Here is a 55,021-nt window from a genome sequence, read left to right as displayed (position 1 = left end):
GGCCCGCCGCGGCCACCACCGCCCGCCGGTCCGCCGCGACCGCCACCGACGGCCGGAGGATTCCGGACGGTCGCGGACGGCTCGTCGTCGTCCGGTTCCTCGGGCCACAACTCACCGGCGGGAACCGGGCGTTCCGGTGCCGGTGCGGCGTCGTCGTCGGTCGAGAGCAGACGCCGGAAGACGGGACTGCGCTCCTCGAGTTCGTCGACCGTCCCGATGTCGACGATGCGTCCCTCGTCGAGCACGGCGACCCGGTCGGCGAGTGCGAGCGTCGACCGCCGATGGGCGAGCACGAGGGTCGTGCGGCGCCGACCCGCTCGCAACGCGCCGTAGATCGCGGCCTCGGTCTCGGCGTCGACCGCAGAGGTCGCGTCGTCGAGGATCAGCACCCGCGGATCGACGAGCAGTGCCCGCGCCAGCGCGACCCGCTGCCGCTGCCCGCCGGACAGTGTCAGGCCGCGTTCACCGACGACCGTGTCGTAACCCTCGGGGAGGGCCTCGACGAAGTCGTCGGCGCGTGCCGCCGCGGCCGCGGTGCGGATCTCGTCGTCCGACGCGTCGGGCCGGCCGAGCGCGATGTTGGACGCGACCGTGTCGGAGAACAGGAACGGCTCGTCGAAGACGAGGCCGACCGCCCCGCGCAGATCGTCGGCGCGGAGGGTGGCGACGTCGATGTCGCGGCCGTCCGCGGTCAGGCACACCGACCCGCGGTGTGGCGCGTAGAAGCGGGGGAGCAGCAGCGACAGCACGGTCTTGCCCGACCCGGCCGGGCCGACGATCGCGACGGTCTCGCCGGGCGCGATCTCCAGGTCGAGGCCGCGCAGTACGTCCCGGTCGTCGTCGAAGCCGAACATCACGTCCTCCAGGTGCACCCCGAGCGGACCGTCGGGCAGCTCGACGGGATGCGGGGGATCGGCGACGTCGGGTTCGGTGTCGATCACCTCGTACACCCGCTCGGCGGCGGCGCGGGACAGCTGCGCCATGATCACGACCTGCGAGAGGGTGCGTGTCGTCCCCGTCATCGTCGCCACATAGGCGGTGAACGCCACGAAGGTGCCCACGGTGATCCCGCCCTCGAGGGCGAGCCAGCCGCCGAGCGCGATGGTGGCGACGAGCCCGAACTGCGGGATCGCACCCATCGGCGCCGAGAACCACGCATTGATCCGGGCGGCGCGCAGACGCTCGGCATACAACCTGCGACCGTGCTCCTCGAGCTGGTCGACCGCGTGCGATTCCTGCCCGAAGCCCTTCACGACCCGCACGCCCGTGACCGTCTCCTCGACGTGCTGGGCGAGGTCGGCCGCGCGCTGCTGCGCCGACCAGGTCGCGGCGAACAGCTTCGGGCGCACGACCCGGACGAGACCCGCGATGATCGGGACGATGACCACCGCGACCAGCGTGAGCAGCGGCGAGAGGGTCGTCATGATCACCAGCGCGAGCACGAATTGCAGCAGCGCACCCGCCGACATCGGCACCATCGCGAGCAGGCCCTGCACGAGTTGCAGGTCGGTGATGGACCGCGAGACCACCTGACCCGTGCGGATGCGGTCCTGACCGTGGCCGTCGAGACGTTGGAGCGAGCCGAGCAGACGCAACCGCAGGTCGTGCTGCACGTCGAGCGACAGGCGTCCGGCGAGCATGCGACGCCCGTACTGGCAGCCGAACCGGATCACCGCACCGGCCGCGATCGCAGCCGCGGCCAGCCCGATCAGGCGCAGGTCGTCGGCGGGCACGTCGCCCTGCCCGGTCGCGCTGTCGACCGCGACCTTCGTCAGCAGTGGGAAGGTGATGTCGATCAGGGCGGCGACGACGGTGACGGCCAGCGCCCCGACGGCTGTTCTGCGGTGTTTCAGGCATTCGGCGACGAGCCGGGAAATCCATCCCGGCGAGCGCGGAATCGGGTCGTGTGCCATCGAACCGACATTAGCGCCGAGTGACGACAGGGCACGTCGGAGCCACCCGGGGAGGGCCGGAGACGCAGGTGATCGAACGTGTCAGACGACGTCGGCGGTGCGGGCGCGCCACCAGCCGAGGCCGCCCAGCACCACGGTCCAGAGGAGCAGGAGCAGCGGGGCCGCCGGCCACGTCATCTCGAGTGTCACGTCCTCGGGCATCGACACCGCGGAGAACAGCACGTACCAGGTGACCTGCGCCGGCAGGTACGACGCGATCGCGCCGAGACCGAGTCCGTGCAGGACGACCGAGACCATCAGCTCCCCGAACGGCACCCACGCGCAGATCGCGAGCACACTGCCCGTCGTCGACCGTGTGAGCAGACCCAGCCCCGCTCCGATGAGCGACCACATCAGCGCGCAGAACAGACCGATGCCCATCACCTTGGCGACCGATCCGAGGTCGGCACCGTCGAAGCCCCCACCGAACAACACGAGCGTCGCGGCCGCCGCGACTTCCGTGACGATGCAGTACAGCAGCCCGATCACGGCGACGGTCGCGAACTTCACGCCGACGACCCGGTCGCGTCCCCGCGCGGTGAGGAAGGTCGTTACGATCGTGCGGTGCGGGAACTCGCTGCCCGTCGCCACTGCACCGAAGATCGCGGCGAACAGGAACACCAGCGACAGCGACAGGGAGATGCCGACCGCGACAGCGACGGCCTCCGCGAAACCGTCACCGAACCCGAGTTCGAGTTGCCGCGCGACCGGCAGCGTCAGCGCCCCGCAGAACAGACCCACCAGCAGCGGTGCGATGCCGAGGGTCCACCAGTAGCGCAGGCTCAGGACCTTGCGGAACTCGGCGGTGAGAAGCGCAGTCATGCGGTGGGACCTCCTTGCCCGGTCGGCGGTCGGTTCGGCTGTCCCCACTGCGACTGCGGGTACTGCTGTGCGGTCGGGTACTGCTGTGCGTTCGGGTACTGCTGATACTGCTGGCCGTTCGGATACGGCTGGGCCTGCGGGTGCTGCTGGGCACTCGGGTACTGCGGGCCCTGCGGATACTGCCCGCCCGGCGGATGGTGGGTTCCGTGCCCCGGATACTGCGCGACCGGCGCGGCCGCGTAGCGACCGACCGTCATCGAGAGGTAGACCTGCTCGAGATCGACGTGCTCGACACTCGTCCCGAACAGCGTCACCTCCGCGGTCGCGGCGATCTCGGCGATGCGGTCGGGAGTCACGCCGACGACCGCAAGTCGTCCGTCCTGCTGCACCTGCGCGTCGGTGTGCCCGGCCGCGGCGAGTGCGGTCGCGAGGCGGGCCGGGTCGGAGGCCGCGACGAACACCCGCGAGCGGTAGGCGTCGCGCAGGTCGGTCATCGAGGTCTCCGCGACCAGGTGACCGTTCGCGATGATCACGAGGCGGTCGGCCATCTGCTCGATCTCCCGCAGGATGTGGCTCGAGATCAGCACGGTCCCGCCGTTGGCGGCGAATGCCCGGAGAAAGTCGCGCAGCCAGGCCATGCCCTCGGGGTCGAGTCCGTTCGCCGGTTCGTCGAGCACGAGATAACGCGGTTGTCCGAGCAGGGCCGTCGCCAGGGCGAGTCGCTGCCGCATGCCGAGGGAGAACTCGCCGATACGACGCCGCGCGACCGACCCCAGGCCGACGAGATCGAGCATCTGCCTCGCCCGCTCGTCGGGCACGCCGATCGCGGCGCAGTAGACCTGCAGGTGCGTCAACGCCCGGTGCTTCGGGTGGGCGCTGCGCGCGTCGAGCACCGCTCCGACGACCTGCGCGGGCTGCTGCAGGGAGGTGAACGGCACGCTGTCGACGAAGGCGTGCCCGGCGCTCGGCCGGACGAGGCCGAGCATCATGCCGAGCGTGGTGGTCTTGCCCGATCCGTTGGGGCCCAGGAAACCGGTGATCGAGCCCGGCGGCACCGTGAACCACAGATTCGATACGGCCGTGTGGTCACCGAACGTCCTGCTCAGGCCGTGGACGGCGATCCCCGCGCCCGGTGCCCCCGAGGGCACCCGGGGATCGGGTGTGCCGTACGGCGGTTGCGCTGACGGTGCTGTCACGGATTCGGACCCCCGCGTCGTCGAGATGTGGGTGCGGCTCGTGCCGCGGTCGCCGTGAGCTTACGGGTCAGTCGAGGAAGGGCAGGACGGCGTCGAGGAATTCGCGGGGCGCGTCGAGCTGAGGACAGTGCCCGGCATCGGGGATGATCACCACCCGTCTCCGGCCGCCGGCCTGCACCCGTCGCGCGGCGTGAGCGGGCGTCAACCGGTCTCGTGCACCCCACACCAGCAGGGCCGGCATGTCGAGGGCGTGCACCATCTCCGGGATCGGCAGTCGGCCGAGCTCACCGATCGCGTGCCGGCCCACGGTCAGCAGCGTGTCGACCTGCTCGCGGGTCGCGTAGTTCGCCGCGAACGCCGTGCGCGCCGCCCGGTCGAAGGTGCCGCGCCGGTGCACGGCGGCCCGCGCGTACAGGGCACCCATGGCCTGCTGCATCACCGGCGCGGGCAGCGGACGCAACAGTAGACGCGACAGTTCGACCGGCATGCGTGCACCCTGCGTCCACCACCGGGGGATCCCGGCGAGACCCGGCATGTCGGCGAGCACCACGCGGTCGACCCGGGACGGGTGGACCGACGCGAACACCAGTGCGGTGACGGCACCGAGCGAGTTCCCGACCAGCGACACGGGCTCGGGAACGTCGTCGACGAGGTCGGCCAGGACGTCGACGTAGTGGTCGAGCACGGGGGTCTCCCAGTGCTGCGCGCTGCGCCCGAAACCGGGCAGGTCGACCGTGAGCACCCGGTGCCGTTCGGCGATCGCCGGCGCGACCTTGCACCACGTACCGCCGTGATCGGAGAAGCCGTGCAGCAGGACGACGGTGCGCGGGCCCGCACCGGACTCCCGTACGAACACCTTCCCGTCGGCCGGCACGGTCAGTCCTTCGGGACCGGAACACCGGCGTCGAGCGCCGGTGCTTCTCCGCTCGCGGGGAGGAGGGGACGTGCGGCGGGCCATGCGGCCGGCGGTGGACCGAAGGCGTCGCGGGCGTTCTGGATCGTGCGCTTGCCCAGCGCACGGTTGCCGACGCCACCGATCGCGGCGCCGATACCAGCGGGGACGAGCTTGCCGATCAGCAGCGGACTGCGCTTGGCGAAGTACCGGCGGATGAATTTCTTGACCAGGGAATTGTTCAGCGTCTTCAGCTGGGTGCCGCCCGCGCCGGTGGTCAGCGCCTTGGGCCAGTTGCGCAGCGACGCGCCGGTCGCGGTCGCGACGATCTCCCGGCCGGCGTCACCGAGGGAGACGGCGAGCACCAGCGCGCGGCGCTGCTCGTGGTTGTGGGGTTCGATCCCGTGCACCGATGCGATGGCCAGGGTGAGCAGCGCGGACGCCTCGAAGAAGAAGGCCGTCTCGGCGCCGACCGCGCCGATGGCCGCGAGTGTCCCGATGCCGGGGAAGGCTGCGGTCGCGCCCGCCGCGGACCCGCTGCCGGTGACGGTCAGCAGGAACTGCTTCTCGAGCCGCTCGATGATCTGCGCCGGGGACTCGTCGGGGTGCGAGCGCCGCATGAGATCGACGTACTTGGCCACCGCAGGGCCCTGCAGCCTCGCGCCGTTGTCCAGCATCTTGACGATAAAGGCCTCTGCGACGCCTGCCTTGTTGCTCATCGTGCCCCTGTTCTCCGGTGCTCTTGTCTTCCGGACTGCTCTCACTACGCTGGTGCCATGACCGGGTCCGCAGTCGGTGTGTCGGACGGCGCCAGGCGGCGTCCGACACCCCTGCTGACACCCTACGTACGGTCGTACGAGGGGTATCGGCTCGACGGTTTCCCGCCGGGGACCCATCTGGGTATGCCCTCTCCGGAGGTCACCGTAATCCTCACGATCTCCGAACCCGTCGAACTCTCGCGGGGCGACGGACGGTGCCCGGAACGTTTCGACGCGCTCGCCGGAGGGTTGTCGACGCAACCGGTGCCCATCGTCCACCACGGACGGCAGCACGGGATCCAACTCGCGCTCACCCCCGCGGGTGCGCGCGCCCTGCTGGGTGTGCCCGCCGCCGCGCTCGGGCCGTGGGCCGTCGATCTCGAGGACGTCATCGGCGCCGACGGCCGGGAGTTGTTCGACCGGATCTCCGCGGCCGAATCGTGGGGCGAGCGGTTCGCCGTCCTCGACCGGATTCTCACCCGCCGCCTGGTCGCCGCACGGTCGACGAGCCCGGACGGGCACCTCGTCCACGCCTGGCACCTGCTCGTGACGGACCCGGCTCGCCCGGTCCGCGCTGTCGCAGACGAACTCGGATGGAGCAGGCGACACCTCGCGAACCGGTGCGCCGCCGAGTTCGGACTGTCCCCGAAGGACGTGGCCCGGGTGGCGCGCTTCGACCGGTCGCGACGGATGCTGCGGGCCGACCCCGGCCGCCGCCTCGCCGATGTCGCCGCCGAGTGCGGCTTCTACGACCAGGCGCATCTCGCCCGCGACTGGCGCGATCTGGCGGGCGTCCCGCCGTCGCGGTGGCTCGAGGACGAGGTGTTCCCATTCGTCCAAGACGACCGAGGGGTTCCGGGCCGACACTCGGAGACATGACGAACACAACGAATTCCACGCAGCAGTCGACCACCGTCACACCCACCGTCGACACGGTGTGGCCGTGCTTCGCCTACACCGACGCCCGGGGCGCGATCCGTTTCCTCGTGGACACCCTCGGGTTCGCCGAAGCGGAGGTCTACGGGGAGGGGGACCGCGTCGACCACGCAGCCCTGCTCTGGCCGCACGGCGGAGGGGTCATGCTCGGCTCGACCGGTCGCGGGTCGCCGCTCGACCAGCACGCCGACAGGGGCACCGCCTATCTCGTGCTTCCCGACGACGTCACCGTCGATGCCCTGTACGAGAGGGTGCTCGCGTCGGCGCAGGCGGAGGACCCGGCGGTCCGCGCGACCGTGACCGTCGAACTCCGCGACGAGGACTACGGATCGCACGGGTTCACCTGCCGCGACCCACACGGTGTGTACTGGGCGATCGGCACCTACCGACCCCGTCGGCCGTAGGAACCGTCGCCGGGGCTCAGCGTCGCAGGGGATCAGCGGGCGACCGTGCCGTGCCCTTCGGGGACCACCTCGCTCGGACGCGGCGGGGGCGGCGGCGTGCCGTCCCCGAACGGCCGCCCGTCGAGCGCCTCACGGCCGTGCGGATCGAGCCAGTTCGACAGATCCGGTCCCTTCGGCACGATGCCCGTGGGATTGACGTCGGTGTGCACGAGGTAGTAGTGCTGCTTGATCTGCACGAAGTCGATGGTGTCGCCGAAGCCGGGTGTCTGGAACAGATCGCGCGCATAGGCCCACAGCGCCGGGAAGTCCGCCAGCCGGTTCCGGTTGCACTTGAAGTGCCCGTGGTAGACGGGATCGAACCGGACGAGCGTGGTGAACAGGCGCACGTCGGCCTCGGTGATGGTCTCGCCCACGAGATAGCGCTGCGCCCCGAGGCGTTCCTCGAGCCAGTCGAGGCGGGCGAAGAGCCGGTCGAAGGCCTTGTCGTAGGACTCCTGCGAACCGGCGAATCCGCACCGGTACACGCCGTTGTTGACGTCCTGGTAGACGAGCTCGGCCACCTCGTCGATCTCGTCCCGCAGCTCCTCCGGATACAGATCCGGGGCGCCCTCGCGGTGGAACTGCGTCCACTCGGTGGAGAAGTCGAGGGTGATCTGCGGGTAGTCGTTCGTCACGACCTGCCCGGTGGGCACGTCAACGACGGCCGGGACGGTGATGCCGCGGTCGTATCCGGGGAAGCGCGCGAAGTACGCGTCCTGCAGTCGCGGGATGCCGAGGACGGGGTCGACCCCGCCCGGGTCGAGATCGAACGTCCAGCTGCGCTCGTCGTGCGTCGGGCCGCACAGTCCCAGCGACAGAGCGTCCTCGAGACCGAGCAGCCGCCGCACGATGAGGGTGCGGTTGGCCCACGGGCACGCCCGGGCAGCGACGAGCCGGTACCGCCCCGACTCGACGGGATAGCCGTCGCGCCCGTCCGCGGTGATGCGGGTTTGGATGTAGTTGGTGTCGCGGGTGAACTCCGCACCCGGCTCGACGTACTTGTTCTCGGTCACCTACGCATCCTTCCGCGCACACTCGTCACTTCCCGGGTGGAACCCGAACCGTCACGAGGGTTCCCCAGATGTCGTATCCCGACACCGCCGCGACCGTCCGGGCACCGCGGTTGTCGCGGCGCATGCGGGCCAGCGGGACGAGTCCGGCATCGAGCGCGTCGTGGGTCGCCAGCGTCGCGACCGTCGAAGCGAGCCCGAGACGGCGCGCCGGCGGTGTCGTCACCACCCGCACATCGGCCAGCAACGACCCGAGTTCGCTGTAGGCCGCGCCGGCGAGGGGCCGGTGATCGTCGTCGAGCAACACGAACACCCGCGACGGTCCCGTGGGCGACAATTCGGCCTCGGTGACGTCGTCGGGCGGGCAGCACCGCAGCAGCTCGGCGAGGTCCTCGGGGTCGTCGGAGATGAGCGGGTTCTCGACGCGTGTCCCGTCGATCCAGTCGGTGCACAGGGCGAGGATCTCCGTGCGACCCGCGTGGCCTGCGACGACGAGCTCGGCGTTCGGGGCGTCGATCTCGGCCGGGTCGGGTTCGGCCGCGAGGCGGAAGACGGCGGTGCCGGGTCCGACGATCGCGGTGGTGCGCCCCACGGTGAGCAGCCGGACGTCGCGGAACGAGTCGTCGACACGCGTCACGCACCCGGGTTCGACGAGGGCGCCGTCGGGTAGGCCCAGTGCACGACACCACGCGAGGGCGGCGATGCTCGAGATGTGCGGGTCCACCCCGCTACCGTAGACCGCCGACGAGGGGAGAGGTCCGGTGAGCGGCGACAGCGGGGTGGACACGCGCGAACGCGGGTCCGATGTGGCGGTGGAGATGTCCGATGGTGCCCGCTGGGCGGCGTTGGGCGCTCTGTGCCTGGGCTTCTTCATGATCCTGGTGGACAGCACGATCGTCGCCGTCGCCAACCCGGCGATCATGCGGACCTTCGGGGCCGACATCGCCGCCGTCGTGTGGGTCACGAGCGCCTATCTGCTCGCCTACGCGGTGCCGCTGCTCGTGACGGGCCGCCTCGGCGACCGCTTCGGTCAGCGCCGGGTCTACCTCTGCGGGCTGGTGCTGTTCACGATCGCGTCGTTGTGGTGCGGTTTCTCGTCCACGATCGAGATGCTCATCGTCGCCCGCGTGTTCCAGGGATTCGGCGCGGCGCTCATGTCGCCGCAGACCATGGCCGTGGTGACCCGGATCTTCCCGCGTGAGCGGCGCGGGACCGCGATGGGCCTGTGGGGCGCCGTGGCCGGGGTCGCGACGCTCGTCGGGCCGCTGGCCGGCGGTGTCCTGGTCGACGGACTGGGCTGGGAATGGATCTTCTTCGTGAACGTGCCCGTCGGGATCGTCGGGTTCGCGCTCGCAGTGCGGTACGTGCCGGTGCTGCCCACGAGCCCGCACCGGTTCGACGTGCTCGGCATGCTGCTCAGCGGCGCCGGCCTGTTCTGCCTCGTGTTCGGGATCCAGGAGGGCAACTCGTTCGAGTGGACCGCCCGCGTGTGGGTGCTGATCGGGCTGGGCATCGTGTTGCTCGTCGTGTTCGTCGTCCAGCAGTCGCGCAACCGCGGTGAACCGCTCGTACCGCTGTCGTTGTTCCGGGACCGCAACTTCGGGCTGGCGAACATCGGCATCGCGACGATGGGTTTCGCCATCACCGGCGTCATGCTGCCGATCATGTTCTACGCCCAGTCGGTGCGCGGTCTGAGCCCGACCGGCGCCGCGATGCTCATGGTGCCGATGGCGGTCTTCAGTGGTGTGCTCGCGCCGCTCGTGGGCAGGCTCGTCGACCGGGTCCATCCGCGGCTGATCGCCGGCACCGGCTTCTCGCTGCTCACGATCGGGCTGGGTTGGCTCGCGCTGGTGATGACCCCCGACGCGGAGATCTGGCAGTTGCTGCTGCCGATCGCCCTGATCGGGGTGGCGAACGCGGGCATCTGGTCGCCGCTCTCGGCCACCGCGACGAACGGTCTCGCACCGAGCCGGGCCGGGGCGGGTTCCGGTGTGTACAACACGACGCGTCAGGTGGGCGCGGTGATGGGGAGTGCCGCTCTCGGCGCGATCATGGCGGCGCGGTTGAGCGCCAACGGTGTCGGCGGGGGAGGAGGGGCGCCGGAGATGGAGACGTCCGGCTCCGTCCTGCCGGAGCCCCTGCACGAACCGTTCGCCGCGGCGATGGCCGAATCGTTGTGGCTTCCCGCCGGCATCCTGCTCATCGGGCTCGTGGCCGCGCTCGCCTTCGACCGTCCCGCGAGCCAGAAGGAACAGCGTGCCGCCGAGGAGCGTCCGGCGGCAGCGAGCGCCTGACGGACGTTCCAGCGACCACCCTGCGGCACCTTTCCGGTTGTCCGTGACCCGCCGTTTCCTCACATGGCTGTGATCCACGCCATATAGTGCAGGCACGCACGCCGGGTGGGAGGTGGCATGTCGGTGGCCGTAGTGGAAATTCCTGCAGGGAGTCGTTGGCTCCGGGACGATCGGGTCACTCGCCGCGACAGCGGCATCCTCCAGTACGACTGCCTGGAGCCGTGCATCGCCGAGCTGCTCGATCGGAGTGCGTTGCGTTTCGCGAACCGCGTCGCGGTGGTCGACCGATGCGGCCGCGCACTCACCTACCGCGAACTGTGGGCCGCCGCCGCCCGCGTCGCCGGTGGTCTCCTCGATCAGGGGGTCGGCCCCACCGACCGGGTGGTCGTCTGTCAGCCGAACGGGGTCCGCTGGCTGATCGGGTTCCTGGGCGTGGTCCTTGCCGGAGGTGTTCCGGTGCTCCCCGACCCGAGCTGCAGCCCCGAGGAAGCGGCGGAGATCGAGGTCCACAGCGGTGCGGTACTCACCCTGGACTCCGATCTGCCCGACGGTGTCGCCTTCCTCGACGGAGGTGCGTCACCGGACGAGCTCGCGGTGCTCTACTACGTGCGCGTCGCCGGTGGTGGACTGCGCGGCGTCGAACTGACCAACACCAACGTGCTGTCGACGATCGAGGCCGTCGCCCACGCGATGGATCTCGTCGGCGATGGCGTACGGACCGTGCTGACGGCGCCGCTGTCCACGGCGGTCGGATGCAGCGTCCAGTTGCTGCCCACCCTCGCCTTCGGGGGAACCGTCGTGGTCTCGGGATCCCGCGTGATCCGCGCACCGTGGCGGCACCTCCGCGCAGCCTTCCCCACCTCGCGGTGTGTGCGGGGCTGGGGAGTCGCCGAGACGGGAGGGATCGGTCTGCTGCTGCCCTCGGAACACCGCTCCCGCCATCCCCGCAGTGTCGGAGTGCCGTTCGGAGGGATCGAGATCGCGCTGCTCGGGCCCGATGCCGAACACGGTGTCGGCGAACTGCTCTGTCGCGGACCGAGCGTGGCCCGCCGCTACTGGCGCGATCAGTGCGCCACGGACGAGGCGTTCACGGACGACGGCTGGTTCCGCACGGGCGATCAGGTGCGCATCGACGACGAGGGCTTCGTCGATCAGATCGCCGTCCGGGTGTCGTGAACCCTGCAACAGGTTCTCGTCGGGTATACAGCCTGTAACCGGATGAACCGGCATTTTCCGTAGTGGAGAGGTGTGTCCATGTCCGACGTAGTCCTGCTCGAACGACGCGATCGCGTTCTCGTCATCACCATCAACCGGCCCGAGGCGCGCAACGCCGTCAACGCCGCCGTGAGCCACGCGCTCGCCGAGGCGGTCGACCAGCTCGACAGCGACGACTCCCTGTCGGTCGGTGTGCTCACCGGCGCCGGCGGCAACTTCTGCGCGGGCATGGACCTCAAGGCGTTCGTCGCCGGCGAGAACGTGGTCGTGCCCGGTAAGGGTCTCGGCTTCACGGAGGCGCCGCCGCGCAAGCCGCTCATCTCCGCCGTCGAAGGATTCGCCCTCGCCGGCGGAACCGAACTCGTCCTGGCCACCGACCTCGTCGTCGCCGCGAAGGACGCGAAGTTCGGCATCCCGGAGGTCAAGCGCGGCCTCGTCGCCGGTGGCGGTGGCCTGCTGCGCCTGCCGTCGCGCATCCCCTACCAGAAGGCTCTCGAACTTGCCCTCACCGGGGACGCGTTCACCGCCGAGGAAGGCTACGGATACGGTTTCGTCAATCGCCTCACCGAACCCGGTGGGGCACTCGAGGGTGCATTCGAACTGGCCGAGCGCATCACGGCGAACGGACCGCTCGCCGTGGCGGCGACCAAGGAGATCATCGTCCGCTCGGCCGACTGGTCGAGCGAGGAGGCGTTCGTGAAGCAGATGGAGATCATGGCGCCGGTGTTCACCTCGGAGGACGCGCGTGAAGGCGCCACCGCCTTCGCCGAGAAGCGACCCCCTGTGTGGAAGGGTCGCTGAGCTCCGGTGTGGAAGGGGCGCTGAGCTCCGGTGTGGAAGGGTCGCTGAAAGACCGAACGAGAGATGGCGAGGATCAGGTGACCGACGGATTCGCAGAACTGCACGTGCACATCGAGGGCACGCTCGAACCCGAGCTGATCCTCGCCCTCGCCGAGCGGAACCGCGTCGAGTTGCCCTATCGCGATCTCGACGATCTGCGCAGCCGCTACGAGTTCACCGATCTGCAGTCGTTCCTCGACCTGTACTACGCGAACATGGAGGTCCTGCGCACCGCGCAGGACTTCGCCGACCTCGCCCGCGCCTATTTCGCTCGTGCGGCGCGGGCGGGCGTCACCCGCGCGGAGTTCTTCTTCGATCCGCAGGCCCACACCTCGCGTGGTGTTCCGCTGCCCGAGGTCGTGGCCGGGCTCTCCGATGCGGTCGCCGGTGCACACCGGGAGTTCGGGGTCGATGCGGCGATGATCGCGTCGATCGTGCGCGATCGCCCCGTGCCCGAAGCGCATGAGGTGTTCGGCGAACTGCTGCGCCTCGGTGCGCCGATCATCGCCCTCGGCCTGGACTCGGCGGAGGTCGGCCACCCGCCGTCACTGTTCGAGGACGTCTTCGCGCGGGCGCGGGCCGAAGGGCTGCACATCACGGCGCACGCGGGGGAGGAGGGACCTCCGGAATATGTCTGGCAGGCGCTCGATCTGCTCGGCGCCGAGCGCATCGACCACGGCATCCGCTCGCTCGAGGATCCCGAACTCGTCGCGCGCCTGCTCGACGAGAGCATTCCCCTCACCGTCTGCCCGTTCTCGAATGTCCGCCTCCGCGTGGTGGATACGCTCGCCGACCATCCGCTGCGCCGCATGCTCGAGGCGGGCCTGTCGGTGAGCGTGCACTCGGACGATCCCGCCTATTTCGGTGGTTACGTCGACGACAACCTCGCAGGGCTGAAGGATCAGCTCGGTCTCACCGATACCGAACGGGATGTGCTCCGGCGCAATTCGTGGGACGCCGCCTTCCTCTGAGTCCGTCCGGGTGAGTCTGCTCGGGCGTCATTCGCCCAGGACGCGGCGCAGATACGGGTTCGTGAAGGTGCGGTGCGGATCCACGCGGTCGCGCACGGCGAGGAAGTCGTCGAACCGAGGGTAGAGCTCGCGCAGATCGTCCGCGGTCATGGAATGGAGCTTGCCCCAGTGCGGGCGTCCCTGCGCGGCACGCAGGATCGGCTCGACACCGTCGAAGTAGACCGCGTGGTCGCGCCGATGGTACTGGTGCACGGCCACATAGGCGGTGTCGCGGCCGTGCGCCGTGGACAACCACACGTCGTCGCCCTGCGAGAACCGCACCTCCACCGGAAAACCGACGCGAACGTTCTTGCGCTGCAGCCACGCATCGATCTCGCGCAGAACCGCTGGAAGGTGCTCGGCGGGGAGCGCGTACTCCATCTCCCGGAACCGCACCCGGCGGGTGGAGGTGAACACCCGGTAGCTGCGGTCGACGAAGGTGCGCGGGGACAACGCCCGTGACGCGATCCGGTTCAGCGCCGGGATGGTGGCGGGAACCCGCGTCCCGACCTGCTGGAAGAGTGCGAAGGCACCGTTGGAGAGCAGTTCGTCGTCGAGGAGGGTGCGTACCCGCCCGACCGGCTGCACCGGTGCCTCACCGGGGAGTCGGGTGTTGCGTTTGACGAGCACGCCATCGGTGTGCGGGAACCAGTAGAACTCGAAATGGTCGCCACCGCTTCGCAGTTCGTCGAGGGCATCGAGTGTCGTGCGGAGCGACGAGGGTGCTTCCTCCGCGCGCAGGCGGAATGCGGGGACACAGTCGAGAGTCACGGTGGCGAGCACGCCGAGGGCGCCGAGGCCGAGCCGGGCGGCCTCGAACAGGTCGGGTTCGTGCTCGGGGGAGCAGTCGACGATCCGGCCGTCGGCGAGCACGATCGTCGCGCCGCACACGGCTGCCGCCAGTCCGCGGAAGGTTGCACCGGTGCCGTGGGTGCCGGTCGAGATCGCGCCGGCGACGGACTGCACGTCGATGTCGCCGAGATTCGGTACGGCGAGGCCCTGTGCCCACAGCAGGTCGCTCAGATCGCGCAGTCGCGTCCCCGCCCGCACGGTGACGCGCGCGCCGGTGGCCGACGGTTCCACCGCGACGAGACCGGACATCCGGTCGAGCGAGATGAGCGTGCCGTCGGTGACGGCCGCGCCGGTGAACGAGTGCCCGGCGCCCACGGCCTTGACATGTTCGCCCTGCTCGGAGGCGCGGACGACGACGCGCGCGAGGTCGTCGGTGCTGCCGGGGGTCTCGAAACGGCGGGGTGTCGCACTCTCGGTGCGAGCCCAGTTGTGCCAGGTGGCCATGCCTCATCTTCGACCTGGACGAGCGTCCAAGTCAACACCTGCTCGTGAACCTTTCCCGACCTCTACCATCAGGGTCATGTCGAATCGGTTGCCTGCTGACGAGCGCCGCGCCCAACTCGTGGGTGCGGCACTGGAACTGGCGGAAGGTGGGGGAGTCGGAGCCGTCACGGTCCGCGCCGTCGCCGAGAAGGCCGGAGTGTCACTGGGCGTTGTCCACTACTGTTTCGACAGCAAGGAAGCCCTCGTCGTCGCCATGGCGAACGCCGTCGTCGGCGAACTCGCCAGGGCCATGCACGCGGCCTTCGACGTGCCCGAGGACACGCAGCAGACCGGCGGCGTCGACTGTCTCCGCTCGATGCTCCACACCGGCCTTCGCTCCATGTGGTCGGCGATCGAGTCCACGCCGGGGCTGCAGACCCTCACCTACGAGATCACCGCCTACTCGCTCCGGCAGCGCACCGATGGCAGTCCCGCCGGCGGCGACATCGCCGTGGAGCAGTACCGCCTGATGGACGAGCAGGCCCGGTTGTTCCTCGACACCTGCGCCGAGCGGTGCGGCGTCGAATGGTCGCTGCCCACTTCGACGCTCGCACGACTGTCGTTGTCCGTGCTCGACGGCGTCGTGCTCCGGTGGCTCGTCGATCGCGACGGCGAGGCGGCCACGGCCGAACTGGGAGTCGTCGCCGACATCATCGCGACCCGTGCCGTAGAACGTTCCTGACCCGACCCGACCTTTTTCGAAGGGATCGCCCGTGCTCCGTGCTGCTTCCGTTCACGACGACGCCCTCGACCGGGTGCAGGCGGCGACGGCCGACCTCGACCCGCCGTTCGCCGCCGTCGATCTGCCCACCCTGCGGCGCAACGCCGACGACCTGATCCGCCGCGCGAACGGTGTGCCCGTGCGGGTCGCGAGCAAATCGGTGCGCTGCCGCGCCGTCCTGTCCGAGGTCCTGGGCCCGGAACTGACCGCCCACGGCGGTTTTCGCGGCATCATGGCGTACTCGCTGCGCGAGGCCCTGTGGCTCGTCGAGCACGGCGCCCGCGACATCCTGATGGGATATCCGACGGTCGACCGGACGGCGCTCGGCAGACTCGCGGCGTTGCCCGAAGCGGCACAGGCGATCACACTCATGATCGATTCGGCGGAGCACCTCCGCATCATCTGCGAGGCAGCTCGCGATGCTGTGGGGGAGAACGGATTCCGGCCACGAGTCTGCCTGGACATCGATGCGTCGCTGCGGGTGGGTCCGGTCCACCTCGGGGTGCGGCGTTCGCCGATACGCACCCCAGAGACCGCGGCCGAGCTGGCCCGTCGCGCCGAGGCCGCCGGGTTCGACGTCGTCGGCGTGATGTTCTACGAGGCCCAGATCGCGGGCCTGCCCGACTCGTCGCTGCCGGTCCGGCTCGTCAAGGGCCTGTCGGCGCGGGAGCTCGCTTCGCGCCGCCGCGCCGTGGTGGACGCGGTCCGCGCGGTCGTGGGCGAACTCGAACTGGTCAACGGTGGCGGCACCGGGTCGCTCGAGGTGACCACCGCCGACCGGGTCGTCACCGAGGCCACGGCGGGATCGGGACTGTACGTTCCCACCCTGTTCGACGGCTACCGCGCGTTCACTCCGAAACCGTCGATGTTCTTCGCGCTGCCCGCCGTGCGGAAACCGGCGCCGTCGATCACGACGTTGTTCGGCGGCGGATACATCGCATCCGGCCCTGCCGGGGCCTCGCGGGTCCCGAGTCCGGTCCGGCCGGCGGGACTGAAACTGCTGGGTACGGAGGGCGCGGGGGAGGTGCAGACCCCGGTCCGCGGTCGCGTGGCCGCGTCGATCCCCATCGGGGGACGGGTGTGGTTCCGCCACGCGAAGGCCGGCGAACTGTGCGAGAGATTCGACCGGGTGTATCTCGTCGACGAGCACGGACGCACCGAGGTGCCCACCTACCGCGGTGAGGGCGGCTGCTGGTGATCTCTCGCCTCCGGCGAGAATGAGTCCATGCCGTTGACGTTCTTCCCCGGAGCGGTCGGCCGGGTCCACTGGCGGTCCTGGCCGGTCGAGGATGCGCGTGCCGCTGTCGTGTTCGCCCACGGCTTCGGGCAGCACACCGGGCACTACCACCGTTTCGCGTCCGGTCTCGCGGCTCACGGCATCGCACTGTGGGGACTCGACCTCGCCGGACACGGACTCTCGGAAGGAGAACCCGGCTCACCCGGCGACGTCGGGCTCCACGCCGAGGACTTCGGCGTGCTCGCCGGGATCGCCGCCGAGTCGGGTCTGCCCCTGGTGGCGATGGGACATTCGCTCGGTGCGGCAACCGTCCTGACGGCACTGAGTGAAGGCGCGTCCAGCGGCACCCGTTTCGCGGGCGTCGTCCTGTGCGGTACGCCGCGCACCGCGGCGCTGCCGGCGACGGCCGAAGCCCTTCGCGCGAGCGACCTGCCGGTCCTGCTGGTCCACGGCGTCGACGACCGGCTCGCCCCGATCGATCCGGTGCGCGACTGGGCGTCGACGGTGCCGCGGGCGCAGCTGCTCGACTATCCCGATGCCGGGCACGACCTGCTCCACGAGCCCGTCCATCGCAGGGTGACCTCGGACGTCGCCGGGTTCGTGGGCGGCCTGGCCGTCTGACACCGCAGTCCCCGGAAGACGACCGGGCCCCTCGCGGTGGGGCGGTTGCGAGGGGCCCGGAGCGTCAGTTGTAGATCGCTGCGATCTCGGCGCCGTGCTTGTCGTGGATGATGTTCCGCTTGAGCTTGAGCGTCGGGGTGAGCTCACCGCTCTCGATGCTGAAGTCGGTCTCGAGGATGCGGTACTTGCGGATCGACTCGGCTTTCGAGACCTTCTTGTTGGTCTCGGCGACGGCCTCGTCGATCTCGGCGATCAGGTCGGGGTTCTTGATCAGTTCCGCGACCGTCGTGCCCGCCGGCAGGTTGTGGCGCTCGAGCCAGCCCGGCAGTGCCTCCGGGTCGAGGGTGATCAGCGCGCCGACGAACGGCTTGGAATCACCGACCACGATGACCTGGCTGATCAGTGGGTGGGCGCGCAGCGAATCCTCGAGGACCGCCGGTGCGACGTTCTTGCCGCCCGCGGTGACGATGAGTTCCTTCTTGCGGCCGGTGATCGAGATGAAGCCGTCCTCGTCGATCGCACCGATGTCGCCGGTGTGGAACCAGCCGTCGCGGATGGCTTCGTCGGTGGCCTTGTCGTTCTGCCAGTAGCCGTCGAACACCTGGGGGCCCTTGAGGAGGAGCTCGCCGTCCTCGGCGATCTTCGCGGCGCAGCCGTTGAACGGCTTGCCGACGGTGCCGATCTTCTGGGCGGCCGGGGTGTTCATGATGATGCCGCCGGTGGTCTCCGTCAGGCCGTAACCCTCGTAGATGGTGACGCCGACACCGCGGAAGAAGTGGCCGAGACGTGCGCCGAGTGCGGCACCGCCCGAGACGGCACGCGTGACGTTGCCGCCGAGCGCGGCCTTGAGCTTGCCGTAGACCAGCTTGTCGAAGACGAAGTGCTGGATCTTCAGGCCGAGGCCGGGGCCGCCGTTCTCGAGTGCCTTGCTGTACTCGATCGCGACGTCGGAGGCCTTCTCGAAGATCTTGCCCTTGCCGCCGTCGTAGGCCTTCTGCTTGGCCGAGTTGTAGACCTTCTCGAACACGCGGGGCACCGACAGGATGAAGTTCGGCTTGAAGACCGCGAACTGGTCGAGCAGCGTCGACAGGTCGGAGGTGTGGCCCACGGTGACCTTGCTGTCGAAGGCAGCGAAGGAGATCAGGCGGGCGAAGACGTGCGCCATCGGGATGAACAGCAGGGTGCGCTGACCCTCGTGCATCGAATCGGGCAGGGCGAGACCGCAGGCGGCGGACTCGGAGGCGAAGTGACGGTGCTTGAGCTGCACGCCCTTCGGCCGGCCCGTGGTGCCGGAGGTGTAGATGAGGGTCGCCGCGGATTCGGCCGAGACCGAGTTGCGCCGTTCCTCGACCTGCTCGTCGGTGACCGCCGCGCCACGTGCGATGAGCTCGTCGACCGCGCTCTTGTCGCCCGGCGCCGGCTCGATCTGCAGGACCTCGCGCACGGTCGAGGCGTTCTCGGCGACCTCGCGGACGGTGTCGACGTGACCGGAGTTCTCGACGATGAGCAGCTTGGTCCCGGAGTCCTCGAGGATCCACTGGGCCTGGTCGGCCGACGACGTCTCGTAGATCGCGACGGTGGCACCGCCCGCGGTCCAGATCGCGTAGTCGAGGAGCACCCACTCGTAGCGGGTCGCCGCCAGCACCGCGACGCGGTCGCCGAGCTCGATGCCCGACGCCATCAGGCCCTTCGCCACGGCGCGTACCTCGGAGGCGAACTGGCGCGCGGTGACGGGAACCCACCTGCCGTCGACCAGCCGCTCGAACGGCACGAACTCCGGCGACTCCTTCTCGTGGCGGAAGACGCTGTCGGCCATCGACGTGTTCTCGGGGATCGAGAACGACTGTGGCACGGCAATCTCACTCACTGTGACCCCTCCATCGTTAGATACTGTCGGTGTGCATTGCATCACATGTCATTGGGAAATGCATTACCCCTCGGACTGATTTGCCCTTTTTTTACAGTCCGATAAGCAGTGATCTACGTAACAATGCTACCCGCCGGTAACGAGGATTACCACTATCGGATAGTCTCGTCCGTTTTCCCGGTACCCGAAGTACCAGTATCGCGGAGGAGGCGGACGGCCTCGTCGTCGCCGAGCTGGTGGAAATCCTTGTAGGCAGCGCCGACGCTGTCGGTGTCCACCGGTGTCCAGGGGCAGATCACCTCGTCGGCCGCCCGACCCACGCGACGCAACGCCTCCGGGGAGGCCACCGGCACCGCGAGGATCACGCGGGAGGCGCCGGATGCGCGGGCGGCGAGACAGGCCACCGCCGCGGTCGCGCCCGTGGCCACCCCGTCGTCGACGATGACCGCCGTGCGGCCCTCCAGTGGTACGCGGGTGCGACCGGCGCGCAGGAAATCGGCGCGGCGGGCCAGTTCGGCGAGTTCGCGCCTCTCGATGTTGTCGACGGATTCGGGGGCTATCCGTCCGCGCCGGATCACGTCCTCGTTGAGGACGCGGAAGACGCCCTCGCCTACCGACTCCCCGGACTCGGTGGTCGGGCCTTCGGCGATCGCGCCCATCGCGAGTTCCGGATGCCACGGCACGCCCAGTTTGCGGACGACGAGGACATCCAGCGGTGCGTCGAGGGCGGCGGCGAGTTCGCGGGCGACGGGGATGCCGCCACGGGGAAGTGCGAGAACCACCGGGTCGGCGTCGCGCAGGTGCCCGGCCGACCGGGCGAGTCGCCGGCCCGCCTCCTCGCGCGTGGCGTACCGCACGCCTCCAGTATGGGACGGTCCGCCCGGGCGGGGCGAGCATTCGCCGCCCGGACGGACCGATGGGATCTCAGTCGAGCTCGCCCGACAGGTAGGAGTGGTACGCGGGCAGATCGAGCTGACCGTGGCCGGACAGGCCGATCACGATCACCTCGGGCTCGGTGAGGCCGCGCGCGTACTCCGCGGCCGCTGCGATCGCGTGCGACGACTCCGGCGCCGGCACGATGCCCTCGTTCCGGGCGAAGAGCACCGCCGCGGAGAAGGCATCGGTCTGTGCCACGGACTGTCCCTGCACGTAGCCGAGCTCGACGGTGTGGCTGAGCAACGGCGCCATGCCGTGGTATCGCAGCCCGCCGGCGTGGATCGGATCCGGGATGAAGTCCTGGCCGAGGGTGTGCATCTTCAGCAGCGGCGTCAGACCCGCGATGTCACCGTGGTCGTAGCGGTACTCGCCGCGGGTGATCGACGGGCACGCCGTGGGTTCGACGGCGANGTCGTCGCCCGCTCGTGGATGACCTCGCGCAGGAACGGGAACGACAGGCCGGCGAGGTTCGAACCGCCGCCTGCGCAACCGAAGACCACGTCGGCCTGGTCCTCACCCGCGGCCCGCAGTTGCTCCACGGCCTCGAGGCCGATGACGGTCTGGTGCAGCACCACGTGGTTGAGCACGCTGCCGAGGGTGTAGCGGGCGGCGGCGTCCTTCACCGCGACCTCCACGGCCTCCGAGACCGCGATGCCGAGCGAGCCGGGTGTGTCCGGGTGCTCGGCAAGGACGGCGCGACCGGCCTCCGTCAGTTCGGACGGGCTGGGATGTACTGTGCCGCCGTAGGTCTCGATGAGGAAGCGGCGGTAGGGCTTCGAGTCGTAGGAGGCGCGGACCTGCCACACCTCGAGATCGATACCGAACTTCGCGCACGCGAACGACAGGGCCGAACCCCACTGTCCGGCACCGGTTTCCGTCGTGAGCCGGGTGACGCCGTCGAGCGAGTTGTAGTAGGCCTGTGCGACCGCCGAGTTCACCTTGTGGCTGCCCACCGGGCTCACGCCCTCGTACTTGACGTAGATGCGGGCCGGGGTGCCGAGTGCCTTCTCGAACGAGCGGGCGCGGAAAAGGGGAGTGGAGCGGTAACCGGCGTAGACCTCGCGCACGGCCTCCGGGATCTCGATGTCGGTCTCGGTCGACAGTTCCTGCTCGATCAGTCCCGAGGCGAACAGAGGCGCGAGATCGTCGGCGGTGATCGGTTCGCGGGTGCCGGGGTGCAGGTGCGGCGGCGGGGCCACCTCGAGGTCGCCGACGATGTTGTACCAGTGCGTCGGAATGCCCGAATCGGCGACGGACGGGGGTGTCGCGGACGCGTGCGCGGAGGGGGAAACCGTCACTGTGGAATCCTTCGGTCGGGGACGATGAACCTGCCCAGTGTGACGCGCCCCGGGTGCCGGCGACGGGGTGGGGTGAGTCATTATTCGCGCGCTCGAGCCCAGGTCGCGGCCGGGTCCGGGCGCGAAGAGGTGGGTTCATCCGATAAACTGCTGGTCAAATGAGTGATATTCAAGACGCCCCCGACCAGGAGACCGCAGCTCTCACGTTTGCCGATCTCGACATCGATGCACGTGTGCTGCAAGCTCTTTCGGATGTGGGTTACGAGTCCCCGTCGCCGATCCAGGCGGCGACCATCCCACCGCTGCTGGAGGGACGGGACGTCGTCGGTCTCGCTCAGACCGGCACCGGCAAGACCGCCGCCTTCGCGGTGCCGATCCTCTCGCGTATCGACACCTCCGTGAAGCGGCCCCAGGCGCTGGTGCTGGCGCCCACCCGAGAGCTCGCGCTGCAGGTCGCGGAGGCTTTCGGTAAGTATTCCGTCCATATCCCGGGCCTGTCCGTCCTGCCCATCTACGGCGGTCAGGCATACGGTGTACAGCTGTCCGGCCTCCGCCGCGGGGCCCAGGTCATCGTCGGTACCCCCGGACGTGTGATCGATCACCTCGCCAAGGGCACCCTCGACATCTCCGAACTCGAGTTCCTCGTCCTCGACGAGGCCGACGAGATGCTCACCATGGGCTTCCAGGAGGACGTCGAGCGCATCCTCGCCGACACCCCCGACACCAAGCAGGTCGCGCTGTTCTCCGCGACCATGCCGGGCGCGATCCGCCGGCTGTCGAAGCAGTACCTGAAGGATCCGCAGGAGATCACCGTCAAGTCGAAGACGACGACGTCGGCGAACATCTCCCAGCGCTGGGTTCTCGTCTCCCATCAGCGCAAGCTCGACGCGCTGACCCGAATCCTCGAGGTCGAGACCTTCGAGGCCATGATCATCTTCGTGCGCACGAAGCAGGCCACCGAGGACCTGGCCGAGCGCCTGCGGGCCCGCGGTTTCTCCGCCGCCGCCATCAACGGCGACATCGTGCAGGCCCAACGCGAGCGCACGATCAACCAGCTCAAGAACGGCACGCTCGACATCCTCGTCGCCACCGACGTCGCCGCGCGTGGTCTCGACGTCGAGCGCATCAGCCACGTCGTCAACTACGACATCCCTCACGACACCGAGTCGTACGTGCACCGCATCGGCCGCACGGGCCGCGCCGGCCGCACCGGCGACGCGCTGCTGTTCGTCGCACCGCGCGAGCGGCACCTGCTCAAGGCGATCGAGCGGGCCACCCGCCAGCCGCTCGCCGAGATGCAGCTGCCCACCGTCGAGGACGTCAACGCCCAGCGCGTGTCGAAGTTCAACGACTCGATCACCGAGGCGCTCGCCTCCGATCACCTGCAGCTGTTCCGCACCTTCATCGAGGACTACGAGCGTGAGCACGACGTGCCGCTCGCCGACATCGCGGCCGCGCTGGCGGTGCTGTCTCGCGACGGCGAGTCGTTCCTCATGGAGGCCGAACCCGAGCCGGTCGCACCGCCGCGCCGCGAGCGCGAACCGCGCGAGCGTNNNCGCCGCGCCGCTTCGACGACGGGCCGAAGGTCGGTCGCGACGGCCAGGAGATGACCACCTACCGCATCGCCGTGGGCAAGCGTCACCGCGTGCAGCCCGGTGCGATCGTCGGTGCCATCGCCAACGAGGGCGGACTGCGCCGCGGCGATTTCGGGCACATCAGCATCCGTGCCGATCACAGCCTCGTCGAGCTGCCGAAGGACCTGTCGCCGCAGACCCTCGACGCGCTGCGCTCCACCCGCATCTCGGGCGTGCTCATCCAGCTGCAGCCCGACTCCGGCGCACCGTCCGGACGTCCCAGCTCGTATCGCGGACGCGACGACCGTCGCGGCGACGATCGACGCGGGGGAGACCGTCGCGATCACGGCAAGCGCGATCGTGGCGGCAAGCGCGAGTACGGCGACAGCCGTGGCGGCCGCTCCGGCGACTTCACGCACCGCAGCGACCGCAACGATCGTGGTGGTCGCGGCGGATACCGCGACTGACGCCCGTCAGCTCGTCCGCTGCGCCAGGACGTCGGCAGTGGCACCGTCGATCGATTCGCGGATGATGTCGGCGTGCCCGGCGTGGCGGGCCCACTCCTCGATCTGATGCAGGATCAGGAACCGGACGGTGAACGGTTCGCCCTGATCGAGCCACTGCGCGACGTCGGGGGAGATCTCGACGACCCGGCCGAGGTCGGCTTCGGCGCGAACCGTCGCGGCGAACCGTTCGGCCTCGGCGTCGAGGCGGGCGAGCTGGTCGGCGACCGTCTCGCTCTCCTCGACCCGCCACCCGGCCTGCCATGCCGCGACCGGGTCGGCGTCGCGAGGGTTGTCGCCGCGGATCCGGCCGTCCGTGGCGACGAGACCGTCGACGAGATGGTTGACCAGCGACGCCAGGCTCATCGACGATGCGCTCGGCGCGCTGCGGGCCTGATCCTCGGTCAGGCCCGACAGCGCGTTGCGCAGGGCGTCGAACTGGTTGGAGAGCAGCTTCAGCAACAGGTCGTGTTCTCGGGCGCTCATGCGTCGAGTATGGGGGCGCCCGCCGACACCTTCGGTCCCGAATCGGCGAACTGCGTGCGATAGAGCTCGGCGTAGCGGCCGCCCGCCGCCAGGAGATCGTCGTGGTTGCCGCGTTCGACGATGCGCCCGGCCTCGACGACCAGGATCTCGTCGGCGGCGCGGATGGTCGACAGGCGGTGCGCGATGACCACCGACGTGCGACCCTCGAGCGCCTCGGTCAACGCCTCCTGCACAGCGGCCTCCGAGGTCGAATCGAGATGGGCGGTGGCCTCGTCCAGGATTACCACCCGCGGATGGGCGAGCAGCAGTCGCGCGATCGTCAGCCGCTGACGCTCACCACCCGAGAGCCGGTAGCCGCGTTCGCCGACGACCGTGTCGAGTCCGTTCGGCAACGACGCGATCAGGGGCTCGAGGCGTGCGCGACGCAGGGCGTCCCACAGTTCGTCCTCGCCGGCTTCGGGGCGGGCGAGCAGCAGGTTGTTGCGGACCGTGTCGTGGAACAGGTGACCGTCCTGGGTGACCAGCCCGACCGTCGCGCGGATCGAATCGGCGGTCAGCTCGCGGACGTCCGCTCCGCCGAGCAGCACGGCACCGGAATCGACATCGTACAGTCGCGGGATCAGTTGGGCGATGGTCGATTTCCCCGCACCGGACGATCCGACCAGTGCGACCATCCGGCCCGGTTCCACGCGGAACGACACGTCGTGCAGCACCTCTTCGCCGCCCCGGGAATCGAGGACCGCGACCTCCTCGAGGGAAGCGAGCGAGACCTTGTCGGCGGACGGATACGCGAAGGCGACATCCCGGAGTTCCACCGAGACCGGACCGTCGGGCACCGGCCGGGCGTCGGGCGACTGCTCGATCAGCGGCTTCAGATTGAGGATCTCGAAGACCCGCTCGAAGCTCACCATCGCACTCATGACGTCCATGCGAGCACTGGCCAGCGCCGTCAGCGGCGAGTACAGGCGCGTGAGGAGCATCGCCATCGCGACCACCGAACCGGGATCGAGCTGGTCGCGCAGGGCATAGAAACCGCCGAGGCCGTAGACGAGTGCGAGTGCGAGCGCGGACACCAGTGTCAGGGCCGTGACGAACACGCTCTGCAGCATCGCGGTGCGCACGCCGATGTCGCGGACCCGCTTCGCCCGGACGGCGAACTCCCTCGACTCCTGCGCCGGACGGCCGAACAGCTTGACCAGGGTGGCGCCCGGAGCCGAGAACCGTTCGGTCATCTGCGTGTTCATCACCGAGTTGTGGTTGGCGGCCTCCCGGCTGAGCTGCGCGAGCCGGGCGCCCATGTGCCGGGCGGGAATCACGAAGATCGGGAGCAGTAGCAGTGCGAGAAGTGTGATCTGCCAGGATATCCCGATCATCACCACCAGGGTGATCGCGAGGGTGACGATGTTGCCGACCACGCCGGACAGGGTGTCGCTGAAGGCGCGCTGCGCACCGATGACGTCGTTGTTCAGGCGCGAGACGAGCGCGCCCGTACGGGTTCTCGTGAAGAAGGCGACCGGCATGCGCTGCACGTGGTCGAAGACCGTGGTGCGCAGATCGAGGATGAGATCCTCGCCGATGCTCGCCGACAACCAGCGGTTCGCGATCCCGAGGCCGGCCTCGATCAGTGCGATCGCGGCGATGATCACCGCGAGCAGCACCACGACCGAGACCGCGGCGCCGTCGACGATCGCGTCGATCACCCGCCCCGCGAGTACCGGTGTCGCGACGCCGAGCGCCGCGATGGTCACGCTCAGGACGAGATAGAAGGTGATGTTGCGGCGGTGCGGCCGGGCGAACTCGGCGATCCGCCGCAGGCTCGCTCGGGAGAACGGCCTGCGGTCGCTCTCGGCGTGCATCGCGTTGTACATCGCGTTCCACGCGGTGACTTCCATGCTCATGGTGTCGGCCTCCTCGGGTCGCAGCCGAGGCTAGGACCTCGAGTGCGCTCGAGGTCAAGCCTAGGCTCGCACCACGACAGAACGAGGCGTCAGCGAGCCACGTCGATCACCACGCGGGTCGGTCCGGTGAGGGAGTACACCGAGAACGGCGTGCCGTGCGCGGCGACGCCGATGAACGACTGGGTGACACCTTCGAAGACACCGGACCCGCTGACCTCCACCACGGATCCGCCGGCATCGGCGAGCACGGGATCCGGGCCGGCGTACTGCTCGACACCGCTGTCGAACGGATAGGCCGAACCGTCGATGAGCACCTGCAGCACGGCGTCGCCGGCGACGGGGACCTCGTTGCCGCTGCCCTGCTGGAGCGGCTCGTCGACATAGCCGACCCGCCATCCCGGTGTGCCCTCGCCGCCGAGTTCGTAGACCACGCGATCGAAGCCCTCGTGACGTCCGGTACGGATGTCGACGACGGTGAGCTTCGCGCCCTCTCCGGCCGGGGAGACCTTCTCGCGCGCGTCGCGCGGGACCTCGTCGGAGGTGGTGGTCTCGGGAGCCGAGGACGTCGACGTGTCGACCGAGACGGCGGGGGAGGGCGCGGGCTCGTCGCCGCCGGCGGAGCATCCCGCCAGGACCAGTGCTGTTGCGGTGACGGCCAGGGCGAGACGCGTGTGCTTCATGGGGCTCATGGTACGTCGGAGCTGCCGGCGGCCCCTGGCGACGCTCGCGGGGGTTGACCGGATCGAGACGTGAGGCGCACAATTCATCCGAGGATGATTTCAACACTCAATGAATTGAGTGGACCATGAACATCGACCACATCTCCGACGCCGTCGACATCCGCGACCTGCACGTCCGGCGTGGCACCCACCGAGCTCTCGAGGACGTGAGCGTGCGCGTCCCGCGCGGGTCGATCACCGGACTGCTAGGCCCCTCGGGCTGCGGGAAGACCACCCTGATGCGCACGATCGTCGGCACCCAGATCGTCGAATCCGGCACGGTCACGGTGCTGGGCCTGCGCGCGGGCAGCGCCGAACTGCGCCGCCGCATCGGTTACGTCACCCAGTCGCCGAGCGTCTACCCCGACCTGACCGTCACCGAGAACGTCTCCTATTTCGCCTCCCTCTACGGGCGGAAGGGTGCCGCGGTCGCCGACACCCTCGCGGCGGTCGGGCTCACCGACCACGCCGGCAACCGGACGGCGGCCCTCTCCGGCGGCCAGCTCGGCCGGGTGTCGCTCGCGTGTGCGCTGGTGGGCGATCCCGAACTGCTCGTGCTCGACGAACCCACCGTCGGACTCGATCCACTGCTGCGCGCCGAGCTGTGGGAGCACTTCCGCGCGCTCGCCGACCGCGGCACCACCCTGCTCGTGTCGAGCCACGTCATGGACGAGGCCGACCACTGCGACGAGCTCGTCCTCCTGCGCGAAGGCCGACTGGTGGCCCAGCTGACCCCGGTCGAACTGCGCGAACAGACAGGGGAGACGGGCCTCGAGAACGCTTTTCTCCGACTCATCCGGAACCGGACGGGAGCACGACCGTGAGCGCCGTCATCTATGCCACCACGACCACCCGCATCCTGCGTCAACTGCGGGCCGACCATCGCACCGTCGCGATGATCGTGCTCGTCCCGAGCCTGCTGATGACGCTGCTGTACTTCATGTACCAGAACGCCCCCACCGGTCCGGGCGGAGTCTCGCTGTTCGACCGGATCGCCGTCACGATGCTCGGGATCCTCCCGTTCGTCGTGATGTTCCTGGTCACCTCCATCGCGATGCAACGCGAGCGCAGTTCGGGCACCCTCGAACGGCTACTCACGACACCGCTGACGAAACTCGACCTGCTCGCCGGTTACGGCAGCGCTTTCTCGCTCGCGGCGGCCGTCCAGGCCGGTCTCGCATGCGTGGTGGCCTTCTGGCTGCTGGACGTCACCAGCGCCGGATCGGTGCTGTGGGTGCTGGTCGTCGCGGTTCTCGTCGCCGTCCTCGGGGTCTCCCTGGGGCTGCTGTGCAGCGCCTTCGCCCGCACCGAGTTCCAGGCCGTGCAGTTCATGCCGGTGATCGTCATTCCGCAGTTCCTGCTGTGCGGGTTGCTCGTCGCCCGGGACGATCTGCCCGACTGGCTGCGCTGGATCAGCAACGCACTGCCGTTGAGCTACGCGGTGGAGGCGCTGCAGGAGATCACTGTGAACCCGGGGGTCACCGGCGTCATGGTGCGGGATCTGATCGTCGTCGCGGCGTTCGCCGCCGCGGCCCTCACGCTCGGTGCGGCGACGCTGCGCCGTCGCACCCCGTGACGAGCGAGGCCGGGACGCGGCGCCCCGGCCGCCGTCCCGGGAACTCGGGTGCGCGCGACGACATCCTCGCGAGCGCCCGGGAACTGTTCGCCGCCAACGGATTCGACAAGACGACGGTGCGTGCTGTCGCAGCCGGTGCCGGGGTGGACCCGGCGCTCGTGCACCACTACTTCGGCACCAAGCTGCAGCTGTTCACCGCGTCCATCGCGCTGCCGGTCGATCCGCGCGACGTCCTCGCCCCCGTCTACGCGGCCGCACCCGAGGATCTCGGCCGTGCCCTCGTGACCGCACTTCTCGGTGTGTGGGACTCCCCGCACCGCGACGCGGCCGTGGCGATGTTCCGTGCGCAGATCGCCGGGGGCGACAGCGGTCTGATCCGCTCGTTCCTGCTGGAAGTCGCGCTCGCACCGCTGTTCGAGCGTATCGACCGTCCCGTCGGCACCGGCTGGCTGCGGGCCGAACTGGTGGCCACCCAGATGACCGGGATCATGCTGGTGCGCTACATCATCGGACTCGAACCGCTCGCGTCGATGCCGTCGGAGCAGCTCGTCGGGATCGTCGCCCCCACCGTGCAACACTATCTGACCGGCGACCTGCCCGGCATGTGACCGCAGCTTCGGGGGCGTGCGCTTCGGTCGGAGACAGAGGCGCGCCGTCGACACGGTGCATCGGTCCGCGCACGACGCAAACGTAGAACGGAGTGCGTCGTCAGGTCGAGTGCTCCCGCAGGAAGGCGATGTCCTCGGCGAGTCCCTCCGCCGGGGTCTCGAGCACGATCGGTGCGTCGGCCTGCACCGCGATCTCCGCGAGCAACTGCGGGTCGATCTGCCCGTCGGCGAGATTGGCGTGCCGGTCGCGGGCCGAATCGAACTCGTCACGCGAATTGTTCAGGTGCACCAGATCGATCCGGCCGGTGACCGCACGCACCCGTTCGACGACACCGACGAGATCCTCCCCGGCCGCCCAGGCGTGGCAGGTGTCGAGGCAGAAGCCGGGACCGTAGTCGCCGATGGCGTCCCACAGACGCCCGATCGCGTCGATGTAGCGGGCCATCGCGAAATCGCCGCCCGCGGTGTTCTCGACGAGGATCGGCACCCCGAACCCGCCCTTGTCCTCCTGCCGTTCGAACAGCTTGCGCCAGTTCTCGACCCCGGCGGCGACGTCCTCACCCGCGCGCACGTGCCCGCCGTGGACCACCAGCCCGAGCGCGCCGATCCGCGCGGCCGCCTCGGCGTGGTCGGCGACGGCCTTGCGCGACGGCATCCGCACCCTGTTGTTCAGGCTCGCCACGTTGATGACGTACGGCGAGTGCACCACCACGTCGACGTCCGACGCGAGGATCTCCTCGGTGCGCGGATGCTCACCGGGCTTCGTCCACTTCTGCGGGTCCGACAGGAACACCTGCACCAGATCGGCACCGAGATGCTCGCCCTGACCGATGGGATCGTCGTCCTGCCGGACGTGCGCACCTATCCGCATGTGCCACAGGTTAGGCCAGTGTCCCGCCGACCGGGACCGCAATACCCGGACGTGCCCGGAATCTGCTCGACTCCTCGCATGGGCACACTCGAAGGCGGCAAACTCGACGGCAGGAAACTCGACGGCAGGGTCGCGCTGATCACCGGCGCAGGTCAGGGGATCGGTCAGGGGGTTGCGTTCGCGCTGGCCCGCGAAGGCGTAGCCATCGCGGTCGCCGGCCGGACCGAGTCGAAGCTGATCGACACCGCCGAGCAGATCCGCGCCTTCGGTGGCACCGCCGAGCCGGTCGTGTGCGACATCGCCGATCCGGATGCGATCGCCGCCGCGGTGGACCGCACGGTCAGGGCCTTCGGAGGTGTCGACGTCCTCGTCAACAACGCGAGCTTCAATCCGCTCGGGCCGCTGCTCGACCTGAAGCCGGCCGTGCTGGAGAAGGCGTACCGCTCGGGTCCGCTCGCGGCGCTGCACGCCATGCAGCTCGTCCACCCGATCATGAAGGAACGCGGCGGCGGGTCGGTCGTCAACATGGTCACCTCCGCGGCGGTGCGCTGGGACGCGAGTGGTTACGGCGGTTACGCCTCGACCAAGGAGGCACTGCGGTCGCTGACCCGCACCGCGGCGTCCGAATGGGGAGTCGACGGCATCCGAGTCAATGCCATCGCCCCACACGCCCTTTCGCCGGGCCTGAAATGGTGGACGGAGACGAACCCGGAGGAGGCCGCCGAGTTCGTGCAAACCATCCCGCTCCGCCGAATCGGCGACCCCGAGGAGGACATCGGGCGCGCCGTGGCGTGGATTGTGAGCGACGACGCACGCTATCTCACCGGCGCGACGATCCCGCTGGACGGAGGCCAGGCACGCTGGGCCTGAGCCACCGCCCCGGCATACACCCGTATCCCCGAATCGAAGATCGGGGTCCTCCCCGATGGTGCAGTGGTCCCGGCACCGGGAAGATGGGTGCATGCCACTGCACTCGGCCCCAGCAGCCCGCGCCCAGGACCTGAAGAAGATCTACGGAACCGGAGAAACCGCGGTACACGCCCTCGACGGTGTGACCGCGGATTTCGCCGCCGGTGAGTTCACCGCGATCATGGGTCCCTCCGGATCGGGCAAGTCGACCCTCATGCACTGCCTCGCAGGTCTCGACAGCGCGACCTCCGGAGCGGTCTTCATCGGCGACACCGATCTGACGACCCTGTCCGACAAGGGGATGACCCAGCTGCGGCGCGACCGCATCGGCTTCGTCTTCCAGGCGTTCAACCTCGTCCCCACCCTCACCGCGCTCGAGAACATCACCCTCCCGGTGGACATCGCGGGCCGCAAGATCGATCAGGAATGGCTCGACACCGTCGTCACCCGTCTCGGTCTCACCGACCGTCTCGGGCACCGCCCCGGCGAACTGTCCGGTGGCCAGCAGCAGCGTGTCGCGTGCGCGCGTGCCCTCGCGGGCCGGCCCGAGATCATCTTCGGCGACGAGCCGACCGGCAACCTCGACTCCCGCTCGTCCGGTGAGGTGCTGTCCATCCTGCGGGCGGCCGTCGACGAGTTCGACCAGACCGTCGTGATCGTCACCCACGACCCGCGCGCCGCCGGCTACGCCGACCGCGTGGTGTTCCTCGCCGACGGACGCATCGTCGACGAGATGCGCGAACCGACGGCCGAGCGAGTGCTCGACCGGATGAAGCAGTTCGATCCCGCCTCCGCGGCTCCCGTGGCGGAATAGGAGACACCGCGATGAGTGGGAATCCCATCCGCAGGGTTGCCCTGCGCAACCTCGCCGCACACAAGGTGCGACTCGCCCTGACCGTGCTCTCCGTGGTGCTCGGCACGGCCTTCATCACCGGTTCGTTCGTCTTCACCGACACACTGCAGCGCACCTTCGACGGCATCTTCGGCGACGTCGCCCAGGGCGTCGACGTCCGCGTCAGCACCGAGCAGTACGGCACCAGCGGTGTCCCGATCGAGGCCGTCGACCAGGTCGCCGCCCTCCCCGGCGTCGAGCGCACGTCCCCGTCGATCGGTGGCGGCATCATCGTCCTCGACTCCGAGGGCGCCGCGATCCAGACCGGAGGCGCACCCGCCGAGGGCTACGCCTACATCCCGCCCGACCGTCTCGTCGGCGAACCGGAGACCTTCGTGGCCGGTGGACCGCCCGCGGAGAGCGGTCGGATCGCGCTCAACGAGAGCGCGGCCGAACGTGGTGATCTCTCGATCGGCGACAGCACGACCGTGCTCACCATCTCGCAGGGCATGGTGCCGGTAACCGTCAGCGGCATCTACGAACTCGAGACCGACACCGGCGGCTACATCGGTGCGTTGTTCACCGAGGAACAGGCCTCGCAGCTGTTCACCGACGGCCGGCACGTCGGCTTCCTCGATGTCGCGGGCGACGGTTCGCTCTCGCGCGAGCAGCTGCGCGACGAGATCGCCGCGGCGCTGCCCGACCTGAAGGTGCAGACCGGAGCCGAGGTCACCGAGGAGACCAAGTCGCAGGTCGCCGAGGCCCTGAACTTCCTCAACTACTTCCTGCTCGCGTTCGGTGCGATCGCACTGCTCGTCGGCACGTTCATCATCTACAACACCTTCTCGATGATCGTCGCCCAGCGACTGCGCGAACTCGCCCTGCTCCGCGCGATCGGCGCGAGCCGCAAGCAGGTCGGCCGGTCGGTCACCCTCGAGGCCTTCGTCGTCGGCCTGATCGGCAGCATCATCGGTATCGCCGCGGGCGTCGCGCTCGCCTACGGTCTGCGCGCGGCACTGAACGCCGCGGATCTCGGACTGCCGTCGGGCCCGCTGCAGTTGTCCCCGCGCACCGTGATCGTCGCGCTGCTCGTCGGCGTGGTCGTGACGATGGTCAGCGCCTACGCCCCGGCGCGGCGCGCGACCCACGTTCCGCCCGTCGCCGCGATGCGCGAGGAATCCACAGCGACCGTCGAGTCGCTGCGCATCCGCACGATCATCGGTGTGCTCTGCGCGATCGTCGGTGCGGCGCTCGTCGTGGTGGGCGCACAGCAGGTCGGTGGCGGCGCGGCCACGACCGTCGGTATCGGCGCCTTCCTGCTGATCCTGTCGGTGCTGTTCGCGGCGCCGGCGTTGTCCCGGCCCGTCGTGAACGCGCTCGGTGCGGTCTTCGCTCGGCCCTTCGGGGCGATCGGCCGGCTCGCGCGCACCAATGCGACCCGCAATCCGCGTCGCACCGCCGCGACCGCGTTCGCCCTCACCCTGGGGCTGATGCTCGTCTCCGTCATCGGGGTGTTCGGGTCGTCGGCGAAGGCCAGTGTCGACGCGCTCGTCGACAACGGGGTCGAGGCGGACTTCATGCTCACTGGACCGCAGATGTTCGGTGTCCCGGCCCCCGCCGCCGAGGCGGTCCGCGGGGTGGACGGCATCGAGGAGGTCGTGCCCGCCTACGGCGTGCAGGCTAAGATCGACGAGGACTTCGAGTTCGGCACCGGAGCGGGCGGACCCCTCCAGGACGTTCTCGACCTGGACATGGTCGCGGGAGCCTTCGAGGTGACCGGGAACGAGATCCTCGTCTCGCAGACCTCGGCGGACGACCACGGCTGGGAAGTGGGCTCCACCGTTCCGCTCACCAGCCGCGACGGCGACACCGTCGACACCACGGTCGCCGGCATCTTCACCGACAACCAGCTGATCGGTCCGTGGGTCGTCTCGCAGGAGCTGTTCGAGCAGTTCACGCCGCCGAACAACCGGTCGGCGCTCGTCGTCCTCATGAACACCGTCGACGGTGCCGATCCGGAGACCGTGCGCGCGTCGATCGAGGAGGCCGTCAAGGACTACGTGATCGTGCAGGTCCTCGACCGTGAGCAGTTCAAGGGGCAGCAGGCGCAGCAGATCGACATGCTCCTCGCGATCCTCTACGGCCTGCTCGCCCTCGCCGTGGTCATCGCCATCCTCGGCATCGTCAACACCCTCGCGCTGTCGGTGGTGGAACGGCGACGGGAGATCGGCATGCTCCGCGCCGTCGGTATGCAACGCGCCCAGGTACGTCGCACGATCTACCTGGAGTCGCTGCTCATCGCGGTCTTCGGTGCTGTCGTGGGTGTCGTGCTCGGTCTCGCATTCGGCTGGGCGTTCGTGCGCACCCTCGCCGATCAGGGACTCGACATCATCTCGGTGCCGTGGTCGCAGGTCGTCGGCATGCTCGTCGCGTCCGGCATCATCGGTGTCCTCGCGGCGCTGTGGCCCGGCCAGCGTGCGGCGAAGACGCCGCCGCTCGAGGCGATCAGCGACATGTAGGCAGAAAGTGCCTGTGGGACACGAGTTGTCCACAGGCAGTGGAGTTGTCCACAGCGACNTCGTCGTCGGTGCCCCTTATGCTTCCGCGGCAGGGGGTGGGGGTGTGCAGGTGGACGATCTGGCGGGGTGGGATCCGGATGCGCTCGAGCGCACGGCGACCGAGCTCGCGGCATGTGCCGACGCCGTCGACGCCGTGGCCGGCGACGTCGCGCGGTCGGCGTCCTTCGGCGACGCCTGGAGCGGTGCGGCGCATGACGGAGCGACGTCCGCATTCGCCTCGTACGGGCGGGATCTCGCGGCACAGGCCGAGTCGTATCGGCGCGTGTCCGCGTGTGCGCGGTTCGTCGTGCCGCGACTGCGGGCACTGCACGCCGAACTGGGCGAGCTGCAGACCAGGGCCGCCGCGCGGGGTTTCCCGCTCGACGCCGACGAACTGCTCGCGGCGTCGCTGCGATCGCTGCTCGTCCGTGCCGATGGGCTCGACCGCGAGGCCGCCGCTCGCCTGAGTGTCGAATCCGAGCCGCCGGGAACGGTTCTCGGCGAACAGGATCGCCTACACACCGCGATCGCGCGGTCCGGATCGACGACGCTGCCGGCCCTGCCGGATCCGGCCACCGATCCCGTGCAGGTCGCGCAGTGGTGGAACGGGCTCGACGACACGGCACGCACCGCGCTGGTCGCCGAACATCCCGAACGGATCGGCGCCCTCGACGGACTACCCGCTGCGGCTCGCGATCTCGCCAATCGTGCCCTGCTCGACGACGAACGTCGCCGCCTCCAATCCGTGGCGACGCAACTGCGGGCCGAGCTCGACGCAATCTTCCTCGGTGGCAGCGTGATCGACCGTCTCGGCGTCACCGGACTGTTCACCGACGCCGATGCCGGGCTCGAACAGACAGAGCGGAAGATCGAGGCCCTCGACGCGATCGACGCGACCCTCGCCCACGGCGACCGGCAACTGATCGCCCTCGACCTGTCCGGACGCGAAGCGATGGCGGCGGTGGCCGTCGGGGACGTCGACACCGCCGACCACCTGGCCGTCTTCGTCCCCGGCGCAGGTTCCACCGTGCAGGGCAATCTGCAGGGCTACGACACGCAGGTCGCGGCGCTGCGCGACGCCGCTCGGCTCCACCTCACCGGCGGCGATCCCTCCGTCGCGGCGGTCACCTGGCTGAACTACCAGGCGCCCCACTGGGGATGGGGTCTCGCGTTCACCGAGCGCAGTCCGGTCTCCGACCTCGCCGCCCGGATCGCCGCGCCTCGCCTGGTCGACTTCCTCGACGGCATCGCGGCCTCGCGCCCCGACGACCCGCGTATCACCACGGTCGGGCATTCCTACGGGGCCGTCGTCTCCGGTCTGGCGCTGAGGGAGACCGGTGCGGTCGATGCCGCGGTGTTCGTCGGGGCTCCGGGGATCGGGACCGGCGACGTGACCGACCTGCGGATCCCACCCGGCTCCGCCTATCTCGTCGAAGCCGAATGCGACATCGTCGCCGACGTCGGAACCTTCGGTGGCGACCCGAGCTTCCTCGACGGCGTGACGCATCTTCCCGCCGGTCCCGGCACCACCACCGCCGGAGTCCCGCTCGTGGGCATCACCGGCCACAGTTCGTATCTCACCCCCGGAACGTCGAGTTCCCACCACATCGCCGGTGTCGTCGCGGGCACCGCAGAACGGAGTACGCCGTGACCTCTGCGTGGAGTTCCCGGCTCGGGGCGTGCGTCGTCCTGCCGGCATCACTGCTCGCCGCGTGCACCACCATGGTGACACCGGTCGCGATGCCCGAACCGGTCGCCACGACCAGCGCGGGCGCGGTCGAGTTCTACACCGCCGTGCAGCGCGACGTCCTCACCGCACTGTCCGCCGAGTTCCCCGGCGTGCGCTTCGAACCGAAGTACGCGAGCACCACGGCGGGATGCACGCTGCCCGACGGCACCTCGGGCCTGACGGTGCATCTTCCGATCCACGGCTCGGGACGGCCGGTGCCGGTCGACGAACTCGACCGCGCGGCCAGGGTCTTCGAGGACACCGCCGCGCGGGCGGGCTTCCACGGTCGTCATGTGCTGCCTCCGGACACCGGTTTCGCCGTCCGGATGTTCGCGTCCGACGGCTCGTACATCACCTTCGGCAGTTACGTCGCCGCGACCGTCGGACTCACCGTCGGTTGTTACCGGGAGTAGGCCCGGATGTCGGTTAGGCTCGTCCGAGCGACGGCCGCTCGGGCCGTCGTGATTCGTGCTGGCAGCCGTGGAGGGACGAACAGATGCGCCCGATGCTCGGCATCTCCGTCGACGACGGTGAAGTGTGCGCGGTCCTTGTCGATGCCGACGTTCCGAGTCTCGGTCCGTTCGACTCCCAGCGGGGCTTCGGCGCACCCGGGGACACACCGGCCGAGGCCGCCGCCGCTGCCGCCTCCGCCATGGCGGAACGTGCCGCCGCGGCGTCGCTGACTTTGTCCGCAGCCGCGGTGGTGACCGGTCCCGAGAACGACGATGACGCCGAACCGGTCACCGAGGCCGTACGGGCCGTACTCGGTATCGACGTCGACTCGGTCCTGCTCGACGAAGCGCGACTGGCCTTCCTCGCCGGCGCACCCGAACTCGCGGAACTGCCAGTCCTGGCCCTGCACACCCGCACCTACGGCGTCGAATCCGCATCGATGGTCGACGTCCCCTCGCGCACGGTGCTGTCCACGGTGAGTCCCGACGGCGACGAGTTCGGTCCCTACACACAGTCCCTGCCCGAGGCGATGGACGAAGCGGTCGCCCGCGCCGGCACCTCGCCCGACGCCGTGGTGTTCCTCGATCTGCGTCCCGGCGACGCCCGTCCGGCTCGAGAACTCGCCACCGTCCTCGGTGTTCCCTTCGTGACTCCGCACGGGGTGCCCTGGCACCGCGCGACCGGCGCCGCGCTCGTCGCAGCCGCCCGCCGTACCCCGACGGTCGTCGCCGCGCCCACGAACCGTCGTCGCGGCACCGTCCTGCTGGCCACGCTCGTCGCGCTCGTCGCCCTGCTGGGTGGGGGACTGGCCGTCGCGGTGAGCAGCGGCGTGCAAGCGGAACGCTCCGCGCCCGGACTGCAGACCGCCGTGGCGCCCCCGCCGTCGCCGGTGCCGTCGCCCGACCGCACACCCGTCGCCGACCCGTGCTCCGAGGCGCGACCGGCATCGTGGCCGGCCCACGCGTCCGATCCGGTCGACCCCGTGCCGACGCCCGAGACGCCCACCGAGATTCCCTGCGGCAGCGCACCTCCCACCGCTCCGTGATCGGCCGGTGATCGGACGCATTTCTCAGGTGCGCAGTGCCCGACCGGCGCGCGTCAGCGCTTCCGCATCGGATGCGACGACGACATCGGCGAACCGCTCGCGGTAATCGCCGAGGTCGTCGCCGACCGAACCGACCACCGCGACCACCGGAACGTCGCCGCAGCGCGCGAGGATCGCCGAGACGATCTTGCCCGCCCGCGACTGGCCGTCGAGCCGTCCCTCGCCGACCACCACGAGATCGGCGGTGCGCACGGCGTCGTCGAATCCCACTGCGTCGAGCACGAAGTCGGCTCCCGACCGCAGTTCTGCACCGAACCGCGACCACATCCCACCGGAGAAACCCCCGGCCGCTCCAGAGCCGTCGACCTCCCGCGGGTCGCGGGGGAGTGTCAGCGCCGTCTCTTCGAGGCGGCGCGTGAGCAGCGCGACGGCCGCCGCGTCGGCGCCCTTCTGCGGCCCGAAGATCCGTGCCGCATCGGTGTAGCGGGTCGTCACGTCGGACAGCACGGTGACGCGGGCGTCGCCGAGGCCACCCCGCTCGTCGATCGCGGCGATCGCACCCGCACCACCGTCGGTCGTCGCCGACCCACCGGCCGCGACGACGATGTGCCGTGCTCCGCGCCGGACGGCTTCGGCCATGACCATCCCGGTGCCGTAGGTGTCGGCGGTGACGGCGTCGCGCGGACCGTCGTGCGGAGTGGTGATGCCGCTCGCCGTCGCGAGTTCGACGACCGCAGTGCCGTCCGCCGACATCCCCAGCAGCCCGCGGCACGGTGCCCGCCACGGGTTCACGGCCTCGACCTCGATCCGGGCGAGACCGAGCGGCCCGGCGAGCGCGTCGAGGGTGCCCTCGCCACCGTCCGCGACGGGCATCCGGATCGCGGTGTGCCCGGCGCTCTCCACCCCGGAGGCGATCGCGTCGGCGACCTCGTCGGCGGTGTAGGTGCCCTTGAAGCTGTCGGGGGCGATCAGGATGTGGGTCACCGGAGCACCCAGTCGAAGGCCTCGGCCTCGGAGCGGGCGCCCTGCCGGGCGCGCGACCGGTTCGGTTCGTCCAGTTCGGCGACGATGTCCTCGCCGAGGCGGACCAGAGAGCCGAAGACCTCCGGATCCAGCCACGACGGACGGGTCGCGAACAGCAGGTCCTCGCTCGCGGTGTTGCCGCTCGCGCCCGGTGCGAACGGGCATCCGCCCAGGCCGGCGAGCGCGCCGTCGACGACGGTCGCCCCGGCGTCGATTGCGGCGAGGCTGTTGGCGACGCCGAGACCCCACGTGTCGTGACCGTGGTAGACGATCCGCCGGTCGGCGGATTCGGCGGCCAGCCTCGCGACCAGCGACGACACCTGGCCGGGCACGGCCTGACCCAGGGTGTCGGCGACGACGATGTCGGCGGCCCCGTCCGTGCGCGGGTCGCACGCGATCTCCACGACCCGGTCGGGGTCGACCGGCCCGTCGAACGGGCACGTGAACGACGTGGCCAGGCACAACTGGATGCTGCCGCCGGCGGCGTGGGTGCGTTCGATCGCCGCCGGCATCGCGGCGATGCTGTCCTCGGTGTCGCGGCCGATGTTGGCGCGGTTGTGGGCGTCGGAGACGGAGAAGCAGTACTGGAACCGGCGGGCACCGGCCGCGATCGCCTTCTCGACGTGGCGCGGCGTGGCGACCCAGATCCAGCAGCGGTCGAGTTCCTCCTCGGTCAGCGCCGCCACGACGTCGAGGGTGTTCGCCATCGGCGGCACGAGGTCGGCGCGCGCCAGGGACCCGATCTCGAGTTCGGGCACGCCCGCTGCCAGCAGCGCCCGGACGATCTCCACCTTGCGTTCGGTGGGGAGCAGCTTGCCGGTCAGTTGCAGTCCGTCGCGCAGCGTCACGTCGCGCAGGATCACGTCCGTGCGTGCTCGGTCACTCGTCGGTCCCGCCACTGTTTCCGCCTCCCCGTCGTGTTCCTGCCGCCCCCACCGTCTCGAACCGCACCAGTATGCCCCGGTCACCGTGCGGGCACGATCCGTCGACACACCGATGGACTTTCGCGAGGACTGTGACAGATGACACTATCCTCACCGTTCTGATCGTGACTTGCCGGAAGGTGCGGGAAATGGCTTCGGTCCTGGGAAAAGTACTGCTCTGGATCGCTCTGCTGGGGGGACTGGCCGGGGCAGTGATCGCCGTGTGGGCGCTGCACGTGAACGGGCTGGTGGCCTCGCTCATCGTCGCGTCGGTGACGGGACTCGTCCTGCTGCGGCTGCGTCCGGAGGCGCGTGACGACTCCGACTCCGACATTGCGCTCACCTGAGCGGTCGACATTGCGCTCACCTGAGCGGTCGACATCGCGATCACCTGAGCGGTCGACATCGCGATCACCTGAGCGGTCGACACCGCCCTCACCTGACGGGAAACAGGACGTTCGGACTGTAGGGTGAGAACCGGCGTCCGGGTCGAGGGCGCCTCGCGTGGACGCGCTGCACGAGCGCGGCGTCGACGCCGGAGAGGGGGCCCGCGGCCTCCGCCGGGCGTGGAAGAGGAGCAACGGTCAGTGTCGCTGTGGTCTCGTGCCTTGTCGTCGGACGAACTCGACAGTCGTCGCTGGGTGGATCTGATGCCGTGGATCGACCGCTACGGATCGGCCCGCACCGCCGCCCTCGGGGCACTCGTGTCGTCGTCCCGCTGGTGGGAGAACGAGTCGCCCGCCGAGACCTGCGAGCACACCGAGATCCCCGAACTGTGCGCCGAACTCGCCCACATCTACGTCACCGACCACCCGGAGCTGCGCTTCGCGGACGGTCTGCTGCGTGAGGACGAAGTGCCCGTGGCCGCACTCGATCTCGGTCCGGCCGCCGCGACCCTCGTCGCGCGCCTCCCGCACGCACCCACCACCGCCGAGCTGTTCAGTCGCAGTCCGGCCGACCTGCTCGGGATCCGCGGCGCCGACCGCGACGCGGTGGAGGAGATCGTCTGCGCCGCGCTCGTCACGACGGCGCTCCGCGAACCGGCCACCCTCGAAGCCGATCCGCGTGCCGCGCGGGTGCCCGCCGCGGCACTGCTCCTCGACGACCTGGCGGCGCTGGCGCGGTGGAGTCGCGTGTGCGGCCGGGATGATGCGCCTCTCCTGCAGGCCGTGATCGACGACGGCGCGCCGGAGGAGATCCAGGACGCCGCGGCCCGGCTGCGGGCACTCACCGCCCGCGACCTGCCGGTGGCGGCGCCGGCCGACCCGATCGCCGAGCTCACCGACTACCTGAAGGGATTGCCCGACGCGGAACGCACGGCCCTGCGGCGCCGCGTCCACGACGACGTCGACGACCCGGCCGCGCCGTCCACCTTCCCGTTCGGCACGGCGGTCGGCGACCTGCTCGCGGCGCTGCGCGTCGACGTGCGGCCGGTGGCGGCCTTCGACCGGATGGTGCGCACCCACCCGGTGCTGGGCCGGACCGTCCCGGGCTTCGACGTGCCCTTGTGGCGGGTGTTGCATCGTCTCGACGACCGTTTCGAGGTCGCGGACGGGTGGATCGCGGTACCGGATCTGCCCGACGCCGAGAAGCAGACCCGCGGACTGCTCTCGGAGTTCGAATCACCGAACGGTGTGGTCGAGCCCGCCGCGGTGAAGGCCGTGTGGTCGCTTCCCGACGACGAGTTCGAGGCGTGGACCCGGTACTGCGGCACGACGACCTTCGAAGGCCGTCTGCTGTCCCCGCCGGACGGGCTCGCTGGCCGCGCCGCTCAGGTCCTCGAGGTGCTCGGCGACCCGTTGACCGCCGACACGCTCGTCGCGCGCATGGGGGTCAACGCCGACGTCCACACCCTCGTCTCCGAACTCGCCGACGACGAGCGCTTCACGTCCGACGGTGAACGCTGGGCGCTGGCCGAGTGGGACGTCGACGTGGTCACCGCCATCCGCACCCGCATCGCACGGCTGGTCGATTCCCGCGGCGGAAGTGCCGATCGCGACATGGTGGTCTCCGCGCTCGTCGACCGGTTCGGCATCTCCGAGGATTCCGCCCGGACGTTCACGGCCGGAGGAGATTTCGAGGTCGTCGACGGCCGTGTCCGGCGTCGTCACCGCTCGCACGTCCCGATCGCCGTGCCCGAGCGCACGCGCCGCCTCTACCGGCTGGGCGAGGCCTGGCGTCTGCGCATCCCCGCGACCCGCGACCACCTGCGGGGAGCCGAGTTCACGGTTCCGTCCGCCGTCGCCGCGATCGCCGGGTGCGCGCCGGGTGGGCACGTGGTGCTCCCGTCCCGTCTGGGCGGCCAGACCCTGCGCTGGACGGGACCGGTGCCGCGTCTGTCCTCGATCCGCCGGTTCCTCGAGGACGTCGGGGTGGAGGAGGACAACGAGCTGCTGCTCGAGGTCCGCACCGACGGCCGGTTCGACGTCCTGCCGCTGCGCACCGTCGCCGACAACGCCGAACCGCTGCGCAAGGCGCTCTCGCTCATCGGCCACACCGAACCGGAGACCGTCCCCGAGGAGCGGATCGCGTCGGCGTTGGCGTCCGCTCTCGGCCTCGACGGGGAGTCGCGCCCGCGCCGGATCCTGTCGGCCTACCGGGCCCGCAGGGAGACCGAAGTGGTGGCCCTGCTCGAACAGGCGTGGGTGCGCGTCCCGAACTGAGCCGGAGGACGTGATGCATCCGGCCCTCGGACGTAGCACGATTGGGGAATGGCCGACACGTCGAAACCCACCGCTGCAGTCCCCACCGCCCCCGACGCGGTCCTCGAGGCGTTGCGGGGAGCAGTCGCGTCGGTGGAGGCCGCCGTCGTGCGTCTCGAAGGCGACGATGCGGCGCCCGGAACCGTCGACCGCGTGCTCGACTTGGCCGGGGCGGAGCCGGCCGGCGACATCGTCGCGACCCACAATGCTCTGACCAGGGCGGCATCGATCGTCGACCACACGGGCGGTCTGCCCGACCGGGACTGGCAGTCGATCGCCGACCTCGGTGAGGTCCTCGCCCGGACGGTGACGCGTCTGCGCGGGCACGTCTCGTCGTCGCTCGACGATCTCGGACTCGACGCGGCGGTGGGTGAGCACGTCGAACTGCTGCAGAAGGTCGCGGTGGAGGAGGCGCTGGGGGAGGCGCTGCAGTTGCTCGTGATCGTCGAGGACTGCCTGTTCCTGTGGCATCGCGTGCATCTGGCGCGCACACCCGACGACGAACTGCGCGACGCGCTGGCCTCTGCCCGCCAGGTCCTGGCCGACCACTTCACGCAGGACGCCGAACTGTTGCGCCGCGCCCGTGCCGCGCTCGCCCGGTTCGCGGAGGGCACCCCGATCGAGGTCGTCCGACGCCTGTCGTCGGGACGGACGACGAAGGTGCTCGCGGGTCTGCGTCAGGACTTCGACGACTTCCGGTGGGCGTGCCGTGCCGACGAGGCGGGTTGGCTCGACGACGAGAACCCGGTGATCGCCGAGGCCCTGGACTCGATGAGCAGTCCGCTCAAGGCGGTCGGGGGAGTCCTCGGCGACGTGTTCGAACGCGGCCGGGCGCGGGTGACGGAGACGTGGAGTCGCACCGACGCTTCGGAATCTGCCGCTTCGGGATCTGCGGATTCCGGATCGACCGACTCCGGCTCCGACGAATCCACAACCGCCGGATCCGACGACCGGCAGTAGACGCCACCGCACCACTTCGCGGAGAGCGCTCGGTCCTCATACCTAGATCTGCTAGGGTCACCGTTACCCATAGAACTTCTAGGTATGAGGACGACATGTTCATCGAGAAGGATCTGGTGGCCGCGTCCGCCACCCCGCTCGCCCTCGGCATCCTCGCCGAGGGCGAGTCGTACGGGTACGCGATCATCAAGCGCGTCAACGAGCTGTCGCAGGGCCGGATGCAGTGGACCGACGGGATGCTCTATCCCCTCCTGCACCGTCTCGAGCGGGCCGGGCACGTGTCCGCCACCTGGCGTGTCGCCGACAACGGGCGACGCCGCAAGCACTACGCCATCACCGACGCGGGCCGCGAGGTCCTCGCCGAACGGGCGGCGCAGTGGACGGTCGTCGCCGAGGCCCTGCACCAGGTCTGGCAGTCGGCCCAGTTGCCTCCCGCCGTCGCGCCGGGGTGGTCGTGATGACACTCGACGCACATCTCGAGGACCGGATCGCCGGCTGGCGCAACTACGTCGCCGACCATCGGGTCATCTCGTCCTCGGACATCGACGAGATGGAAGATCATCTGCGGGAACAGATCTCGGACCTCGTGTCGGTCGGACTGACGGCCGACGAGGCATTCCTCGTCGCGGTCGGCCGGATGGGTGGTCTCGACGAGGTCTCCCGCGAGTTCGCCCAGGAACACTCCGACCGGCTGTGGAAGCAGCTCGTCCTCACCGGTGGCGGTCGCGGTGAGGAATCCGGAACCCCGCGTCGCCGTAGGGAACTCGCGGTCGTCCTCGCTTGCGCGCTCGGTGCCGGTCTGGCCGTCCGGGCCGGATTCGAGTGGCTCTCCGAAAACGCACTGGTGCGCAACGCCGCCGTGCTCGTGCTGCCCTTCCTCACGCTGTATTTCGCGTGGAAGCGGGAGATGAGCCCGAAGAGCAGTGCGCTCCTTGCCGTTCCGTTCGTCCTCGTGGCGATCGTGCTCAACGTCTTCCCGTTCGAACCGGGCGGCGCCACCGAGATCATCGCGGCGATCCACGCCCCGGTGGTCCTGTGGTTCGTCGTCGGTGCGGCCTATGTCGCAGGGCAGTGGCGATCCCATCGCCGTCGCATGGACTTCGTGCGCTTCACCGGGGAGTTCGCCGTGTACCTGGCGCTGCTCGCGCTCGGCGGCGGCGTGCTCATGGGGCTGACCGCGGGTGCCTTCAGCGCCCTGGGGATCGATATCGAACCGTTCTTCGAACAGTGGATCGTCCCGTTCGGGCCGGCCGGAGCGATCGTCGTCGCGGCCTGGCTCGTCGAGGCGAAGCAGCAGGTCGTGGAGAACATCGCTCCCGTTCTCACCCGGGTCTTCACGCCCATCACGATCCTCATGCTGGTCGCGCTGTTCGTCGCGGTGATCGCGTCCCACAGCGTCGTCGACGTCGACCGGGGCCTGCTGATCCTCATGGACCTGATCCTCGTGCTCGTCCTGGGGCTCCTGCTCTACTCGATCTCCGCCCGCGACCCGCACGCCGCGCCGGACGTCTTCGATCTGCTGCAGGTCGTGCTGATCGCCGCGGCGCTCGCCGTCGACCTGCTGATGCTCACCGCGATGGCCACCCGCATCGCCGAGTTCGGCTTCACCGCCAACAAGGTCACCGCCCTCGGTCTGAACCTCGTCCTCCTGGTGAACCTGGTGTGGGCGGCGTGGCTCGGCATCTCGTTCCTGCGGGGCCGTTCCGGTTTCGCGGCCGTCGAGCGGTGGCAGATGCGCTACCTGCCCGTCTACTGCGGGTGGGCGGCACTGGCGGTCGTCGCGATCCCGCCGCTCTTCCGGTTCGTGTGAGCGCTCTCGACGCGGGACTACGGTAGGACCATGCCCAGGACGGACGCGGTGCCCACGTACACGATGAGGCAACTCGCGGCGTTCGTCGCCGTCGCCGAGTGGGGCACCATCACCGCGGCCGCCGACGCGATGCACATGTCCCACTCGGCGCTCTCGTCCGCGATCACCGACCTGGAGAAGGCCCTCGCGGTCAAGCTCCTCGTCCGGCAACGCGCACGGGGCGTCAAGCTCACACCGACCGGTCACGCGGTGCTCGAGCGGGCGAAGATGCTGCTGCACCACGCGAGCGAACTCGAGAGCGACGCGCGGTCGGAGGCGGGCGACATCGTCGGTCCGGTGGCGGTGGGGTGTTATCTCTCCCTCGCGCCGACGCTGTTGCCCGCCCTCATCGCCGAGTTCACCCGCGCCCACCCGCGTGCCGACGTCGACTTCCGCGAGGACACCCAGAACCGTCTGCGGATGCTGCTCGACTCGCACGAGCTCGACGTGGCCTTCCTGTACGACCTCGATCTCGAACCGGGACTCGAGACGGTCACCCTCGACGTGCGTGAGCCGATGGTGCTCGTCTCGGCCGATCATCCGCTCGCCGGGGCCTCGCAGGTACGCCTGCGCGACCTCGCCGACGAGCCGATGGTGCTCCTCGACGCCCCGCCGAGTTCGGGGCACGCCCTGCGGGTGTGCGCGGAGGCCGGCTTCACCCCGTCCATCGCGTACCGGACGCAGACCTTCGAGACGGCGCGGTCGTTCGTGGGGCGCGGACTGGGCTGGACCCTGCTCGTGCAGCGACCCGCCGTCGACGTCACCTACGAGGGCCGGAAACTCGTCCTGCTACCCGTCGTCGATCCGACTCCGGAACCCGTGCCGGTCGTGCTCGCGTGGCGCAAGGACGCCCTTCCGAGCCGTGTTGCCCAAACTTTCGCGGACTTCGTCGTCGACGTCGCGAGGACCTCGCAGGCACTCTGACGTGGCCGAACGGCCCCATCCACGGAATTTCCGGGGATATTCACCGACTTTGTGCGCTTTGCAAACGATGTGACCGCTCTCATGATTGGTCCCACTGCGTCCGAACGCTCGTTAATCGGATGCCTCGGATCGACCGCCGGAGAGGGCACTGAACATGACAGTCCTTGACTCGACGCCGCAGACGTCGGCAAGAGCCGCACGCAAAGCCGCGCTCGGCAGCTTCGTCGGTACCGCCATCGAGTGGTACGACTTCTTCATCTACGGCACCGCCGCGGCGCTCGTGCTCGGCCCGCAGTTCTTCCCCGGCTCGTCCGAGGTCGCCGGGACCCTGGCCGCCTTCGCCACGCTCGCCGTCGGCTTCATCGCCCGTCCCATCGGCGGCGTCGTGATGGGTCACTTCGGCGACCGCATCGGCCGCAAGTCCATGCTCGTCGTCTCGCTGCTACTCATGGGCTTCGCGACCGTGGCGATCGGCGTGCTCCCGAACTACGCGGCCATCGGCGTCGCGGCTCCCATCCTGCTCGTCGCCCTGCGGTTCATCCAGGGTCTCGGCGTCGGCGGTGAGTGGGGCGGAGCGGTGCTCGTCGCCACCGAGAACGCCCCGGCCGGCAAGCGCGGCCTCTACGGCGCGGCACCGCAGATCGGTGTGCCGGCGGGTGTGCTCCTCGCGAACCTCGTCTACCTGCCGCTGACCGCCTTGCTCAGCGAGGAGACGTTCAACGCGTGGGGTTGGCGCATCCCGTTCCTCGCCTCGGCGGTGCTCGTCTTCGTCGCCATGTGGATCCGCCTGGGTCTCGAGGAGAGCGCGGAGTTCAAGGCCGCCAAGGACGCCCCCGCGGCCGAGGAGAAGCTGCCGATCCTCGAGGTGCTCACCCAGCACTGGAAGACCGTGCTGCTCGCCGGTGGCACCTTCATCGCCACCAACGGCATCGCCTACGCCTACATGGTCTACGTCCTCAAGTACGGCGAGGCCACGCTCGGGTTCAGCAAGACCACGATGCTCGCGCTGCTCATCGCCTCGTGCCCGTTCTGGATGGCCGGTATGGCCTTCGCGGCCTGGCGCTCGGATCTCGTCGGACGCCGCACCGTCTACATCCGGTCCTCGGCCGGCCTGGTCGTCGCCGCCGCCCTGTTCTTCCCCCTGATGGACACGGCGCTCCTGCCGGTCATGCTCCTCGCGATGGTCGGCCTCGGCTTCACCCTCGGCTGCTGCGCCGGTCCGCAGTCGGCGCTGTTCGCCGAACTGTTCCCTGCCAAGATCCGCTACAGCGGTGCGTCGCTCGGCTACCAGGTCGGCGCGATCCTCGGCGGCGGTCTCGCACCGATGGTGGCGACCTCACTGTTCGCCGCGACGGGCACCTCGATGTCCATCACCGGCTACTTCGTGCTGATCGCGCTGATCAGCCTCATGAGCATCCTGCTGCTGCGCGTGCCGTCCGCCGGACACGCGAACACCACCGACTCCCGCCGTTCTCCCGAGGAAGGTGCCTGATCATGTCGACCTACTACCAGCCGCCCAAGTACCCCGCGTCGGAGTTCGAGTCGATGACTCCCGCCGACGAGACGCTGCCCGTCGTCGTGGTCGGTGCCGGACCGGTCGGCATGGCCGTCGCCCTCGGACTGGCCCAGCGCGGTGTGCCCGTCACCATCCTCGAAGCCGCCGATCAAGTGTCCTTCGGCTCGCGCGCCATCTGCATCTCGCGCCACAGCCTCGAGGCCGCCGCCCGCCTCGGCTTCGGCGAGGAACTCGAGAAGATCGTGCTGCCGTGGGTCGGTGGTCGCAGCTTCTACCGCGACCAGCAGGTCCTGCACTTCCAGATGCCGCAGCGTGACTTCGACGTCCGCCCGCCCATGATCAACGTCTCCCAGTCGGAGTTCGAACAGATCATGGTCGACACCATCGAGCAGAACCCGCTCATCACCCTGCACTGGCAGGCACCGATCGCCGGGATCCTGCGCGGCGAGGACGAGGTCACCCTCGAGGTCGACACCGCCGCCGGCAAGCGGCACCTGCGCGCACGCTGGGTCGTCGCCGCCGACGGTGGCCGCAGCCGCATGCGCGAACTCGCCGGCCTGCGTCTGCAGGGCACCAGCTACGAGGGCCGCTACGTCATCGCCGACATCCACTGGGAGTCCGATCTCCCCGCCGAGCGCATGGTCTGGTTCGACCCGCCGAGCAACCCCGGATCGACGATCATCATGCACAAGCAGCCCGGCAACATCTGGCGCATCGACTACCAGCTCGATCCGTCCGAGGACGCCGAGATCGAGACGCAGGAGGAGGCGATCCGCGCCCGCATCGCCAAGCACCTCGACTGGCTGCGCAACGACCTGCCGTGGACCCTCGAGTGGAAGGGCTTCTACAGCGCCCGCGCACTCGCCCTCGACGAGTTCACCCACGACCGTCTCCTCTTCGCCGGTGACGCGGCCCATCTCGTGCCGATCTTCGGTGTACGCGGGCTCAACTCGGGCATGGAGGACGCCGAGACCCTCGCGTGGCAACTCGCCGCGGTCGTGAACGGCAACGCCGAACCCGCCCTGCTGAAGGCGTACTCGTTCGAACGCCACAACGCGTGGGAGCAGAACGTCGCCAACGCCGGCAAGTCCACGCTCATCATGAGCCCCGGCAGCCACGGCTACCGCACCACGCGTGACGCGATCCTCGCGCTCGCCGTGGGACGCCCCGAGTTCGGGCACCTGATCAACCCGCGTCAGTCCAGCGCCACGCACGCTCGACTGTCGCCGCTGACCTGGTCGGTCGCCCCCGGCACCGAAGGTGTGCTCCCGGGCGATCCCGTCGAGGACCGCCGGATCCGCATCGCCGGTCGCGAGACGTCGCTGAACGACGCGCGCGGAACCGGATTCGCCGTGCTCGGAGTCGGTCTCGATGCGGCGGGCTCGGCCGCCCTCGCGAACGCTGCAGCCGGCCTGGCGCAGGCGCTCGCACCCGAGAGCGTCGCGGCCCTGGCCGTCGACAGCGCAGAGGTGGACGGTGTGACGCTCCTCGATGCGCCCGATCTCGTCGAGGTACTCGGCGCGACGGCCGGTGAGGCCTTCGTGATCCGCCCCGACGGTCTGCTGCTGTGCCGTGTGCCGGTCGCCGACCTGGACGGTGTCGCGGCGTCCCTGCGCTCCGGTGCCGCTCCGGCGGGCGCGGAACTCCCGGCCCGGCCTGCCGAGCAGGTCACCGAGGACGACCAGCGTCGCGAGAACGTCTGGCTCGGCCTGTCGACTGCCCTGGATCAGGCCGCCGAGGACGACCGCGAGGGCTTCCTGACACGACTCGCGCTGGTGCTCGGCTCGCAGGTCGACCGCCGGCAGTTCGAGGAGGCCATCGCGGCCGCCGCGGACACCTCGCCGCTGCGCGTGGAGGAACTCGCCCCGCAGGCCTGACCGCCGATACCGCTCGACCATCCGTCCCCGGTAGCCCCCTGCTACCGGGGGCGGACCCCTGTCAGGGATCGGTCGGCGGGACCAATCCCGTGCGGAAGGCGATCGCGACGAGATTCGCCCGGTCCCGCGCCTGGAGCTTCGCGAGAATACGGGTGACATGGGTACGCACTGTCGTGGGACTGATGAACAGCTCGCGTCCGATCTCGTCGTTCGACAGCCCCCGACCGACCTCGGCGAGGATCTCGCGTTCGCGCTCGGTGAGCACACTCAGCATCTCCGTCCCTCGCACCCGGGGACTGCGCGCCGCCGCCTGCATGACACGGCGCGTCACCGTCGGCGAGAGCATCGCCTCGCCGGCCGCGACGGTGCGGACGGCGGTACGCAGTTCCTCGGGGGCCGAGTCCTTCACGAGAAAGCCGGTCGCACCTGCACCGATCGCGTCGAGAATGTTGTCGTCGCTGTCGAAGGTCGTCAGCACCACCACCCGTATCCGGGTCGACGGCGAGGCGCCGAGGATCCGGCGGGTCGCGGTGATCCCGTCCGTCCCCGGCATCCGGATGTCCATGAGCACCACATCGGGTTCCGTACGCTCGACCACTCTCACGGCGTCGTTGCCGTCGGCGGCTTCGCCCACCACCTCGATGTCGTCGGCGCGACCGAGCAGTGCCCGCAGCCCCTCCCGGACGAGGGCCTGGTCGTCGACGATCACCACCCTGATCACGATCGACCTCCTGTCACGATCGACTTCCCGTGGGGATCCGGGCCGACACGAGGAAACCCCCACCGTCCGATCGTCCCGTCTCGATCGTTCCGCCGAGCAGACCGACGCGTTCGCGCATGCCGGCGAGCCCCCAGCCGGCCGAGGCGCCCTGGCTCGGACCCCGACCGTCGTCCTCTACGGCCACGACGAGGACATCGTCCCGAAGTGTCATTCTCACAACCGCTTTCGAGGCATCGGCATGTCGTAGGACGTTGCTCAGCGCCTCCTGCACCACCCGATAGGCGGTCGCGGCCACAACCGATGGAAGGTCGTCGGTCGTTCCGTCGCGGTCGATGCGCACGTCGAGTCCCGCGGCGCGCACCGTGTCGACGAGACGGGGCAGCTGCGCGAGCGACGGTGTCGGGGCGCGGCGGGAATCGTCAGGGGAGCGGAGGGCCTCGACCGTGGCGTGGAGTTCCTCCACCGCACGCGAACAACCGGTGCGTACCGCGGCGAGCGACCGGCGAGCGAGCGGCGGATCGTCCTCGATCGCTTCCGTCGCGACGCCGGCGTGCAACGAGATGACCGAGACGGTGTGCGCGAGCAGGTCGTGGAGGTCGCGGGCGATCTGCACCCGTTCCCGCTCGACCCGCCGGGCGGTTTCGTGCTCGCGTTCGAGCTGTGCTGCCCGTTCCCGCCGGACCATCTCCGCTCGCAGAGCGCGTCGCGACCGGACACTGTCGCCCAGTGCGATGACCGCGGCCATCAGTCCGATCTGCCCTCCCACCTCGAAGCCGAAGAGGTACGCGAGATCGTCGCCCTGCGCCCAGCGCACCCCGGTCGACAACACCGCCAACGTGACGGCCACGGTCACAGCCCAGCGCAGATGTGCCCGCTCGGCAGCCGAGTACAACGCCACCGCCAGCGGAACGGCGAGACCGATCGGCGGCAGCGACAGGCTGTAGTACACGACGAGCGCGACGGCCGTGAAGAGCAATACGCCCACCGGGTGAGTCCGGCGTACGAGGACCGCGCCGGCGACGAGTGCAGCAAAGACGTAGGCGAGTGCCGTCGGTCCCGAGCTGTCGCTCCCGAGATCCGCGACGATCGCCCCGACGAGAACGGCAAGGACCACAGCCGCGAGGAGCACGTCGATCGCGCGGGCCCGGCTTCCGGTGCCGCCGGGGCCGCGAGCGGACCACCACACGTCGGCGACGTTACCGCGCGGACGGCGCGGGCGGCATTCGAACATCGTGTGCGGCCTGCTCCCGTGCGGCACGAGCGAGTGCAGACGAGATCAGCACGCGACGCAGGGCGCCGAACGCGAGTGTCGCGGTGAGTGCACTCATCGCGAGCCGCACACGGTGGCCGGTCACGAACTCCGTGGCCACGCGACGCAGTGTCTCCGCCGAGTGCACCGCGATGCCCTCGTCGAACATGATGGTGTTGCGCGGCCAGAAGTACAGCGCGGAGAACGCGAACTCGCCCAGGAGCAGGACGGTCAGGCTCGCGAGAACCCACCTGCGCGCCGCCCGGTCCCGGCGTACGACGATGAGGGCGGCGAGACCGAGAGCGACCGTGAGTGCTCCCATCGGCGGGAAGAAATCGGCGGGACCGGTCTGCGAGAAGAACCGGACGGCCAGATCGAGAGAGTCCGGCGGAGCGTGGAAGATGTTGGGATACAGAATGATCGTTTCGGCGAGGATGCCCCCGAACGCGATGAGCGCGACCCAGGAATAGGCCGCGCTCACCACGGTTCGAAGGGTGTCGCTTCGGGAGTTCGTGACTCGGAGTGCGGTCATGGGATCGACGTTAGGAGCGGTGGGCTCCGCAAGCGTCCACCCGTGATCGTGATCCGCGTACGACTTCCGACGTACGGGGATTACCGCAGCGCGTCGAGTGCCTCGTCGATCGGGACGTCACCGTTGTTGAACTCGATGGTGCGTCCCACCGTCTCCGGTCGCTCGAGCACCGCTGCGGCGACGGCCGCGACGTCGGCGCGCGAGACCTGCCCCTTGTCGCTCGCCCCGTGCCCCTCGATCTCGATGCGGCCGGTGGGCGGGTCGAGGGTCAGCGCGCTCGGACCGAGGATCGTCCAGTCGAGGTCGGTGCCCCGCAGATGGGTGTCCGCCGCCGACTTGGCCTCGGCATAGGCGTAGAAGCTGTTGTCCTCGGGGACGCCGTGGTCGGGGCGGGCCCCGAAGTACGACACCATCACGTACCGGCGGACCCCGGCCTCCTGCGCGGCGGTCATCGAGGCGATCGCCGCGTCGCGGTCCACCGCGTAGGTGCGTTCGGGATTCCCTCCGCCCGCGCCTGCAGACCAGACCACCGCGTCGTGGCCGCGCAGCAGCTCGGTGATCTCGGCGATGTCCATCTTCTCGACGTCGGCGACGACGGGCGTGCCACCGGCAGCGCGCACATCGTCGGCGTGATCGGGATTGCGGATGAATGCACTGGTCTCGTGACCGGCATCGGCCAGCAGCCGCTCGAGATGCAACGCGACCTTGCCGTGTCCTCCGAAGAGTGCGATTCGTGCCATGGAGACCTCCTTACGATGAAGTGGTTCCCGTGCAGCATGCCCGGAACCGGTCACCGCGAACCGTGACGTCCGCCGCCGGGTGACCCGATCAGGCGATGCGTTCGAGTGCGCGGTCGACGAGATACTCCGCGATCGCCATCGACGAGGTGGCCCCGGGCGACGGGGCGTTGCGCAGGTGCACGACCCGTCCGTGCCCGGTGACGACGAAGTCGTCCTCGAGACCTCCGTCGGAGTTCATCGCCTGGGCGCGGATGCCGCGCGGACCCGGCCGCACGTCGTCGACGGTCAGCCCGGGCATGTACGCGGCCGCATCGGCGACGAACCGCCGAGTGCTGCTCGCGGTGCGCAGTTCCCGGCCCGCTGCGGGCAGGTTGTGGGCGGCGAACCGCCAGAAACCGGGCCAGGCGACGGCATCGCGCAGATCCCGCCACGATCCGCGCCCGCCGCGATAGGCCTCGCGGCCGGGGGAGAGGAAGGCGTTGGGTCCCACCATCACCTCACCGTCGATCCGCCGGGTGAGATGCACACCGAGGAACGGATAGCGGGGATCGGGCACCGGATAGATCAACCCGCGCACCTTCGCCGCCGCGTCGGGTTCGAGCAGCAGATAGTCGCCGAGGAACGGGACGATCCGCGGGTCGCGGGTGTCACCCGAGGTGTGGGCGAGGCGGTCGGACTGCAGTCCCGCGCACGTGATCACCAGGTCGAAGGCCAGTTGATCGCCCGGGATGTCGACGACGACCTGCTCGCCCGCCTCACGGATCGCCGTCACGGCGGTACCGGTCCGCACCGTGCCGCCCGCGGCGACGACGTCGTCCGCGAGCGCGCGGGTGACGGCGACGAAATCGATGATCGCCGTGTGCGGGGAATGAAGGGCTGCGATCCCGACGGCGTGCGGCTCGATCGCGGTGATCTCGTCGGCGCCGATGCGCCTGATGCCGGGGACCCCGTTCGCCGTGGCCCGCGAGAAGATCGCGTCGAGCCGGCCGAGTTCCGATTCGTCGAGGGCGACGACGACCTTGCCGCACTCGTGGTAGGGCAGGCCCTTGTCCGTGGTGAACGTCTGCAACAACTCCACCCCACGCCTGCACAACCGGGCCTTGAGGCTGCCGGGTGTGTAGTAGAGGCCGGCGTGGACGACACCGCTGTTGTGCCCCGTCTGATGCGCGGCGAGCCGGTCCTCCTTCTCGAACAGCGTGACGTCGGCGTCCGTGAGGGCGAGTTGCCGGGCGGTCGCGGCACCGATGATGCCCCCACCGACCACCGCGACGCGAAGGTTGCGAATACTCAAGGGCCGCTCCCTGTTCTCCGCGGATCGTGACGTCTGTCTGCAGTCCGGCGAGTATATGCCGCGACGCTGTGACGACGGGCTCTTCTGTCGGATCGCTCGGCGAAATCCCCCGAGTGAGGGATGGCCGGGGTGACGAACATCGGTCGAGACTGGACCCACGGAATGGAGAGGTTCACCGAGAACCCTCGTCGATCGGATATCACCATGAAGAAACATCGATCATCTCGTTCCATCGCAGTGCTCCTCGCCGCCTGTATTGCCGTGGCGGTCGGTGGCGTGGCGTCGGCAGTACCCACACCTGCCCACCTGCACTTCGGTCAGGCCGTGAGCGTCGGTGACGGAACTGCGCGTGCGTATGCCACGGTCGACGAGAACGGCGCCCCGACCTCCGTCGGTATCCGCTTCTCGCCGGCGGCCCTCGACGGACTGCCCGATGTCGACGGGATGTACATGCTGCACCTGCCCGTTCAGGCATCCGACACGGTGTTCGACCACGTCATGCTGAACTGGAACCCGCGCGGACACGATCCGACCGTGCTGTTCGGGAAGCCCCATTTCGACATGCACTTCTATATGACCGACATGGCGGCGATCGAGGCGATCGACCCGGCCGCACCGGATTACGCCGCTCGCGCGGAACGACTCCCGGACCCGAAGTACATGCCCGGCGACTACGTGACCCCGCCGGGGATGCTCGCGTCCCAACTCGCGGTGCCGTTCATGGGTGTGCACTGGCTCGACATGACGGAAGGAATGGTTCCGGGCGTCTACGACTTCACCGAGACGTTCGTCAACGGTTCGTGGGACGGCGACTACACCTTCATGGAGCCCATGATCACGCGGGAGTGGCTGCTGACCCGTCCCACCATCCGCGAACAGATCAAGTTGCCGGCCGCCTATCAGCACTCGGCCTGGTATCCCACCGTCTACAGCGTCGGATTCGACGAGCAGGCGCAGGAATACGACATCGCCCTCGGAGGGATGGTCCCGCGCCGGGCATCCTGACATATGTCACCGAAAACCATTGCAGTACAGCATGAACAGTACCTACGACACCGATCCGAACGGAGGAAAGTCATGCCCGTAACCGAGGAATCCGTCGTCATCGACAAGCCGGTCGACGAGGTCTTCGCCTTCTTCGCCGACCCGGAGAACGCCCCGGTGTACATGACGAACGTCATGGACTACGAGCTGGTCTCGGGTGAGGGCGGCAAGGAGGGATCCGTCTCGCGCGCCACCGTCAAGGTTGCCGGACGGCGAATCGAACTCACCGAGGAACTGGCCCGCGTCGAGCCCGGCAGAGCCCAGCACCGCCGCAGCGTGAAGAGCCCGATCCGGTACGAGACCGTCTATCGCTTCGAGCCGGTGGAGACGGGAACCCGCGTCACCTTCCACCAGGACACCGAGGACGTCGGGAACTTCTTCGGCAAGTTCACCCAGCCGGTCGTGGAGAAACTGTACGCGCGTGATGTGCGGAACAACCTCGAACACGCGAAACAGCTTCTGGAGGAGGGAGATGCGGTCGAAGGGTGATGCGGAGGATCGACCGGCACCCACCGGGGGTGCCGGT

Annotated in this window: 48 protein-coding genes and 3 pseudogenes; 29 read left to right on the top strand and 22 right to left on the bottom strand. The window is 69.6% G+C overall.

What is annotated here, in order from left to right:
* The 5 genes and pseudogenes from ACLBYD_RS03480 to ACLBYD_RS03460 all read right to left on the bottom strand — a co-directional run.
* Positions 1-1,913, bottom strand: a pseudogene (locus ACLBYD_RS03480) (ABC transporter ATP-binding protein); the annotation flags it as partial.
* Between the two features lie 81 nt (positions 1,914-1,994).
* On the bottom strand, positions 1,995-2,774 hold the full coding sequence (locus ACLBYD_RS03475) for an ABC transporter permease (RefSeq protein WP_447815419.1): 780 nt from the start codon (positions 2,772-2,774) through the stop codon (positions 1,995-1,997).
* The gene (locus ACLBYD_RS03470) at positions 2,771-3,970 is read right to left on the bottom strand and encodes an ATP-binding cassette domain-containing protein (protein WP_447815418.1); all 1,200 of its coding nucleotides are present in this window, start codon (positions 3,968-3,970) and stop codon (positions 2,771-2,773) included. Before ACLBYD_RS03470 ends, ACLBYD_RS03475 begins: the two co-directional genes overlap by 4 nt.
* 67 nt (positions 3,971-4,037) lie before the next feature.
* Positions 4,038-4,844, bottom strand: coding sequence for an alpha/beta fold hydrolase (locus ACLBYD_RS03465; protein WP_447815417.1), 807 nt, complete (start codon positions 4,842-4,844; stop codon positions 4,038-4,040).
* Positions 4,845-4,846: 2 nt separating this feature from the next.
* Complete coding sequence (locus ACLBYD_RS03460) at positions 4,847-5,581, bottom strand: hypothetical protein (RefSeq protein WP_447815416.1); 735 nt, start codon at positions 5,579-5,581, stop codon at positions 4,847-4,849.
* Between the two features lie 57 nt (positions 5,582-5,638).
* On the opposite strand from ACLBYD_RS03460, the gene ACLBYD_RS03455 reads away from it, so the two are divergent.
* Together ACLBYD_RS03455 and ACLBYD_RS03450 are read left to right on the top strand one after the other, a co-directional pair.
* Positions 5,639-6,499 (top strand): helix-turn-helix domain-containing protein, encoded by an 861-nt coding sequence (locus tag ACLBYD_RS03455; RefSeq protein WP_447815415.1) that lies wholly within the window; start codon positions 5,639-5,641, stop codon positions 6,497-6,499.
* Positions 6,496-6,960 carry a VOC family protein gene (locus ACLBYD_RS03450; protein ID WP_447815414.1) on the top strand — a complete coding sequence of 155 codons (465 nt, stop codon included), beginning with the start codon at positions 6,496-6,498 and terminating at the stop codon, positions 6,958-6,960. The genes ACLBYD_RS03455 and ACLBYD_RS03450 overlap by 4 nt, the downstream gene beginning before the upstream one ends.
* Positions 6,961-6,992: 32 nt before the next feature.
* Here ACLBYD_RS03450 and ACLBYD_RS03445 read toward each other — a convergent pair whose 3' ends face one another.
* Positions 6,993-8,012: a glutathione S-transferase family protein gene (locus tag ACLBYD_RS03445; protein WP_447815413.1), complete on the bottom strand. Its 1,020-nt coding sequence runs from the start codon at positions 8,010-8,012 to the stop codon at positions 6,993-6,995.
* 25 nt (positions 8,013-8,037) lie between these two features.
* A complete protein-coding gene (locus ACLBYD_RS03440; RefSeq protein ID WP_447815662.1) occupies positions 8,038-8,733 on the bottom strand; it encodes a GNAT family N-acetyltransferase in 696 nt (231 codons plus the stop codon).
* A gap of 94 nt (positions 8,734-8,827) precedes the next feature.
* Here ACLBYD_RS03440 and ACLBYD_RS03435 point away from each other — a divergent pair, with 94 nt between their 5' ends.
* From ACLBYD_RS03435 to ACLBYD_RS03420, 4 genes are all read left to right on the top strand, one after another.
* Positions 8,828-10,303: an MFS transporter gene (locus ACLBYD_RS03435; protein ID WP_447815661.1), complete on the top strand. Its 1,476-nt coding sequence runs from the start codon at positions 8,828-8,830 to the stop codon at positions 10,301-10,303.
* 132 nt (positions 10,304-10,435) lie between these two features.
* Positions 10,436-11,479, top strand: coding sequence for a class I adenylate-forming enzyme family protein (locus ACLBYD_RS03430; RefSeq protein ID WP_447815660.1), 1,044 nt, complete (start codon positions 10,436-10,438; stop codon positions 11,477-11,479).
* Between the two features lie 78 nt (positions 11,480-11,557).
* Positions 11,558-12,319: a crotonase/enoyl-CoA hydratase family protein gene (locus ACLBYD_RS03425; protein ID WP_447815412.1), complete on the top strand. Its 762-nt coding sequence runs from the start codon at positions 11,558-11,560 to the stop codon at positions 12,317-12,319.
* Between the two features lie 77 nt (positions 12,320-12,396).
* A complete protein-coding gene (locus ACLBYD_RS03420) occupies positions 12,397-13,329 on the top strand; it encodes an adenosine deaminase (protein WP_447815411.1) in 933 nt (310 codons plus the stop codon).
* Positions 13,330-13,356: 27 nt separating this feature from the next.
* On the opposite strand, the gene ACLBYD_RS03415 is transcribed toward ACLBYD_RS03420, so the two are convergent.
* Entirely contained in the window at positions 13,357-14,664 is a 1,308-nt protein-coding gene (locus ACLBYD_RS03415; RefSeq protein WP_447815410.1) for a D-arabinono-1,4-lactone oxidase, read from the bottom strand.
* 76 nt (positions 14,665-14,740) lie between these two features.
* Here ACLBYD_RS03415 and ACLBYD_RS03410 point away from each other — a divergent pair, with 76 nt between their 5' ends.
* The 3 genes from ACLBYD_RS03410 to ACLBYD_RS03400 are packed head-to-tail and all read left to right on the top strand — an operon-like array spanning position 14,741 to position 17,282.
* Positions 14,741-15,385: a TetR/AcrR family transcriptional regulator gene (locus tag ACLBYD_RS03410; RefSeq protein ID WP_447815409.1), complete on the top strand. Its 645-nt coding sequence runs from the start codon at positions 14,741-14,743 to the stop codon at positions 15,383-15,385.
* Positions 15,386-15,416: 31 nt separating this feature from the next.
* Complete coding sequence (locus ACLBYD_RS03405; RefSeq protein ID WP_447815408.1) at positions 15,417-16,622, top strand: alanine racemase; 1,206 nt, start codon at positions 15,417-15,419, stop codon at positions 16,620-16,622.
* A gap of 27 nt (positions 16,623-16,649) precedes the next feature.
* Positions 16,650-17,282 carry an alpha/beta hydrolase gene (locus ACLBYD_RS03400; RefSeq protein WP_447815407.1) on the top strand — a complete coding sequence of 211 codons (633 nt, stop codon included), beginning with the start codon at positions 16,650-16,652 and terminating at the stop codon, positions 17,280-17,282.
* Between the two features lie 64 nt (positions 17,283-17,346).
* Here the strand turns inward: ACLBYD_RS03400 and ACLBYD_RS03395 are convergent, their stop codons facing one another.
* The 3 genes and pseudogenes from ACLBYD_RS03395 to ACLBYD_RS03385 form a co-directional block, all read right to left on the bottom strand.
* Complete coding sequence (locus tag ACLBYD_RS03395; protein ID WP_447815406.1) at positions 17,347-19,149, bottom strand: AMP-dependent synthetase/ligase; 1,803 nt, start codon at positions 19,147-19,149, stop codon at positions 17,347-17,349.
* Positions 19,150-19,301: 152 nt separating this feature from the next.
* Entirely contained in the window at positions 19,302-20,006 is a 705-nt protein-coding gene (locus ACLBYD_RS03390; protein ID WP_447815405.1) for a phosphoribosyltransferase, read from the bottom strand.
* Positions 20,007-20,073: 67 nt separating this feature from the next.
* Positions 20,074-21,383: pseudogene (locus tag ACLBYD_RS03385) on the bottom strand (TrpB-like pyridoxal phosphate-dependent enzyme).
* 158 nt (positions 21,384-21,541) lie between these two features.
* Between ACLBYD_RS03385 and ACLBYD_RS03380 the strand changes: the two are divergent.
* Positions 21,542-23,424, top strand: a pseudogene (locus ACLBYD_RS03380) (DEAD/DEAH box helicase).
* 6 nt (positions 23,425-23,430) lie between these two features.
* On the opposite strand, the gene ACLBYD_RS03375 reads toward ACLBYD_RS03380, so the two are convergent.
* From ACLBYD_RS03375 to ACLBYD_RS03365, 3 genes are all read right to left on the bottom strand, one after another.
* Entirely contained in the window at positions 23,431-23,946 is a 516-nt protein-coding gene (locus ACLBYD_RS03375; RefSeq protein ID WP_447815404.1) for a mycothiol transferase, read from the bottom strand.
* Positions 23,943-25,844, bottom strand: coding sequence for an ABC transporter ATP-binding protein (locus ACLBYD_RS03370; RefSeq protein WP_447815403.1), 1,902 nt, complete (start codon positions 25,842-25,844; stop codon positions 23,943-23,945). Before ACLBYD_RS03370 ends, ACLBYD_RS03375 begins: the two co-directional genes overlap by 4 nt.
* A gap of 89 nt (positions 25,845-25,933) precedes the next feature.
* Positions 25,934-26,524, bottom strand: coding sequence for an AMIN-like domain-containing (lipo)protein (locus ACLBYD_RS03365; RefSeq protein ID WP_447815402.1), 591 nt, complete (start codon positions 26,522-26,524; stop codon positions 25,934-25,936).
* 125 nt (positions 26,525-26,649) lie between these two features.
* Between ACLBYD_RS03365 and ACLBYD_RS03360 the strand changes: the two genes are divergently transcribed.
* From ACLBYD_RS03360 to ACLBYD_RS03350, 3 genes are read left to right on the top strand one after another with little or no spacing between them, the layout of a single operon-like run.
* Positions 26,650-27,387, top strand: a complete 738-nt coding sequence (locus tag ACLBYD_RS03360) for an ABC transporter ATP-binding protein (protein WP_447815401.1) — start codon at positions 26,650-26,652, stop codon at positions 27,385-27,387.
* Positions 27,384-28,139, top strand: coding sequence for an ABC transporter permease (locus tag ACLBYD_RS03355; protein ID WP_019288103.1), 756 nt, complete (start codon positions 27,384-27,386; stop codon positions 28,137-28,139). The genes ACLBYD_RS03360 and ACLBYD_RS03355 overlap by 4 nt, the downstream gene beginning before the upstream one ends.
* Complete coding sequence (locus ACLBYD_RS03350; RefSeq protein ID WP_447815400.1) at positions 28,136-28,747, top strand: TetR/AcrR family transcriptional regulator; 612 nt, start codon at positions 28,136-28,138, stop codon at positions 28,745-28,747. Before ACLBYD_RS03355 ends, ACLBYD_RS03350 begins: the two co-directional genes overlap by 4 nt.
* A gap of 100 nt (positions 28,748-28,847) precedes the next feature.
* Here the strand turns inward: ACLBYD_RS03350 and ACLBYD_RS03345 are convergent, their stop codons facing one another.
* Entirely contained in the window at positions 28,848-29,618 is a 771-nt protein-coding gene (locus tag ACLBYD_RS03345; protein WP_268655389.1) for a deoxyribonuclease IV, read from the bottom strand.
* 78 nt (positions 29,619-29,696) lie between these two features.
* On the opposite strand from ACLBYD_RS03345, the gene ACLBYD_RS03340 reads away from it, so the two are divergent.
* The 6 genes from ACLBYD_RS03340 (at position 29,697) to ACLBYD_RS03315 (ending at position 37,144) form a co-directional block, all read left to right on the top strand.
* Positions 29,697-30,488: an SDR family NAD(P)-dependent oxidoreductase gene (locus tag ACLBYD_RS03340; RefSeq protein ID WP_447815399.1), complete on the top strand. Its 792-nt coding sequence runs from the start codon at positions 29,697-29,699 to the stop codon at positions 30,486-30,488.
* A 91-nt stretch (positions 30,489-30,579) separates the two neighbouring features.
* Entirely contained in the window at positions 30,580-31,341 is a 762-nt protein-coding gene (locus tag ACLBYD_RS03335) for an ABC transporter ATP-binding protein (RefSeq protein WP_006553930.1), read from the top strand.
* 11 nt (positions 31,342-31,352) lie between these two features.
* The gene (locus ACLBYD_RS03330) at positions 31,353-33,878 is read left to right on the top strand and encodes an ABC transporter permease (protein ID WP_447815398.1); all 2,526 of its coding nucleotides are present in this window, start codon (positions 31,353-31,355) and stop codon (positions 33,876-33,878) included.
* Positions 33,879-33,987: 109 nt separating this feature from the next.
* Complete coding sequence (locus tag ACLBYD_RS03325; protein ID WP_447815397.1) at positions 33,988-35,568, top strand: alpha/beta hydrolase; 1,581 nt, start codon at positions 33,988-33,990, stop codon at positions 35,566-35,568.
* Positions 35,565-36,059, top strand: a complete 495-nt coding sequence (locus tag ACLBYD_RS03320; protein ID WP_447815396.1) for an LppA family lipoprotein — start codon at positions 35,565-35,567, stop codon at positions 36,057-36,059. The genes ACLBYD_RS03325 and ACLBYD_RS03320 overlap by 4 nt, the downstream gene beginning before the upstream one ends.
* 83 nt (positions 36,060-36,142) lie before the next feature.
* Positions 36,143-37,144 carry a hypothetical protein gene (locus ACLBYD_RS03315; RefSeq protein WP_447815395.1) on the top strand — a complete coding sequence of 334 codons (1,002 nt, stop codon included), beginning with the start codon at positions 36,143-36,145 and terminating at the stop codon, positions 37,142-37,144.
* Between the two features lie 24 nt (positions 37,145-37,168).
* On the opposite strand, the gene ACLBYD_RS03310 is transcribed toward ACLBYD_RS03315, so the two are convergent.
* Together ACLBYD_RS03310 and ACLBYD_RS03305 are read right to left on the bottom strand one after the other, a co-directional pair.
* Entirely contained in the window at positions 37,169-38,128 is a 960-nt protein-coding gene (locus ACLBYD_RS03310; protein ID WP_447815394.1) for a glycerate kinase family protein, read from the bottom strand.
* The gene (locus ACLBYD_RS03305) at positions 38,125-39,030 is read right to left on the bottom strand and encodes a hydroxymethylglutaryl-CoA lyase (RefSeq protein ID WP_447815659.1); all 906 of its coding nucleotides are present in this window, start codon (positions 39,028-39,030) and stop codon (positions 38,125-38,127) included. The genes ACLBYD_RS03310 and ACLBYD_RS03305 overlap by 4 nt, the downstream gene beginning before the upstream one ends.
* A gap of 209 nt (positions 39,031-39,239) precedes the next feature.
* Between ACLBYD_RS03305 and ACLBYD_RS03300 the strand changes: the two genes are divergently transcribed.
* From ACLBYD_RS03300 to ACLBYD_RS03265, 8 genes are all read left to right on the top strand, one after another.
* Positions 39,240-39,437, top strand: coding sequence for a hypothetical protein (locus tag ACLBYD_RS03300; protein WP_059382923.1), 198 nt, complete (start codon positions 39,240-39,242; stop codon positions 39,435-39,437).
* Between the two features lie 240 nt (positions 39,438-39,677).
* Entirely contained in the window at positions 39,678-41,753 is a 2,076-nt protein-coding gene (locus ACLBYD_RS03295) for a hypothetical protein (protein WP_447815393.1), read from the top strand.
* Between the two features lie 48 nt (positions 41,754-41,801).
* Entirely contained in the window at positions 41,802-42,752 is a 951-nt protein-coding gene (locus ACLBYD_RS03290; protein ID WP_447815392.1) for a hypothetical protein, read from the top strand.
* Positions 42,753-42,847: 95 nt separating this feature from the next.
* Positions 42,848-43,210, top strand: a complete 363-nt coding sequence (locus ACLBYD_RS03285; RefSeq protein ID WP_447815391.1) for a PadR family transcriptional regulator — start codon at positions 42,848-42,850, stop codon at positions 43,208-43,210.
* The gene (locus tag ACLBYD_RS03280) at positions 43,210-44,562 is read left to right on the top strand and encodes a permease prefix domain 1-containing protein (protein WP_447815390.1); all 1,353 of its coding nucleotides are present in this window, start codon (positions 43,210-43,212) and stop codon (positions 44,560-44,562) included. Before ACLBYD_RS03285 ends, ACLBYD_RS03280 begins: the two co-directional genes overlap by 1 nt.
* Positions 44,563-44,592: 30 nt before the next feature.
* Positions 44,593-45,525 carry a LysR family transcriptional regulator gene (locus ACLBYD_RS03275; protein ID WP_254584001.1) on the top strand — a complete coding sequence of 311 codons (933 nt, stop codon included), beginning with the start codon at positions 44,593-44,595 and terminating at the stop codon, positions 45,523-45,525.
* A gap of 154 nt (positions 45,526-45,679) precedes the next feature.
* Entirely contained in the window at positions 45,680-47,017 is a 1,338-nt protein-coding gene (locus ACLBYD_RS03270) for an MFS transporter (RefSeq protein ID WP_447815389.1), read from the top strand.
* A 2-nt stretch (positions 47,018-47,019) separates the two neighbouring features.
* The gene (locus ACLBYD_RS03265) at positions 47,020-48,918 is read left to right on the top strand and encodes an FAD-dependent monooxygenase (RefSeq protein ID WP_447815388.1); all 1,899 of its coding nucleotides are present in this window, start codon (positions 47,020-47,022) and stop codon (positions 48,916-48,918) included.
* 61 nt (positions 48,919-48,979) lie between these two features.
* Here the strand turns inward: ACLBYD_RS03265 and ACLBYD_RS03260 are convergent, their stop codons facing one another.
* The 5 genes from ACLBYD_RS03260 to lhgO form a co-directional block, all read right to left on the bottom strand.
* The gene (locus ACLBYD_RS03260; protein WP_033097335.1) at positions 48,980-49,639 is read right to left on the bottom strand and encodes a response regulator; all 660 of its coding nucleotides are present in this window, start codon (positions 49,637-49,639) and stop codon (positions 48,980-48,982) included.
* A gap of 13 nt (positions 49,640-49,652) precedes the next feature.
* Positions 49,653-50,825 carry a sensor histidine kinase gene (locus ACLBYD_RS03255; protein ID WP_254584004.1) on the bottom strand — a complete coding sequence of 391 codons (1,173 nt, stop codon included), beginning with the start codon at positions 50,823-50,825 and terminating at the stop codon, positions 49,653-49,655.
* A gap of 10 nt (positions 50,826-50,835) precedes the next feature.
* Complete coding sequence (locus ACLBYD_RS03250) at positions 50,836-51,420, bottom strand: DUF1772 domain-containing protein (RefSeq protein ID WP_006553945.1); 585 nt, start codon at positions 51,418-51,420, stop codon at positions 50,836-50,838.
* 80 nt (positions 51,421-51,500) lie between these two features.
* Positions 51,501-52,160, bottom strand: a complete 660-nt coding sequence (locus ACLBYD_RS03245; RefSeq protein ID WP_006553946.1) for an SDR family oxidoreductase — start codon at positions 52,158-52,160, stop codon at positions 51,501-51,503.
* Positions 52,161-52,248: 88 nt separating this feature from the next.
* Positions 52,249-53,445 carry an L-2-hydroxyglutarate oxidase gene (gene lhgO, locus ACLBYD_RS03240; RefSeq protein ID WP_447815658.1) on the bottom strand — a complete coding sequence of 399 codons (1,197 nt, stop codon included), beginning with the start codon at positions 53,443-53,445 and terminating at the stop codon, positions 52,249-52,251.
* Positions 53,446-53,655: 210 nt separating this feature from the next.
* Here lhgO and ACLBYD_RS03235 point away from each other — a divergent pair, with 210 nt between their 5' ends.
* On the top strand, positions 53,656-54,456 hold the full coding sequence (locus ACLBYD_RS03235) for a DUF5602 domain-containing protein (RefSeq protein WP_447815387.1): 801 nt from the start codon (positions 53,656-53,658) through the stop codon (positions 54,454-54,456).
* 72 nt (positions 54,457-54,528) lie between these two features.
* A complete protein-coding gene (locus ACLBYD_RS03230; RefSeq protein WP_447815386.1) occupies positions 54,529-54,984 on the top strand; it encodes an SRPBCC family protein in 456 nt (151 codons plus the stop codon).
* Positions 54,985-55,021: the final 37 nt, after the last annotated feature.

The organism is Rhodococcus sp. C26F, assembly GCF_053345925.1.
This window is presented reverse-complemented; position numbering and strand designations above follow the sequence as displayed.

Coding starts and splice junctions, on each gene's coding strand:
- ACLBYD_RS03270 (WP_447815389.1), top strand. CDS start 45,680: ATGACAGTCCTTGACTCGACGCCGCAGACGTCGGCAAGAGCCGCACGC.
- ACLBYD_RS03230 (WP_447815386.1), top strand. CDS start 54,529: ATGCCCGTAACCGAGGAATCCGTCGTCATCGACAAGCCGGTCGACGAG.
- ACLBYD_RS03365 (WP_447815402.1), bottom strand. CDS start 26,524: ATGAAGCACACGCGTCTCGCCCTGGCCGTCACCGCAACAGCACTGGTC.
- ACLBYD_RS03285 (WP_447815391.1), top strand. CDS start 42,848: ATGTTCATCGAGAAGGATCTGGTGGCCGCGTCCGCCACCCCGCTCGCC.
- ACLBYD_RS03315 (WP_447815395.1), top strand. CDS start 36,143: ATGCGCCCGATGCTCGGCATCTCCGTCGACGACGGTGAAGTGTGCGCG.
- ACLBYD_RS03415 (WP_447815410.1), bottom strand. CDS start 14,664: ATGGCCACCTGGCACAACTGGGCTCGCACCGAGAGTGCGACACCCCGC.
- ACLBYD_RS03455 (WP_447815415.1), top strand. CDS start 5,639: ATGACCGGGTCCGCAGTCGGTGTGTCGGACGGCGCCAGGCGGCGTCCG.
- ACLBYD_RS03250 (WP_006553945.1), bottom strand. CDS start 51,420: ATGACCGCACTCCGAGTCACGAACTCCCGAAGCGACACCCTTCGAACC.
- ACLBYD_RS03265 (WP_447815388.1), top strand. CDS start 47,020: ATGTCGACCTACTACCAGCCGCCCAAGTACCCCGCGTCGGAGTTCGAG.
- ACLBYD_RS03280 (WP_447815390.1), top strand. CDS start 43,210: ATGACACTCGACGCACATCTCGAGGACCGGATCGCCGGCTGGCGCAAC.
- ACLBYD_RS03370 (WP_447815403.1), bottom strand. CDS start 25,844: ATGAGCATGGAAGTCACCGCGTGGAACGCGATGTACAACGCGATGCAC.
- ACLBYD_RS03450 (WP_447815414.1), top strand. CDS start 6,496: ATGACGAACACAACGAATTCCACGCAGCAGTCGACCACCGTCACACCC.
- ACLBYD_RS03375 (WP_447815404.1), bottom strand. CDS start 23,946: ATGAGCGCCCGAGAACACGACCTGTTGCTGAAGCTGCTCTCCAACCAG.
- ACLBYD_RS03460 (WP_447815416.1), bottom strand. CDS start 5,581: ATGAGCAACAAGGCAGGCGTCGCAGAGGCCTTTATCGTCAAGATGCTG.
- ACLBYD_RS03300 (WP_059382923.1), top strand. CDS start 39,240: ATGGCTTCGGTCCTGGGAAAAGTACTGCTCTGGATCGCTCTGCTGGGG.
- ACLBYD_RS03340 (WP_447815399.1), top strand. CDS start 29,697: ATGGGCACACTCGAAGGCGGCAAACTCGACGGCAGGAAACTCGACGGC.
- ACLBYD_RS03410 (WP_447815409.1), top strand. CDS start 14,741: ATGTCGAATCGGTTGCCTGCTGACGAGCGCCGCGCCCAACTCGTGGGT.
- ACLBYD_RS03400 (WP_447815407.1), top strand. CDS start 16,650: ATGCCGTTGACGTTCTTCCCCGGAGCGGTCGGCCGGGTCCACTGGCGG.
- ACLBYD_RS03290 (WP_447815392.1), top strand. CDS start 41,802: ATGGCCGACACGTCGAAACCCACCGCTGCAGTCCCCACCGCCCCCGAC.
- ACLBYD_RS03275 (WP_254584001.1), top strand. CDS start 44,593: ATGCCCAGGACGGACGCGGTGCCCACGTACACGATGAGGCAACTCGCG.
- ACLBYD_RS03330 (WP_447815398.1), top strand. CDS start 31,353: ATGAGTGGGAATCCCATCCGCAGGGTTGCCCTGCGCAACCTCGCCGCA.
- ACLBYD_RS03475 (WP_447815419.1), bottom strand. CDS start 2,774: ATGACTGCGCTTCTCACCGCCGAGTTCCGCAAGGTCCTGAGCCTGCGC.
- ACLBYD_RS03345 (WP_268655389.1), bottom strand. CDS start 29,618: ATGCGGATAGGTGCGCACGTCCGGCAGGACGACGATCCCATCGGTCAG.
- ACLBYD_RS03235 (WP_447815387.1), top strand. CDS start 53,656: ATGAAGAAACATCGATCATCTCGTTCCATCGCAGTGCTCCTCGCCGCC.
- ACLBYD_RS03245 (WP_006553946.1), bottom strand. CDS start 52,160: ATGGCACGAATCGCACTCTTCGGAGGACACGGCAAGGTCGCGTTGCAT.
- ACLBYD_RS03435 (WP_447815661.1), top strand. CDS start 8,828: ATGTCCGATGGTGCCCGCTGGGCGGCGTTGGGCGCTCTGTGCCTGGGC.
- ACLBYD_RS03335 (WP_006553930.1), top strand. CDS start 30,580: ATGCCACTGCACTCGGCCCCAGCAGCCCGCGCCCAGGACCTGAAGAAG.
- ACLBYD_RS03360 (WP_447815401.1), top strand. CDS start 26,650: ATGAACATCGACCACATCTCCGACGCCGTCGACATCCGCGACCTGCAC.
- ACLBYD_RS03425 (WP_447815412.1), top strand. CDS start 11,558: ATGTCCGACGTAGTCCTGCTCGAACGACGCGATCGCGTTCTCGTCATC.